This is a genomic window from Nitrosospira multiformis (genome assembly GCF_900103165.1).
GTDB lineage: Bacteria > Pseudomonadota > Gammaproteobacteria > Burkholderiales > Nitrosomonadaceae > Nitrosospira > Nitrosospira multiformis_D.
Genome location: NZ_FNKY01000001.1, coordinates 2,823,869 through 2,881,539 on the forward strand (window position 1 = coordinate 2,823,869; position 57,671 = coordinate 2,881,539).

At 54.2% G+C, this 57,671-nt stretch carries 48 protein-coding genes and 1 riboswitch (2 of these 49 running past the window's edge); of the genes, 8 read left to right on the top strand and 40 right to left on the bottom strand.

What is annotated here, in order from left to right; genetic code table 11:
- Both BLR00_RS12730 and BLR00_RS12735 read right to left on the bottom strand, forming a co-directional pair.
- Window positions 1–919, bottom strand: the 5' portion of a protein-coding gene (locus BLR00_RS12730) for a homoserine dehydrogenase (protein WP_074634310.1). Its footprint begins 398 nt before the window's first position; only the first 919 of its 1,317 coding nucleotides appear in the window; the start codon lies at window positions 917–919; its stop codon lies beyond the left edge, outside the window.
- Between the two features lie 92 nt (window positions 920–1,011).
- Window positions 1,012–2,241, bottom strand: a complete 1,230-nt coding sequence (locus BLR00_RS12735) for a pyridoxal phosphate-dependent aminotransferase (RefSeq protein ID WP_074634311.1) — start codon at window positions 2,239–2,241, stop codon at window positions 1,012–1,014.
- Window positions 2,242–2,492: 251 nt separating this feature from the next.
- Here BLR00_RS12735 and BLR00_RS12740 point away from each other — a divergent pair, with 251 nt between their 5' ends.
- Window positions 2,493–2,861, top strand: coding sequence for an Mth938-like domain-containing protein (locus BLR00_RS12740; RefSeq protein WP_074633217.1), 369 nt, complete (start codon window positions 2,493–2,495; stop codon window positions 2,859–2,861).
- Between the two features lie 76 nt (window positions 2,862–2,937).
- Here BLR00_RS12740 and BLR00_RS12745 read toward each other — a convergent pair whose 3' ends face one another.
- The 4 genes from BLR00_RS12745 to BLR00_RS12760 form a co-directional block, all read right to left on the bottom strand.
- Complete coding sequence (locus BLR00_RS12745) at window positions 2,938–4,167, bottom strand: EAL domain-containing response regulator (protein WP_074633219.1); 1,230 nt, start codon at window positions 4,165–4,167, stop codon at window positions 2,938–2,940.
- Between the two features lie 264 nt (window positions 4,168–4,431).
- The gene (locus BLR00_RS12750) at window positions 4,432–8,568 is read right to left on the bottom strand and encodes a PAS domain S-box protein (protein WP_074633220.1); all 4,137 of its coding nucleotides are present in this window, start codon (window positions 8,566–8,568) and stop codon (window positions 4,432–4,434) included.
- On the bottom strand, window positions 8,556–9,839 hold the full coding sequence (locus tag BLR00_RS12755; RefSeq protein WP_074633223.1) for an ABC transporter substrate-binding protein: 1,284 nt from the start codon (window positions 9,837–9,839) through the stop codon (window positions 8,556–8,558). Before BLR00_RS12755 ends, BLR00_RS12750 begins: the two co-directional genes overlap by 13 nt.
- A gap of 170 nt (window positions 9,840–10,009) precedes the next feature.
- A complete protein-coding gene (locus BLR00_RS12760) occupies window positions 10,010–10,933 on the bottom strand; it encodes a histone deacetylase family protein (RefSeq protein ID WP_074633225.1) in 924 nt (307 codons plus the stop codon).
- 151 nt (window positions 10,934–11,084) lie between these two features.
- Here BLR00_RS12760 and BLR00_RS12765 point away from each other — a divergent pair, with 151 nt between their 5' ends.
- The 3 genes from BLR00_RS12765 to BLR00_RS12775 all read left to right on the top strand — a co-directional run bounded on the left by BLR00_RS12765 (window position 11,085) and on the right by BLR00_RS12775 (window position 16,392).
- Entirely contained in the window at window positions 11,085–13,013 is a 1,929-nt protein-coding gene (locus BLR00_RS12765) for a bifunctional diguanylate cyclase/phosphodiesterase (protein ID WP_074633228.1), read from the top strand.
- Between the two features lie 124 nt (window positions 13,014–13,137).
- The gene (locus BLR00_RS12770; RefSeq protein ID WP_074633231.1) at window positions 13,138–15,285 is read left to right on the top strand and encodes a hypothetical protein; all 2,148 of its coding nucleotides are present in this window, start codon (window positions 13,138–13,140) and stop codon (window positions 15,283–15,285) included.
- An 84-nt stretch (window positions 15,286–15,369) separates the two neighbouring features.
- A complete protein-coding gene (locus BLR00_RS12775) occupies window positions 15,370–16,392 on the top strand; it encodes a class I fructose-bisphosphate aldolase (RefSeq protein ID WP_074633234.1) in 1,023 nt (340 codons plus the stop codon).
- An 18-nt stretch (window positions 16,393–16,410) separates the two neighbouring features.
- Here BLR00_RS12775 and cls read toward each other — a convergent pair whose 3' ends face one another.
- The 17 genes from cls to gspG all read right to left on the bottom strand — a co-directional run bounded on the left by cls (window position 16,411) and on the right by gspG (window position 34,343).
- On the bottom strand, window positions 16,411–17,775 hold the full coding sequence (gene cls / locus BLR00_RS12780; protein WP_081346769.1) for a cardiolipin synthase: 1,365 nt from the start codon (window positions 17,773–17,775) through the stop codon (window positions 16,411–16,413).
- A gap of 475 nt (window positions 17,776–18,250) precedes the next feature.
- Entirely contained in the window at window positions 18,251–18,724 is a 474-nt protein-coding gene (locus BLR00_RS12785; protein WP_074634312.1) for a YbhB/YbcL family Raf kinase inhibitor-like protein, read from the bottom strand.
- A 138-nt stretch (window positions 18,725–18,862) separates the two neighbouring features.
- On the bottom strand, window positions 18,863–19,375 hold the full coding sequence (locus BLR00_RS12790) for an Hsp20/alpha crystallin family protein (protein ID WP_074633240.1): 513 nt from the start codon (window positions 19,373–19,375) through the stop codon (window positions 18,863–18,865).
- A gap of 163 nt (window positions 19,376–19,538) precedes the next feature.
- Window positions 19,539–19,988 (bottom strand): CBS domain-containing protein, encoded by a 450-nt coding sequence (locus BLR00_RS12795; RefSeq protein ID WP_074633242.1) that lies wholly within the window; start codon window positions 19,986–19,988, stop codon window positions 19,539–19,541.
- Between the two features lie 74 nt (window positions 19,989–20,062).
- Window positions 20,063–20,263 (bottom strand): hypothetical protein, encoded by a 201-nt coding sequence (locus tag BLR00_RS12800; protein WP_146159994.1) that lies wholly within the window; start codon window positions 20,261–20,263, stop codon window positions 20,063–20,065.
- A 298-nt stretch (window positions 20,264–20,561) separates the two neighbouring features.
- A complete protein-coding gene (locus BLR00_RS12805; protein ID WP_074633248.1) occupies window positions 20,562–21,335 on the bottom strand; it encodes a Kazal-type serine protease inhibitor family protein in 774 nt (257 codons plus the stop codon).
- A 281-nt stretch (window positions 21,336–21,616) separates the two neighbouring features.
- A complete protein-coding gene (locus tag BLR00_RS12810; RefSeq protein ID WP_074633251.1) occupies window positions 21,617–23,506 on the bottom strand; it encodes a S8 family serine peptidase in 1,890 nt (629 codons plus the stop codon).
- A gap of 145 nt (window positions 23,507–23,651) precedes the next feature.
- Window positions 23,652–23,738: riboswitch (cyclic di-GMP riboswitch) on the bottom strand.
- Between the two features lie 306 nt (window positions 23,739–24,044).
- Complete coding sequence (locus tag BLR00_RS12815; RefSeq protein ID WP_074633254.1) at window positions 24,045–24,839, bottom strand: XDD4 family exosortase-dependent surface protein; 795 nt, start codon at window positions 24,837–24,839, stop codon at window positions 24,045–24,047.
- Window positions 24,840–25,378: 539 nt separating this feature from the next.
- A complete protein-coding gene (locus BLR00_RS16065) occupies window positions 25,379–26,173 on the bottom strand; it encodes an XDD4 family exosortase-dependent surface protein (protein ID WP_256324148.1) in 795 nt (264 codons plus the stop codon).
- 651 nt (window positions 26,174–26,824) lie between these two features.
- Window positions 26,825–28,717 (bottom strand): S8 family serine peptidase, encoded by a 1,893-nt coding sequence (locus tag BLR00_RS12825; RefSeq protein ID WP_074633256.1) that lies wholly within the window; start codon window positions 28,715–28,717, stop codon window positions 26,825–26,827.
- A 760-nt stretch (window positions 28,718–29,477) separates the two neighbouring features.
- Entirely contained in the window at window positions 29,478–29,969 is a 492-nt protein-coding gene (locus BLR00_RS12830; protein ID WP_074633259.1) for a type II secretion system protein M, read from the bottom strand.
- Window positions 29,966–31,258, bottom strand: a complete 1,293-nt coding sequence (gene gspL, locus BLR00_RS12835; protein WP_074633262.1) for a type II secretion system protein GspL — start codon at window positions 31,256–31,258, stop codon at window positions 29,966–29,968. Before gspL ends, BLR00_RS12830 begins: the two co-directional genes overlap by 4 nt.
- Entirely contained in the window at window positions 31,225–32,139 is a 915-nt protein-coding gene (gene gspK / locus BLR00_RS12840; protein ID WP_074633264.1) for a type II secretion system minor pseudopilin GspK, read from the bottom strand. Before gspK ends, gspL begins: the two co-directional genes overlap by 34 nt.
- 4 nt (window positions 32,140–32,143) lie before the next feature.
- Entirely contained in the window at window positions 32,144–32,764 is a 621-nt protein-coding gene (gene gspJ, locus BLR00_RS12845) for a type II secretion system minor pseudopilin GspJ (protein WP_074633266.1), read from the bottom strand.
- Window positions 32,765–32,881: 117 nt separating this feature from the next.
- Complete coding sequence (gspI, locus tag BLR00_RS12850) at window positions 32,882–33,268, bottom strand: type II secretion system minor pseudopilin GspI (RefSeq protein ID WP_074633269.1); 387 nt, start codon at window positions 33,266–33,268, stop codon at window positions 32,882–32,884.
- Window positions 33,255–33,776 carry a GspH/FimT family pseudopilin gene (locus BLR00_RS12855; RefSeq protein WP_074633272.1) on the bottom strand — a complete coding sequence of 174 codons (522 nt, stop codon included), beginning with the start codon at window positions 33,774–33,776 and terminating at the stop codon, window positions 33,255–33,257. The genes gspI and BLR00_RS12855 overlap by 14 nt, the downstream gene beginning before the upstream one ends.
- A gap of 132 nt (window positions 33,777–33,908) precedes the next feature.
- The gene (gene gspG / locus BLR00_RS12860; protein ID WP_074633275.1) at window positions 33,909–34,343 is read right to left on the bottom strand and encodes a type II secretion system major pseudopilin GspG; all 435 of its coding nucleotides are present in this window, start codon (window positions 34,341–34,343) and stop codon (window positions 33,909–33,911) included.
- A gap of 1,076 nt (window positions 34,344–35,419) precedes the next feature.
- On the opposite strand from gspG, the gene BLR00_RS12865 reads away from it, so the two are divergent.
- From BLR00_RS12865 to gspF, 4 genes are all read left to right on the top strand, one after another.
- On the top strand, window positions 35,420–35,923 hold the full coding sequence (locus tag BLR00_RS12865) for a type II secretion system protein N (RefSeq protein ID WP_074633278.1): 504 nt from the start codon (window positions 35,420–35,422) through the stop codon (window positions 35,921–35,923).
- A gap of 20 nt (window positions 35,924–35,943) precedes the next feature.
- Window positions 35,944–38,313: a type II secretion system secretin GspD gene (gspD, locus tag BLR00_RS12870; protein WP_256324149.1), complete on the top strand. Its 2,370-nt coding sequence runs from the start codon at window positions 35,944–35,946 to the stop codon at window positions 38,311–38,313.
- 13 nt (window positions 38,314–38,326) lie between these two features.
- On the top strand, window positions 38,327–39,799 hold the full coding sequence (gspE, locus tag BLR00_RS12875; protein WP_074633281.1) for a type II secretion system ATPase GspE: 1,473 nt from the start codon (window positions 38,327–38,329) through the stop codon (window positions 39,797–39,799).
- Between the two features lie 130 nt (window positions 39,800–39,929).
- Window positions 39,930–41,135, top strand: a complete 1,206-nt coding sequence (gspF, locus tag BLR00_RS12880; protein WP_074633283.1) for a type II secretion system inner membrane protein GspF — start codon at window positions 39,930–39,932, stop codon at window positions 41,133–41,135.
- Between the two features lie 30 nt (window positions 41,136–41,165).
- On the opposite strand, the gene BLR00_RS12885 is transcribed toward gspF, so the two are convergent.
- From BLR00_RS12885 to BLR00_RS12965, 17 genes are all read right to left on the bottom strand, one after another.
- Entirely contained in the window at window positions 41,166–42,347 is a 1,182-nt protein-coding gene (locus tag BLR00_RS12885; RefSeq protein WP_074633286.1) for an O-succinylhomoserine sulfhydrylase, read from the bottom strand.
- 183 nt (window positions 42,348–42,530) lie between these two features.
- Window positions 42,531–44,051: an amidophosphoribosyltransferase gene (gene purF, locus BLR00_RS12890; RefSeq protein WP_074633288.1), complete on the bottom strand. Its 1,521-nt coding sequence runs from the start codon at window positions 44,049–44,051 to the stop codon at window positions 42,531–42,533.
- Window positions 44,052–44,411: 360 nt separating this feature from the next.
- Window positions 44,412–44,921: a CvpA family protein gene (locus BLR00_RS12895; protein ID WP_074633291.1), complete on the bottom strand. Its 510-nt coding sequence runs from the start codon at window positions 44,919–44,921 to the stop codon at window positions 44,412–44,414.
- A gap of 70 nt (window positions 44,922–44,991) precedes the next feature.
- The gene (locus BLR00_RS12900) at window positions 44,992–45,606 is read right to left on the bottom strand and encodes an SPOR domain-containing protein (protein ID WP_074633293.1); all 615 of its coding nucleotides are present in this window, start codon (window positions 45,604–45,606) and stop codon (window positions 44,992–44,994) included.
- Window positions 45,607–45,632: 26 nt separating this feature from the next.
- Window positions 45,633–46,946, bottom strand: coding sequence for a bifunctional tetrahydrofolate synthase/dihydrofolate synthase (gene folC / locus BLR00_RS12905; protein WP_074634314.1), 1,314 nt, complete (start codon window positions 46,944–46,946; stop codon window positions 45,633–45,635).
- A gap of 70 nt (window positions 46,947–47,016) precedes the next feature.
- Window positions 47,017–47,886, bottom strand: coding sequence for an acetyl-CoA carboxylase, carboxyltransferase subunit beta (gene accD, locus BLR00_RS12910; protein ID WP_074633296.1), 870 nt, complete (start codon window positions 47,884–47,886; stop codon window positions 47,017–47,019).
- Window positions 47,883–48,704 (bottom strand): tryptophan synthase subunit alpha, encoded by an 822-nt coding sequence (trpA, locus tag BLR00_RS12915; protein ID WP_074633298.1) that lies wholly within the window; start codon window positions 48,702–48,704, stop codon window positions 47,883–47,885. The genes accD and trpA overlap by 4 nt, the downstream gene beginning before the upstream one ends.
- A gap of 17 nt (window positions 48,705–48,721) precedes the next feature.
- Complete coding sequence (gene trpB, locus BLR00_RS12920; protein ID WP_074633301.1) at window positions 48,722–49,918, bottom strand: tryptophan synthase subunit beta; 1,197 nt, start codon at window positions 49,916–49,918, stop codon at window positions 48,722–48,724.
- Window positions 49,905–50,531 (bottom strand): phosphoribosylanthranilate isomerase, encoded by a 627-nt coding sequence (locus BLR00_RS12925; protein ID WP_074633303.1) that lies wholly within the window; start codon window positions 50,529–50,531, stop codon window positions 49,905–49,907. Before BLR00_RS12925 ends, trpB begins: the two co-directional genes overlap by 14 nt.
- 46 nt (window positions 50,532–50,577) lie before the next feature.
- Window positions 50,578–51,384 carry a tRNA pseudouridine(38-40) synthase TruA gene (gene truA / locus BLR00_RS12930; RefSeq protein WP_074633306.1) on the bottom strand — a complete coding sequence of 269 codons (807 nt, stop codon included), beginning with the start codon at window positions 51,382–51,384 and terminating at the stop codon, window positions 50,578–50,580.
- A gap of 137 nt (window positions 51,385–51,521) precedes the next feature.
- Window positions 51,522–52,559, bottom strand: a complete 1,038-nt coding sequence (locus BLR00_RS12935) for a type IV pilus assembly protein FimV (protein WP_074633309.1) — start codon at window positions 52,557–52,559, stop codon at window positions 51,522–51,524.
- A 67-nt stretch (window positions 52,560–52,626) separates the two neighbouring features.
- Window positions 52,627–53,739 (bottom strand): aspartate-semialdehyde dehydrogenase, encoded by a 1,113-nt coding sequence (asd, locus tag BLR00_RS12940; protein ID WP_074633311.1) that lies wholly within the window; start codon window positions 53,737–53,739, stop codon window positions 52,627–52,629.
- A gap of 21 nt (window positions 53,740–53,760) precedes the next feature.
- Window positions 53,761–54,822: a 3-isopropylmalate dehydrogenase gene (gene leuB, locus BLR00_RS12945; RefSeq protein ID WP_074633314.1), complete on the bottom strand. Its 1,062-nt coding sequence runs from the start codon at window positions 54,820–54,822 to the stop codon at window positions 53,761–53,763.
- 208 nt (window positions 54,823–55,030) lie between these two features.
- Complete coding sequence (gene leuD / locus BLR00_RS12950) at window positions 55,031–55,669, bottom strand: 3-isopropylmalate dehydratase small subunit (protein ID WP_074633317.1); 639 nt, start codon at window positions 55,667–55,669, stop codon at window positions 55,031–55,033.
- A 3-nt stretch (window positions 55,670–55,672) separates the two neighbouring features.
- Window positions 55,673–55,798 carry an entericidin A/B family lipoprotein gene (locus tag BLR00_RS12955; protein WP_074633320.1) on the bottom strand — a complete coding sequence of 42 codons (126 nt, stop codon included), beginning with the start codon at window positions 55,796–55,798 and terminating at the stop codon, window positions 55,673–55,675.
- Between the two features lie 156 nt (window positions 55,799–55,954).
- Entirely contained in the window at window positions 55,955–57,364 is a 1,410-nt protein-coding gene (gene leuC, locus BLR00_RS12960; protein WP_074633323.1) for a 3-isopropylmalate dehydratase large subunit, read from the bottom strand.
- A gap of 71 nt (window positions 57,365–57,435) precedes the next feature.
- Window positions 57,436–57,671, bottom strand: partial view of an MFS transporter gene (locus tag BLR00_RS12965; RefSeq protein ID WP_074634315.1) — the 3' end only. 907 nt of this gene lie beyond the right edge of the window; 236 of the gene's 1,143 nt are visible here — the last part of the coding sequence; its start codon lies beyond the right edge, outside the window; it ends in the stop codon at window positions 57,436–57,438.

The following is a 57,671-nucleotide window of genomic DNA, read 5'->3' on the forward strand; positions in this document are numbered from 1 at the left end:
CGGTGGGTTCGGCACCCGCCCCCGCGCCATAATACAAGGTAGCGCCCACCGCATCGCCTTTCACCACAACAGCATTCATTACACCTTCCACATTGGCAATCAACCGCCGCGCGGGTATCAGTGTGGGATGGACGCGCAACTCGATGCCTTTGGCCGTACGCCGGGTAATGCCCAATAGCTTGATGCGGTAGCCCAATTCCTCCGCATACCGGATATCCTCACGGGTTAATCTTGTGATGCCCTCGGTATAAGCCTTGTTGAATTGCATAGGGATGCCGAAAGCGATTGCGGCCATGATGGTGAGTTTGTGCGCGGCATCGATCCCTTCGACGTCAAAAGTTGGATCAGCTTCGGCATAACCCAGTTTTTGCGCCTGCTTCAGCACAGTGTCGAACGTCAGCCCTTTATCGCGCATTTCCGACAGGATGAAATTGCTTGTGCCATTAATGATTCCGGCAATCCATTCAATGCGGTTGGCGGTCAAGCCCTCGCGCAGCGCCTTGATGATGGGGATGCCACCCGCCACCGCCGCCTCGAACGCAACCATTACGCCCTTTTTCTGCGCGGCGGCAAAAATTTCCGTACCGTGCGAAGCCAGCAATGCCTTATTGGCGGTAATGACATGTTTGCCATTTTCGATGGCCTTCAGCGTCAGTTCCTTTGCGATGGTATAACCGCCGATCAACTCAACCACGATGTCGATGTCCAGGTTTGTTACGACTTCGTTCGCATCGGCGGTAATGATGACATCGTCACCCGCGATCCTGCGCGCTTTCTCCACATCACGATCGGCAATCATCCGGATGACGATGCCTCGCCCGGCGCGGCGGGTAATTTCTTCCTGATTACGTTTGAGTACCGTGAAAGTACCACCGCCGACGGTGCCGATACCTAATAGACCTACATTGATGGGTTTCATAATGAATGGATTAAATGAGCGGATGGGTTGATAAGCGGGTATGCGGCGGGACATCTTGTCTTCTCCCACCATGTTTCTGTCTATTTTCAGGCTTACTCACGCCCGGCACGCTTGCGATATCGCCCAAGAAAATTTGCGATGCGGCCTATCGCCTCGCTAAGATCGTCACTATTCGGCAAAAATACCACGCGAAAGTGATCCGGATATGGCCAGTTGAAACCGCTGCCCTGCACCAGCAGCACCTTCTCTTCTATCAGTAAATCCAGCACAAACTGCTGATCGTTTTCGATTGGGTACATCTCCGGGTCCAGACGCGGAAACAGATACATCGCAGCCTTCGGCTTGAAACACGTAACGCCGGGAATATCAGTCAGCAATTTCCAGGCCAGATCACGCTGGCGCATAAGCCGCCCGGTCGGCATAACCAGGTCATTAATGCTCTGATAGCCACCGAGCGCAGTCTGAATTCCGAACTGCGAGGGCACGTTCGCGCACAGGCGCATCGAGGCCAGCATGGTCAGCCCCGCAATATAATCACGGGCAAACTGTTTTTTTCCTGAAACCACTGCCCAACCGGAACGAAATCCCGCTGCCCGATAGTTCTTGGACAACCCGTTTAAGGTGATGAAAAGAACGTCATCGGCCAATGAAGCAATCGAAGTATGCGTCGCGTCGTCGTACAGTACTTTATCGTAAATTTCATCCGCGTAGATGATAAGGTGGTGCTGGCGGGCAATCTCAATGATCTCATGCAACAAATCGTCCGGATAAAGCGCACCGGTAGGATTATTGGGATTAATAATGACAATGGCGCGGGTGTTCGGCGTAATCTTGGAACGAATATCGTCCAGATCAGGCAACCACCCGGCTTGCTCATCGCATACATAATGCCGCGCTGTGCCGCCCGCCAACACTACCGCCGCGGTCCATAGCGGATAGTCAGGCGATGGAATCAGCACTTCATCGCCGCTGTTCAGCAATGCCTGCATGGCCATCACGATCAACTCGGAAACGCCATTGCCGATGTAGATATCCTCCATCCGCACATCGTGAATATGCTTCTCCTGCGTGTAATGCATAATCGCCTTGCGTGCGGCGAACAAGCCTTTGGAGTCGCAATAGCCCGAAGCGGCAGACAGATTGTAGATGACATCCTGCAGAATTTCCGCAGGCGCATCAAAACCAAATAACGCCGGATTGCCGATATTGAGCTTGATTATGTGATGCCCTTCCTCCTCCATTTGCTTGGCGTGGTCGAGCACCGGACCGCGTATGTCGTAACACACATTCGCCAGTTTGCTGGATTTCAGTATAGGTTGCATGATTTGAGAAGGCTGATCCGCAAAATGGTTCACGAACTGATCCGCGAAATAGTCCTATAAAGCACCGGTAAAGATCGTCGCGATAACAGGGTTTCAGCGCCAGGTTTGCTATCTTTTATTCAGTCTCTTACGGCATCATTCCGGGAAGTCTTGAAAAATTCCCGGGTCCCGTCTAATGTTTCCGCTTTATTGCAATACAAAAAACATGTAATGTTACCCGACACGTCAATCCGTCGCAAATGGAGCCTTGCTTGAAGCTGCATCTTTCGGGATTTTCCGAACAAAATATGTTCACCGGTTATGGAACCGGATATGTCATGGTCAATCAGACGCGCTACGAGCGCAGTCTGATCATTTTGCCCGACCGCATCATTGAAAACTGGGAAGCTGCAACCTTTGAGCAGCTTACAGTGGAGCACTTCGAGTTTCTGCTCCCATTACAGCCTGAAATGGTATTGTTCGGGACGGGAGCCACCCTGCGCTTTCCCCACCCTTCCTTGACAAAAACGCTGATCGCATCAAAAATCGGTGTGGAAGTCATGGATACCAACGCTGTCTGCCGCACTTACAACATACTGACAGCGGAAGGACGGCGTGTGGCGGCGGCGCTGCTTATTTAGAAATTCGTGAATAAGCTCATCCTGGACACGCTGCCGGCGACCGGGGATCCCTCTTCAGGATTTGCCGGATTCAGGTTTATTCCTGGACAGCAGGGACAGACAACTCGTTTCGCACCCGCTCCCGCCAGCTCTCGATCCAGGCGGGGAGATCCGTGGCCAGCATGGGCCGTGACATAAAAGTCCCTTGAGCCAGATCGCACCCCGTGCGGCACAGAAGATCCCAATCGTTCCGGTCTTCAACACCTTCAGCCACGACTTCCATACCCAGTTGTCTCGCCAAGGACAAGCTCGCATCATACATTGCCCGCAATGTCTCGTCGGCCCAGGCGCGATGCACAAAACCCTGGTCAATCTTGAGTTCATCGAAGGGAATATCGCGTAACTGAGCCAAAGAAGAGTGCCCGGTGCCGAAATCGTCGATTGAGAGACGGAAACGCTTCAAGCGCAATCGGGTCAGTATCTCGAGCGGAGCCCGTGTATCCAGCATCAACCGGCTTTCCGTCACTTCCAGCACCATATCCTGGGGCGCCACGCCGACCTTGGCCGTAAGTTCGGCAACGAAATTCAGAAAACTCAGCGATGCCAGATTATCCATTGATACGTTGACCGCTACCCGCAATGCCAGTCCCGCTTGCTGCCAGGCTTTAGCCTGGGTCACTGCTCCGGTGAATACCACTTGCGTCAGTTCGTCGATCAGGCCAGAGGCTTCGGCCACCCCGATGAATTGATCGGGGAATACGATGCCGTCGACAGCATGACGCCACCGGACCAGCGTCTCCACGCCCACCACTTCACCGCTCGCTACCGCCACCTTGGGCTGGTAGTAATTGACAAGCTCCCCATTGTCGATGGCGGCTCGCAACTCGTCTGCTCCGTAAACTTTCTTCGTTATTCCGGGTCCATCCGTGGACGGAGGCGTCCATTTCTCGAGCAGCGCAGCTAACGTATCCGGCTTAACGGGCTTGTGCAGGTGACCCAGTATCTGAATTTTATGCGCCTGTACCAGTTTTTCAGCGGTCTGCAATATGCGTTCGTCCTCACCGCTCACCAGGATGAGGCTACCGGTATAGTGCCGCTCAACCAGATGCCGCACGAACTCTATTCCATCCATCTCCGGCATGTTGAGATCCAGCAATATCAGGTTTGGGTGCGAATCCGTATCTCCTATTCGCTCCAAGGCGGCTCGCCCGCTATCGCAAAGCGTGACCGAAGTAAACCCCAGATTGGACAGAATACGGCTCAGCAGCTTGAGCATGAAGGATTCATCGTCAAGCACCAGAATCCTGACTGCGGATCTTTCGACCATAGTATTTTTTCCTTCGGATCGTTATTCGGAAAAATATCCGCGTAACCTTGCCGTATGGCTCGGCTTGCCTGTAATGCCGGGAGCGCACCGCGATAAGCGCGATAAGCACCTGATTTTACCAGCAATCCGGCTGGGATGGTGTTTTGTAGATAGCCTGCATTGTCAGCTCATAGCGCAGAGAATCCGCCATTCGCATCCTCGCCTTTCTCGCCATCCCCGAGACCACCGGCCGCCGTGGCACCCTGCTTGCAATATTCCGGAAGCTCACTTAGAGGTTCCGTGCGACGAATCAATATACCTATTCACGACGGCCAATTCCGATTCGAAGCGGGGTAACAGCGCCTTCACTGCTTCAATGTCGCCCGCCTTCCCCGCCTTTTCCATCTCGGCACACAGGTCGCCCAGCACCAGTGCGCCGACCGAACGAGCCGATGACTTGAGTTTGTGGGCTGCCGCGCCGGCCGTTGCCGCTTCTCCCGCCTGCGAAGCAGCACGCAAATCCGCTGCTATTCGGGCGGAACTGGCACGAAAGTCCCGCAGGAATTCGTCGATCACCGCTGGGTCGTTCCCCACAAGCGCTTCGAGAACGCTCACATCCATTGATCTATCCGCAGCCGCTGGCGTGACAGGGGCAGTGGCCACCGCAGGCGCCTGGGCACCTGATTTTGGAACCGGCAACCATTTATGCAATACCGCTTTCAAGTGGGCAAGCTGCACAGGCTTGCTCAGGTAATCATCCATGCCAACGGCGCGGCAGTGCTCGGCCTCCCCCTTGAGAGCATTGGCGGTGAACGCGATGATAGGAATTCGAGTCTTGTCTTGCTCGGCGTGACGAATGGCTGCAGTCAATTGGTAGCCATCCATTTCCGGCATATGCAGATCGGTAAGCAGCAGCGCATAGTTGCCGCTCTCCCAGCGCTTCAACGCTTCCTGGCCGTCTCCGGCGATATCCGCCGCATAGCCGAGCAGCGAGAGCTGCTGACGAATCACTTTCTGGTTGATTTCGTTGTCCTCAGCCACCAGGATCAACGTGCCTTCGCGCATGGCCTTCTCGCGCGATGGCGCAACCACCGCCTCGACCTTGTCGGCCTGCTGCGCTTCCGCTTCCTCATGGACCCGCCCTGCCGCGATCGCCACGGCCCGCAGAAAAGCGTCGCGATGCATGACGTCGCCGTCCAGCGTAACGGTATCCACCGCTTCGGAGCGCTCATGACGGCGGCGTCCACGCCTGATTACAACGAAACGGGGCTCGATGTCGGGTTGATGATGTCCATGCTCAAGGACCACGAAGTGCGGATCGAGATCGGGCCGGGAACGGCAGGCGACACGCAATTCCTCGACGGGTGGCACATCATGTCCGGCGTCGATGACAAGCAACCATAAACCGGATGGCAGTGTATCGATTCGTTTCCGGGCCGCCGCCAGATCCGTTACGCGCTCAACGGTTGCGCCGCTGTGTTTCAGATATACCGCCAGATCGTCGCTCAATCCCTTCTCGTCGCCCAGTACCAGACAGGAAACCCCGGCCAGATCTACAACTTTGGCACTGATGGGTTTGGCTGGCAGTGGCACGAAGGATAAACGCACGGTGAAAATGGAACCCTTGCCCAGTGCACTTTGCACTGTAATTTCTCCCCCCATCAATTGCACCAGATGATGAGAAATCGCCAACCCCAGTCCGGTGCCGCCAAACCGGCGCGTCGTGGAGGCATCCCCCTGAGTGAAAGAGGTGAAGAGCCGCCCCTGAGTCTCCTCGTTCATGCCAATGCCGTTGTCGGATATCTGAAACTCCACCGTTACCTGATCCAGGCTATGGCCCGCCAATAACGCGCGTACCGACACCCGGCCCGCTTCATGCTGCCCACTGGAAAATTTAATGGCGTTGTTGGCGAGGTTGACCAGGACTTGACGCAAGCGCAGCGCATCGCCCAGAACTTCATCGGGAATCGCCGGATCAAGGAATAAGGTAAGTTCCACTCCTTTTCTTGAAGCCAGGCTTTCGAGCATGTTGCAAGCCTTCTCCACCACATTCACGACCGACATGGGTGCTTCTTCAATTTCCAGCCGGCCTGCCTCGATCTTGGAAAAATCAAGAATATCGTCAATGATTTCCAGCAGGGCAAAAGCCGATTCACGGATCAGATCGACCATCTCCATCTGATAGCCGCTGAGGCTGGTTTGCTGCAGCACATCCGCCATACCGATCACACCGTTCATGGGCGTGCGTATCTCATGGCTCATGGCTGCAAGAAAAATCGATTTAGCCTGGTTGGCCTGCTCAGCATCCAGCCGGGCCTGCTCCAGGTCCTTCATGATACGGACCCTTTCGCTGATATTAACACCTGAAGGTATCAATTTGACCACCTGGCCTTCGGTGTCACGGACCGGCACAAGCATGAAATCGATCGTCATGAGACCGCCGTTGGCAATGCGCACCTCGACATCGCGACGCACTATCTCACCACCCTGAGCCCGATCAATGTCCTCGCGAGTTTGTTTCTGCACTTCCGGGTTATAAGAGAACCACCATGTTTCATCGAGCCGCTTGCCGATGACGTCCTGGCTCCGCAGACCGCCCACTTCCAGAGCGGTACGATTGATCTCCACAAAAACGCCGTCGGGTGTCGTTTCGCCGACAAGGGCAGCCAGATTATCCACAATGGCCCGCAGACGTTGTTCGCTTCCACGCAAAGCCTGCTCCACCTGTTTGCGCTCATGGATGTCACGCAGAATACCGGTGAAATAGCGCTTCCCCCCGACGAAATATTCGCTGACCGCGACGTATAGATCAATGGGTTCGCCATTCTTGTGCCGGCCTACAACTTCACGGCCCATGCCAATGTTATGCAGTCCCTCGACTTCAAGTGTGAGAATGTGATCGAATTCGCAGCGGCCGCGTCCGGTCCGGAAATACCGCTCGACATAGCCATCGTGTGCGCTACGATGGGGTTCGGGCATAATCAGGGAAATATTCTGACCGATCACTTCATCGCGGGTGTAACCAAAGAGTTTTTCGATAACAGGATTGACGGAGCGGATGATGCTTTTATCGTCGATAGTGATAATGCAATCCATCATATGCTCGACGATGGAGCGCGTTTCTTCCTCCTTGCTGATCAGGGCTGCATTGGCAAGCTCCAGATCGGCGGTACGCGCCGCGACTCTATTTTCCAGCTCCTGATTGAGTTGTCGCAGATTGTTTTCAGCGCCTTCCCTTTCCCGGTTGCTGGCATTCAGACGTTCCGTCATGGTATTGAAAGTGCTGGCGAGTTGTCCGATCTCGTCCCATCCCACCACCGGCACGCGCTGCTGCAGATTACCCGCGGCGATGTGCTGGGCACTATGGCTGAGATTCTTCAGCGTAGTGACAACACGCCGGCTAAACAAGATTGCGCCCAGGATGGTGGCGAAGAGCGTCAGACCGAGAATCAGCAAACTGAGCGTGCGCACCCGTTGCAGGAAAGCAAATACCTCGTCCGCATCCATCTTGACCTCGATGCCCCAGTTCATGCGAGGCAGGTACCGCCACGCCGCGACCACCTCCTTGCCGCGATAATCCATTTTCAGGCCGCCTCCACGCTCGCCATGCAGACCACTTTGAGTGACCACCGAGAACGGCGCATTATTCAGGGGTATCTTGAGTTCCAGCGCCGCATTGGGCGCATGCTTCAATGGAGCCATCACCAGCGCGGTACGTTCGTTCAAAAGCCGGGTTAGCACGGTTTCACCACTCGCCCCCAGCCCCACATTGTCCTGCACCACCTGAAACACGCGTTCACTGTAGATCTGTAGCGCCAGTACGCCTTCGAGTTTCCCCTCAACCACGATGGGAAATGCCATGAAAGCCGCAATCCTGTCGCGTGACGGCTCATAATGTTCAAAGTCCGAGACGCCGTTCTGCAGCGTATCCAGCGCTTCGCGCGTCACAATACCCAGGCCGCTGTTTCGATACTTACCGGTGATCAGGCTGGTGGCGAAATCTGATTCATGGGCGTCGGTATAGACGATTAAGCCCTCGGGGGAAATCAGAAACAGATCATAATAATCCGCTTCCTCGACAAAACGTTTGAATTGCTCACGGTATCGAGCATCCAGTTGACGATAGGCCTCGGATTTCACCCCGCCCCGGGCATATACCTGGGTAAATTCGCGCATGGCCGCACGTATGGCGCTATCGGTCTGTATAACCCTGGCATCGAGAAGGCGTTCACGCAGATAGCTGTCGATCTGTTCCGCTTTCATGTCTGCGATGGCCGAAACTTGCTGAATGGCCGTTTTCTGCATCTCGATCTCGAACGTGCGCAGCAGACTGTAACCAATAATCAGGATAGGCAGCAACGAAAAACCCATGAACCACACCGCGAAACGCTGCGTGAGGGAGGTGAATTTCACGGTTCCCACCCCGAAACAGCGCCAAGCAACTGATTCCACTCTTCGCGCGACCGGTAGGTGGGAAATGGCGCCGGCTCAAGTGGCCGCCCCGATTCCCAGACAACATCGAATTGGCCGTCATCGCGAGCTTTGGCGACGCGCGCTACCTTCCATACATGGTGTGTGATGGGATCGACCGATACCACCCCTTCGGGCGCGGGCATGCTCTGGCGCAGGAGTGTGCGCTGCACTTGGGCCACATCCCCGGAACCCGCTTCAAGTGCGGAGTTGATCCATATCTGCATATTGACATAAGAGGCTTCCATGGGCCCGTCGATCACGGCATGCTGACCGAAACGGTCGCGGAACCGGTTCACGAAAGCTTGATTCTTGGGTGACGGAATACTTTGAAAATAACTTCGCGCGGCATAGTGGCCCGTCATCGTCTGAAAATCCTGAGTGGTCCGTCCCACCTCGGTAACACTGAACGACAGGACGGGTATCTCATCGGGGACGATTCCACTTTTGGCGATCGCCCGAAAGAACCCGGCATTGTCGGTGTCATTGATGGTGGTCAATACCATATCCGGCCGCTGACCCAGGATATCCGCCGCCAGCTCCCCCATATCGGTGTGGCCCAAAGGCAGATATCGCTCCCCTACCACTTCCGCACCATGTGCGGCCAGCAAGTCCTTTATGAGAATGTGCACCACGCGCGAAAAGATATAATCCGATCCCACCAGATAGATTCGCTTGCCGCGTTTGTTACGGTCATTCGCCTTGCCGAGATGACTCAGTGCCCAATGCACCGCCGGCATCATCAGCTGGTTGGGCACAGCGCCGCCATAGAGGATATTGAGCGACTGTCTCATGTCCTCACGCGACTGCTCCATTCCCTCATACTGCAGGGCGTAAAAGAGCAGGTGGTCATGTTTTTCCACGACCGCTTTCACCGCTTTGCGACAGGCCGATGTCCAGCAGCCAAACAGCGCCTGCACCTGCTCTTTGGTGATCAGGTGCTCCGCCTGCTCGGCGCAATAAACCGGATCGGAGCGGCAATCGACAACCACGGCCTCGATCTTCCGGCCATTGACCCCCCCCACCGCATTGGCCTCCTCAATGGCTAGCTGGAGTGCATCCACCAGGGGTTTTTCACTCGGCGCCAGGATACCTGACAGGGAGTGCAGCACCCCGATCCTGATACTCAGCTCCGCGGCCGAGTGCTGTCGCCATATCATGACGCTGGCAACCAGGAGGATGGCGAGGAAAATAAGGAGAACGCGCGTTTTATAGCTGCCCATCAAGCTTAATCTTCCCTGTACGATAAAACTCGCCCTTCAAACAACCCACAACCCAATAATCAGATAGATAATCTCAATACTACCCCTTTCTATCATAGACACAATGGCCGTCTTACGGAATAAATCCTGAAGAAATATCTCTCTCGACGATTTCAGGACGGCGATCCGGGTCAGGGTTCGTTCAGAACCTTCAAATGGGCCGCCACACTTCGTCCCAATGCAGGTAACGCATATCCCCCTTCCAGAGCCGATACAATCCGATTGTTGGCATATTCATGCGCAATCTCCCTGATTCTTCCTGTTACCCATGCGTAATCGGCTTCCAACAGATTCAACGAAGCAAGATCATCATCTCGATGCGCGTCAAAGCCGGCGGAAATAAACACCATCTGCGGTTTGAATCTTTTGAGCGCCGGTAACCAGAATTCATTCACTGCCGCACGGAATGCATGGCCGTTGCTACCGGCTGCCAGCGGGATATTGACCATACGCCCGGAACGGCCCGTAACACCGCCGTAAGGATAAAATGGGTGCTGAAAAATGGAAACCATCATGACTCGCGGATTATTTCGAAAAATATCCTCGGTACCGTTACCGTGATGCACATCGAAATCCACTACCGCCACGCGTTCCAAAGCATGCGCTTGAATGGCATGGGCGACGCCCGCCGCGATATTGTTAATGAGGCAAAAACCCATTGCCCGGTTACGCTCCGCATGATGACCCGGTGGGCGAACGCAGCAAAAAGCATTCTCCGCATGCTCACCGATCACCAGATCAGCCGCCAGAATCACCGCCCCCGCGGCACGATAAGCCGCGGCCAGGCTGTACGGATTCATTGCCGTATCCGGATCAAGATACGCGAACCCGGTGGAGGGCGCCGCGGCAGCCAATGAAGCGATATACTTTGGCGTGTGCACGCGTTTCAATTGTTCGAATGTTGCCAACGGCGCAACATGACGCTCCAGCCGATCCATCAGACCGGAAGCGGCCAGCTCATCCTCAATGGCCTTGAGCCGTGCCGGACGTTCAGGATGATAGGGGCCCATATGGTGCAGCAGGCAATCGGGATGGGAAATGAAAGCGGTACGCATACGTAATCGGTAATCTCCTGTTCTAAAAGGGGGTAGCCGCAGCTCAAAATTGAAACTACTGCCCACTCCGTGATAACCTTTGCCTCATACTACCCGGCGTATTGAGACAGAATCCGCTTTAACTTCAACAAATAAAAAAATCAGGCGTTCAATGTCTCTTTTTCGACAACTCTGGCTGGCCGTTATACTGGTTACTCTAACGAGTTTTATCGGCAGCTTTGCGGTAAGCATGCAAAGCACGCGAAGCTATCTTGAACAGCAGCTTCATCGAAAAAACATCGATAGCGCCAATTCCCTCGCGCTTTCCATATCTCAACTGAGCAAAGATCCCACTACGATCGGGCTGCAGATTACGGCACTTTTCGATAGCGGCCAGTATGAGACTATTTCGATTACCTCTCCCGATGGCACAGTAGTCGCTGAACGGGCACAAGACCGGGTAGACACCGCTGTTCCCGGATGGTTTATTGATCTCTTTCCCATACAGGCCGAAGCAGGCCGTGCCCAAATTTCGGACAGCTGGATGCAGTTTGGCGTCGTCAAGGTGGTCAGTCACACTCACCTCGCCCACCAGGCGCTTTGGGAGCAAACTGAAACACTGATAATCTGGTTTCTGATGGCAGGCGCCCTCAGCGGACTCATCGGCATGCTGATATTGCATCGCATCAAGCGGCCACTGGCCGCGATGGTCGGCCAAGCCGAGGCAATTACGGAACGGCGCTTCCTCACCATCTCCGAACCCCGCATACCAGAGCTGCGTAGTATCGCCCGCGCCATAAATGATCTGGTAAGACGCCTGCATAACAGGTTTATCGAGGAGACTTCGCGACTGGAAGCCCTGCACAAGCAAATCCATCATGATCCCGTTACCGGCCTGGCCAACCGTGACTACTTCATGAGCCATCTCCGTAGCATATTGCCTGGCGAAGAGTCCGCCCCAGGCGATGCACAAAGCGGTATCCTTCTGATCATACGCCTCAACAATCTGGCGGAAATTAACCGGAAACTTGGTCACACCGGGACTAACAATCTGCTTTGTCAGATCGGCTCGCTTCTAGGAAACGTTGCCAGCGAGACGCCGGATCGTCTGGCCGCCCGTTTGAACGGGTCGGATTTTGTGCTGATCATTCCAAATATCGATAATGCCGGTCAATTCGCAAGTCAACTGACCCTGGAACTCACTGCACTGTCGCCACAGATTGATGGTGAAATTGCGGACTTCTGCCACATCGGCGCTATCCGTTATCAACATGGCGACAAAACAGATGAGCTTCTTGCCAACGCCGATACTGCGCTGGCCACTGCCGAGAGGCAGGGTATCAATGCCTGGCACGTTATCACCGGGCAATCCGGAAATTCTCTTATGCCTGCCGCCAATATCGGTGACTGGCGCCATTTCTTCAATGATGCATTGAATGAAGACCGCTTCAAGCTGGTGTTTCACCCCGTGATTGATCCGGCCGGGGCGCAACTGCATCAGGAAGCCGCTATCCGTCTCCAGGCCCAGCGTGATGGAGACTGGCTGGCCGCAAGCGATTTCATCGCCATCGCCGCTCGCCTCAATCTCACGGGACCCGTCGATCTGAATGTCATTCGCCACGCCCTCGAACCCTTGCAATCCCAAGCCGGTGAACTCGCGGTCAATCTCTCCATTGAAACCATAAGCGATTGGGGTTTCCGCAACAAACTCGCGCAGCTACTGAGCCAATATCCACAACTATGTCGACGGCTTTGGCTTGAGGTACCGGAATACGGCGCTTTCCGCGAGCTTGAAGCTTTCCGTGACTTCTGCCGTACCTTCAAGGAACTCGGCTGCCGTATTGGCATAGAGCACTTTGGCCACCATTTCCGCGAATTCCAGAAACTCACGGATCTCGGCCTCGACTATCTCAAGATCGACGCCAGCTTCGTACGCGGCATCAATCAGAAAAAGAATAATCAGAGGTTCCTGAAAGGTTTATGCGGCCTGGCCCACAGTATTGGTATCATCGTCATTGCCGTTGCCGTACAAAACGAGGCTGAACAGAAGACATTGATAAGGCTGGGCCTGGATGGCGTTACCGGACCCGGCGTGAAGTAAATTCCTCACGGTTCCAGGCATCACCCGTCCCAATTTATCTTGATATATTTAAATACATAGCTATAACTTTCCTATACTCTACAGTTTCGCGCCTCCCATCAACCATCCATTATAAGGATAGATCATGGCTTCCTCACATACATGGCATTTTTTCCGGGCAGGCGGTTTCGATCAGGTGCAAATTGATAGTGGAGCAGATCTGCTGGCTTTGAAGGAACTGGATCAGAAGCTATGGGTGGCATTGAGTTGTCCGACACGCGGGATAGAGTTCGACAACAAAACGCTCGACTTGATCGACCATGATGCGGATGCACATGTGCATGCGAATGAGATCCTCTCAGCCATCGGCTGGGCAGGCGGTTTGCTGAAAAACGCCGATCTATTGGTCAAAGGTTCGGATTCCGTGGCCCTGGCCGATATAGACGATAGCAGTGAAGAAGGACAACAGGTACTCGTCTCAGCGCAGTACATTCTCAAATGTCTGGATAAAGCTGATGCGACAGAGATTTCCCTTGCGGACATGGCCGACATCGAGAAATTTGTCGCGGGTCTGGAATTCAACGGCGATGGCGTGATTCATACCGGCCAGATCGCGGATGCGGGATTGCGCAAGACGGTTGAAGACATCATCAAGTATCGCGGCTCGGTTGCCGACTTAAGCGGGAATCCAGGCATTAATCAGGAAATCAGCGATGCCTTCTTTGCCGAAGTTACCGCCTATGCGGATTGGCAGGCGAGTGCGAACGGCGATGCCGATATCCGGTTTCTGGGCGAGAAGACGCAAGCGGCGGCCGACGCTTTTCACGCCATCCGGGACAAGGTCAGCGACTACTTCACGCGCTGCCAACTGGCCGCTTATGATGCGCGCGCGGCGGTACCATTAAGCCGTTCAGCGGAGGATTATCAAAATATTGCTGCGCAAACGCTATCGGCGCAAAACACCGATATAGCAAATTTTCCGCTGGCGACGGTGGATCCCGACAAGCCCCTGCCATTAATCTCCGGTGTGAATCCCGCCTGGCAGAAACAGGTGGACGCCCTGTATGAGCAAGCCATTGTTCCATTATTTGGCAGAAAAGATAGCCTTTTCGCGGCGGAATGGGTGGCACTTTGCGTCAAGTTTACGGCGTTTGATGCATGGCAAAGTGCTAAACCGGCCTGTTCCGCGGAAGAGCTGGGCGGAGAGCGCTTGCGCGAGATTTTCGTCAGCAAGCATAAGCAGGCAATCGATAATTTGATTGGTCAGGACAAGGCGGTGGAAACCGAGGTAAAGGCAATCCGCTCGGTGGAAAAATTGTTGCGCTATAACCGTGATTTGTTCAATCTGGTCAATAATTTCGTATCGTTCCGCAGCTTCTACACCGGGCGAGATAAAGCGATATTTCAGCTGGGTACACTGTACCTGGATGGGCGCAGCTGCGACTTGTGTATCAGGGTTGAGGATATAGGCAAACACGCGGAGTTCGCCAACATGAGCGGCCTGTATCTGGCTTATTGCGATTGTGTGCGCAACGGTGGCGCGGAAAAAATAAGTATTGCCGCTGCCTTTACCGCCGGTGATTCTGATTTTCTCATGGTCGGCCGAAATGGCATTTTCTATGACCGGAAAGGCCAGGACTGGGACGCCACCATTGTGCGCATCCTCGACCATCCGATCAGCATTCGGCAGGCATTCTGGTCGCCGTATAAAAAACTGAGCAAGTTTATTAGCGAGCAACTGCAAAAAATGGCCTCATCGAGGGCTGCCGCCGCAGATGAGAAGCTGATCAAGGCAGCGGTGGAGACCGGCACGCCGGTGGCAGCCGGCACCCCCCCTCCACCGCCCAAACCCCCTTTCGATGTAGGCAAATTCGCCGGGATTTTTGCTGCAATAGGACTGGCGCTAGGCGCTATCGGCGGCATTCTTGCTTCAGTGGTCGGCGGAATACTGGGATTAAAATTCTGGCAGATACCCTTGGCCATATTCGGTCTGATGTTGCTGATTTCGGGACCGGCCATGATTGTAGCCTGGTTCAAGTTAAAGAAACGCAACCTGGGCCCGGTACTGGATGCGAACGGCTGGGCGATCAACGCTCGTGCACGCATCAATATTCCCTTTGGCACGTCGTTGACCAAGCTCGCTCATTTGCCGCAAGGCGCACGACGCTCGCTGACCGATCCATTTGAGGAAAAAAAACCGGTATGGCCTTATTACATGTTGATCGTGGGTATCATTGTGGCCTTGATCGGCTTATGGTTCATGGGAATTTTTGGGACTGCTCCCATTCAGTAGCAAGGATAGACGGGCATGCACCCACAGCGCACGTTTTTTTATTGTCTCTCAAAATGAATCTCACCTTCTTCGGAGAATCGCTCAATGAACGTTGATGAACTCAAGTCAGTAGCCGGTGCCATCGTCGCGCAACAAAAAGGTATTCTTGCAGCGGATGAAAGCAATCCCACCATCAAGAAACGTTTTGACTCGATCAAGCTTGAGTCGACCGAGGAAAACCGCCGGCGATACCGTGAATTGCTCTTCACCGCCGAGGGTATCGAGCGTTATCTCGGTGGCGTTATCCTCTTTGACGAAACCCTGCGTCAGAGTTCCCGCGATGGCACTCCTTTCGCCGAACTGCTGTCAAGGCGGGGGATTATCCCCGGCATCAAGGTGGATAAAGGCGCGAAAGCGCTGGCGATGTATTCCGGCGATCAGATCACCGAGGGCCTGGACGGCTTGCGTGAGCGGCTTGCGGAGTATAAGCAATTGGGTGCGAAGTTTGCGAAATGGCGCGGGGTTATTCAAATTGACCAACATGATATCCCCTCGGCATACGCCCTGCATGCAAATGCCCACGCATTGGCTCGCTATGCTGCTCTCTGCCAGGAAGCCGGCATAGTACCCATCGTGGAGCCGGAAGTACTCATGGACGGCCCCCATGATATGGATCGCTGTGAAGTGGTCACGTCGCATATGCTCGAGATTTTGTTCGCTGAGCTCGACGCTCACCGCGTGATATTCGAGGGTATTCTGCTCAAGCCAAATATGGTGATCGCAGGGATGAAGTGTACGCACGAGTCCAACGTGCAACAGGTTGCCGATGCTACGACTCGTTGTCTACGGCGCTACGTTCCATCGGCGGTTCCCGGGATCGTGTTCCTGTCCGGCGGCCAGAGTGCAGAAGATGCTACCGACCATCTGAACGCCATGAATGCGATGGGATCGTATCCCTGGCAACTCAGCTTCTCCTATGGGCGGGCGCTTCAGGCACCGGTTCTTAACGTCTGGCATGGAAAAGAAAGCAATGTGGCAATGGCACAAAAAGTGTTCTTCAAGCGTTGCCAATTAAACGGTTTGGCCCGTGAAGGAAAATATAACCGGACAATGGAAACGGACAAATAACTCATCACTTGCCCGATATCAAATCCATCGGGCCCACAGGCGCGCACCAAGTTCTTTGAGACGCACGCCTATGGAGCGTTGGCGCCACTTTTCAAGCCTGACGAGTCTGGAAGACTGGATATCTTTCTCGAACATCGCTTTCATTTGCTCACCAAAATCCTGCCCGAGAATCACCGCGTTGATTTCCTGATTATGCTGAAAACTGAGCCAATCAAGATTTGTTGAGCCTATGGTAGACCAAACACCGTCTATAAGCGCGGTCTTCGCATGTAGTACCGCATCTTCCCGCTCATAGATCTTCACGCCGGCGCTCAGCAGTTCATCGTAGTAGGAATGCGAAGCATAATAAACCAGATTCGAATCCGTTTTATCGGGTAGCATCAAGCGCACGTCGACATTACGTTGGGCTGCGGCCTTCAATGCAGCAAGCAATTGCGGGTCAGGTACAAAATATGCTGTTGTAATATATGCATGGGTCTCGGCGCTGTTAATCGCTGATAGCAGCGTGACATACATGGCGCTGTAAGACGCATCAGGCGAACTGCCGATGGCACGCACCACTTCATTGCCTCTACTGCCCATCTTCGGAAAAAATGATTGCGACACCGGTGGTTCACCTTTTTGCTTTTCCCAGGTCGCGAGAAATAATTTCTGAAAATCGCTGACAACTGGCCCTTCAATACGTAGATGAGTATCGCGCCATGGTGGGGTATCCGGTGTGCGCGGTTTGGATCGGGTGAAGGATCCGCTGGAATACACGCTGCTAATATTGACGCCGCCGACAAAGGCAACCTGGCCGTCAACCACCAGCAGCTTGCGATGATCGCGGCCCACCTCCCATTTCTTGCGTAGCGTCAATGGATTAATGGGATTGAATTCCAGTACGTTGATGCCACTGTCCATCATTGATTTGAAGAATTCTTTAGGTGTATCACCCGATCCGACGCTGTCGTATATAAAATTCACCTGTACGCCCTTCCTTTGCCTTTCAATCAGTGCAGCCGCGAAGCGGTGACCAATCTCATCATCCTCGATACTGTAGGTTTCCATGTTGATATGATTCTTCGCTCCCTGTATCGCGGAAAACATCGATTTGTAGGTAGCAGGGCCATCAAGCAGCAGCGTTACCTTGTTGCCCGTCACCAACGGGGGGCCCATCAGTTCCTCGACTTGTGCAAGGTGCCTGTCAAAGATGTTTGTTTTCGGGCTACCGTTCTTCAGCCCTGCCACGACCGCTTCACTTTTCTGGGCAGAAAGCGAACCCTGCGCGCCGTTTACACGTACCGCATGGGTTGTATGCGCCATTCTATCTGGCAGTGGTAGGGAACCACAGCCTGCCATCAATACCAGGCACAGTACCCCCGCACACTTCTGAATCATCATGAATTCCATTTCCTCGAGTTTTGATATTGCCGGTTATATTGTAGGACGCTTCACCAATTCACACTCCCCTGTTTGGGAATTAATATCCATGTTTCATTTATGGAATTAAATCTGAAGATTCAGAGTAGAAAGAGCAAGAATCGTTCCAAAACAGATCAGTCAGCTAGTTACCGACATGAACCTCGTAAAGTGTGAAGTTTCTCGACATACTTGGGGGCATGCCGCAAAAAGCAAAATGGGCTGACGGGGAACGGACTATGGATGTCCCCCACGGATCGCCGGAAGGACGGGTAATTACCCGAAGTATTTAGTCGAGCGTGGGGAAGATGGGAAACTGCTATGCATCACATCCGGGAGCTTCATGAGTCCTCTATGAGGCATGTTACTGTCATGGCCGGGATAACAACCGGACTCGCGATCGTACCCGCGATGCTACCGCCACTTTTGGAGATACTTTGAGGTACCGAATGAGTGGTTAATGCTTCTGATATAACCCGATCAGCTCGGAATGGGCGATGACGTGCCCTTGCATCGTTTGTTCCAGCTTTGCCTTGGTAGGCTGATTCAAATCCGGCAATACAGTATCCAACGCATAGAGCTTATGAAAATAGCGATGGCTGCCTATCGGCGGACATGGTCCACCGTAGCCGGTGCGCTGCCAGTCATTAAGTCCTTCCAGGGTTCCAGTTGGAAGATCCCTTGCCGCAATGGCCTCGGGTAAACCGCTGGTATTGACCGGGATGTTGTAGAGCACCCAATGCACCCAGGTTCTTTTAGGTGCGGCCGGATCGGGCGCGTCCGGATCATCCATGATTAAAACCAGACTCTTCGTCCCCTCGGGTATTTCTGTCCAGAAAAGTTCGGGGGAAGTATCATGGCCCTCGCAAGTATGGCGGGTGGGAATGGCTCCCAAGTGAGGAAAAGATGATGAAGTAATGGTCATGGTCATGATGGTTTTCTCCTTCTTGCTGATGGGCAATCCTGTTTCAGCCGCTCCCGCCACAATACAGACGAGGGCGATTCCGAGCGAGACGGCAACAATGCCAACGCGCGACCGCCGGATGAAATAAGCGCCCGCTTCCATTCGTTACGATATGGGAATGGTTCTTCCCTTCTCGCCACCCAATTTCGGCAAACTGACGGTCAGGACACCATTCTTATAGCTTGCTTGCGCGTCGTTCGTATCCACATTGCGCGGCAACGGAATAGCGCGCTGGAATGCCCCATAGGCACGCTCCATAACATGGTAGGTGCTATCCTGGGTAGTACGCTCGAAACGCTTCTCGCCGCGCAGATAAAGCATGCCGCCGTCAATGGTGATGTGGCAGTCCTCTTTCTCCATACCGGGTAGCTCCACCCGTACCACAATCTCCTTGTCCGTTTCCTCTATTTCGCCCGCCAGTAAGCTCCAGCGCGGAAAAGTTGGACGCATATCACCAGCGTCGTGCTCGTCGTGTTCCTCACTTTTATGCCGGGTAAATTGAGTCAGCGCTTCACTGCTATGGTTGAGGAGTTCGCGCCACCCTTCTGAAATATTCTCCCAAGTACGGCTCAAGTCACGACCGATATTTTTTCCTGCCTGTTTCAAAGAATCCAGCATGGCTTACTCCGCTTATTGTCAGTTTGACTCATCATTCACAAATATTTTTTACGCCACTTGGTGGCCATTTCTTGATGGGTTCGCTACGGGGTGGATTCAAATTAAATGGATAAGCATGGAAGAAAAATATTTCCGGGTTTCATAACACGTCCTCATGACCTGCTTATTGACGACGCCTCGTTTCCTTTTGCCGCTGGTATTTGACCAGCTTGGCAATTGCGAGCAGCTCTTCCGACAGCAGTTCCAACAAATCATCGAGCGTAAGAATACCCACCAACCCACCGTTTTCATCCACGATCGGCAATCGCCTTACAGCCTTGCTGCGCATATATTGAATCGCTTCGAATACCCCGATGCTTTCATTCACAGTCGCCAGTTCTCGCACCATGATATCGCCTACGGTAATCACTTTCTGGTCGAGATCCGGAGCCATGATTTCTACCACCAGATCACGGTCGGTAACGATCCCGACTGGAACCTGAACGCCACCACGCTCTTCGACAACCAGAACATCACCGATATGATGCTGCCGCATGAGCTTGGCCGCTTCCTGAATGGTATCCTCACGTTTCAGGATAACAACATCGCGGTTACAGATTTCACCGACAGGCATGATGCCCTCCAATATAGTTAAATATTTCGTGCCGGGTGGCATGACGCATGATGCCTGCGCCGATCAAGCGAGGATTAGCGGTCAGAGTCTCCCACGTTATAGGGTGTGCCATCCATCCCGGGCGAGCCTTCCACTTCCGTTTTCGCCGCCAGCCAGTCTTGCGCATGAGCGCCACGGCGTTCAGTTCGATAATAAGAGGCGGTCGAGATCATCTGATAACCATTTCTTCGCTCCCCTACTTTATGTTCGCCGGATCGACGAGTTTTCGCCGTCATTGACTCAGCGGGTATCGATTTTTTTGAGGGTTCAACAAATTTGCTTTCATTTCTTTTTCTCTTCATACTTCCCGCATCGGGATTGCTCAATGGTTTGCTTGACAAAATATGACCTCTAAAAATGAATTAAAGAACTATGCGGAGAATGTCACCATTTAACCGCGCAACCTGATCCAACGATAAGACTTTTAATTATTAACAGTTCCTTGTGACAATCTCTGTACGCTTTCGAACATTGGGCGATAGATCATTTGGAACTAGGGCCTGCTAACAGGCCCTGGTAGGCATACAGCACGATTTACTTGCTCTTGCAGATTCCTGGGCAGTCCGCTCCCCCCTGTTTGGGATCGCAATCGTCGGAGGGATCATCCACGCAAACTCTGCCATTGGCACATTGAATTCCTGCAATTCCACCGCAGGCTTGCGGTTCGGTTTTCTTGCACTCGCCCTCGTGCTCAACGGATACGCCCGCAGCTGCCGCAGTACATGCGTTCCCGTACGTCTTGCCGTCGCAACCACATACCGGTCTGAACTCCCGGGTGCAAATCGTAGGCCTGGTCTTGCATGTGCCTTGCGCATCCGGCATCTTGCATCGGCCGGTACCAAAATCGCAGTACTGTTGCGCGTCAGGACAGGTTTCTCCGGCGATTCCGCCACAAGTCAGTGGCCCGCCGGGGCTCGACTCGATCGGCTTGCATTGCGAAGTTAACTCCACATTAAGAAATGTGCCTGCTTTGGGATGAATGGAACGCAACTGTCTTACAAAAGCGTTAAACTTCTTTGACGTTGTGTTGAAACCCGCCTCCGCACATGCGAGTAAACCCCCTTCGATCGGAATGGGTCCACCCGCTCTGGGGCTATAAACAGCGAATGTATCCACAGTATTAGCGGTAATTGCCTGCCCTACAAGCTTACGCACTGATCGCAAGGCGGCGTTATCGAGACCGCGCCCATCATTGGTTAAAGTAATATTAACGGCATGTTCCGCGGGATCCACAGGGGTCTGAGCAATGGCCGGTGTGATGCTGGAAAGCGCTGTACCCACCAGACAAACGTAAATTAACCTTTTCATTTTCTCTCCTCCTATCTGTAAATCGTTGGCAAATCTGCGAAGGCTAACGGCATACCCATGAGATGCCCGTTGATACCCAGGCAATATCCACTCACAACAAAAGCATCACATCCTTTTTGTAGTAAAGAAAATGCAAAAGTAAAGACGGATTTGTGGCTGGTGAAACAAGTCCAGTGACTGGCTGCATCATCCCGGCGGAAAAAACACATTGACGAACGACCAAAAACCGGTCCATGCGTGATGCCTGGCCCGGTTTTATGGCGCGAATCTGCTCGTGGTTGCTACTGGATTACCATTACATTCACAGAAGTGGGCGTGGTATTGCCTGCTGCATCCTTCGTTACCACCTCGATAGTATGCGCCCCGGCCGCGACTTTACGGATATTCCAGTTGTAACCCAGCGTGCCCCCGCTTCCGGTTGCCTTCAGCACCCCATCGATATAGACGGTTTGCGTAATGCCTGCAGCGCCGCTATCGTCTGTGGCGTTTATACTGACCGGCACATTGGTACCGGAGACATTACCCGCCACCGGATTGATGATTTTTACCACCGGCGCTGTCGTATCTTTGGGAACTGTTACGGTTCCATTGGCTACATTCACCGCTACGGCGGCCGAAGCCTTGGAGTTGCCGGCCGCGTCGAACGCATAGGCAACCAGATTGGACATGCCGTTGGGAGTGCCGGCCGAATCCCAGGTGAAACCAAACGGCGCCGAGGTATCGATGGCGACCGTGGTGCTGTTGACCCGCAGCTCGACGCGGGTCACACCCACATTGTCGGTCGCTGCCACATTCACGCCGACCAGCCCCGTCACCGTGGCGCCACCCAGGGGGGCGGAAATGGAAACCACCGGGGCCTGGGTATCCGGAGCCTCGGCGGTGGCCGCGGCAGCCTGCACAGCCCGTGCGGCATTCACTCGTCCATAGCCATAATAGGCATCGCGGCCGGCGGCACCCAGGTCAACCGCCGTGGAGTACAGCAGACTCTCGACCTGGGTATTGGGCAGCGCTGGCTTGGCCGCCATCATGAGCGCAACCACGCCGGCAGTGACCGGACTCGATACTGAAGTGCCGGAAACCGCCCCGTAACCCCCTCCCTTGCTCGTCGTCCAGATCCCCGTGCCAGGTGCAGCCATGGCCACAAAAGTCCCATAGCTCGACCAGCTGGCTCTCACGTCATTGCCATCGGTGGCCGATACCGGAATCATCGCCGTGGTGGGAGTGAAATTCTCATTGATACCGTTGTTGCCGGCGGCCACTATCACCAGCCCCCCCTTGTCCTTCATGTATTGCGCAGCACTGACTACTGCCGGCCGGCTGGGCTGATTTGCAAAGCTGATGCTGGCAACGCGTATGCCGCGGTCGGCTGCATAGATCAAGCCATTGGCGATCATACTGGTATAACCGCCGCCGCTGACGTCGGTAACACGAATCGGCATGATCTTCGATTGACCCGCCACCGAGGTCACTCCTATGCCATTATTGCCGGCCGCGGCGGCCGCGCCTGCGACTTTGGTGCCATGGCCAAAAACGTCCGAGGTATTGGAATTATTGTCGTAGAAATTCCACCCCGGCACCAGCCGGGTGGCAAGATCGGGATGGGCGCTATCGACACCTGAATCCAGTATGGCAATGGTCACACCCGCGCCCTGAGAACTATCCCAGGCCGCGGGCGCACCGATTTTTGGCAGATGCCACGCGCTGCCATAGTAAGGATCATTCGGCACCAGTTCGGGCGAATCACGATAATCGGGTTCCGCCAACTTGAGATGCGGGTGGCGAGCCAGCCTTGCAGCGACCGCCTTTTCCGAGGCATTACCCGGCAAGTCCACGATGTACAAGTCGCTCTGCCCGATCTTCCTGGCCTTGCCGCCGTGGGCGCCGAGTATCTTTGCCAGTTCCTTTTCCGGCAGCCCGGCGCGCGGCATCACCAGAATCCGTCCTTTTGCCCATGTTTCGGAACCAGCCGATCGCGACCCCTTGTCTTCCGGAGGTGCGGCGTTGGAAACCACCGGGGCTGTCATGCAACTGGTCAATACGAATGCCGCGACACCGTGCCGCGCAAGGATGAGACGCCGTGAGCCAAAAAAGCCTGAAAGAGTTAGTGTTGCGGCCCCCGCAGCCGGACCCTCTACCCCGGCAGCAGGTAATGCACGTTTGTTAATATTCACCCGTAGTTCCTCCTCGTGATAGGGAGGCGGAACCGCCTGGATAGGCCTGGAGAGAAAAACGCTCAGTAATTGGCTATGAAAATCCGAATCCGAACGTATTACTTGATTCCCGTCAATTCACAACTTGACTAAGAAAATGGCGTTATCTGGCAGTCCTGCCGTCCTGGGGCGTATGCCCGGTAGACCGTCGACTTTGCGCCCCCCGCTTTCGCGAGGTTTGCCCTTTACAGATCAAGAATTCTGGCGTTATCTTACATGAACCACGCACGTTGCCTATTAGACTGAAGTACAACTTGGGAGTAAACAATGGGTACAAAAAAACGGAAAGAAAATTATCAGCAAGCAAGGTGTCTCACATTGCTGCTAATTGAATTAACTGAGGATTATCAAATGCGCAAGCACAAGAAGCGATATTGCCTGAGGGGCAATGCATAATTGCCATTGCAAGCCAACGTACGCTGCAGGAGGATCGCTCTTGATAGTCAGCAAACAACAAACCCGCCGAAGCGGGTCTGTATGTTGAAGCTGGGAAAGTTAACTATTTTTTCTGCCTGCGGGCTGCACCGAGTCCCAATAGACCCAAGCCAAGAAGTGTGAGTGTCGCTGGCTCAGCAATAAGGACGGGGGGGTCGCGAGGATCGCCGGGAACATTGAGTTCCGTCAGACTTGTTCCATACTGAAAGCTGACGTTCGAAATGTCAGTTATTGATAAGCCATTTACGCCAGTCAGGACAAAAACAACCGTATCTTGGATGAGAGGATCCTTGGACAACCCACCGTTTGGATTAAAACCCGATGCGGCCGAAATAATCCCGAAATTTATTCCATTGAGTGATGCTGGCTTGTCCAGATCGGCGCCGGCAAGGCCATTATTGAAATTGCCGATATTGCCCGATATGCCGCTGGTCAGATAGCCCGAGCTTGAAATTCCCCTGTCAGCACCGCCGGTAAACGAAGTCGCCTGGTAGCCAAATTCGCCGCTAACGTTCGTGAGACCGGTGCAATTGGCTAAATCGCAGGCACCCAGAATAGACGACCCAGCGCCTACCGTCGCCGAAACCGGCGTCAGAAGGGGATTCCCCGTGAAATCCCAAAATAGACCGGTAAGAGTACTGCCCGGCACATCTTGCCCGCTGTTCGAGGGTGAAGTATTTTGCAAAGTGATCGTTAAATTGTTGCCGACAATATCGAAAATAGCTGATGCGGCGACAGGAACGCCGCCTGGACCTGTCCCCGAACCCGTAAAGGTAATAGGAACTGCCATAGCGTCCAATGATGCAGCCGATGCTACAAGCACCCCCGCAAACGCTACGGATAATTTTGAGTATTTCATTTTTTTATGACTCCTGGTAGTAAGCTACAAATATGTTTTTGACCCTAATTACATATAAAGCAATTTACGTGCCATGTTATATAACTCATTAATTTCAATTAAGATTAAGCTCTCCCTATACTGATAATCCACACGTTGGTAAAAATACTCGACAGAAAAAGATCTTCAAAAAAGCCTGCGTCGCTTCTTTACGCTTAAATTGAGCTACTTTGTAAGCTGTTAAAAAATCGCTTTGATATGCTTATTTAATTCATTATTAATTTCTTTAGCAAATGCGCGCATTTGCTCTGACAGCGCGATAGATTCGTTGTCAACAAAAAAAACGGGAAGAAAGTTATCAGCAAGTAAGGTCTCATATTGCTACTAACCGAATTAACTGAGGATTATCAAATGTGCAAGCACAAGAAGCGATATTGCCTGAGGAGCAATATATAATTGCTATTGCAAGAGAAAGTACGCTGCAGGAGGATCGCTCCTTGATAGTCAGAAAACAACAAACCCGCCGAAGCGGGTCTGTATGCTGAAACTGGGAAAGTTAACTATCTTTTCTGCCTGCGGGCTACACCGAGTCCCAATAGACCCAAGCCAAGAAGCGCGAGTGTCGCTGGCTCAGGAATAAGGACAGGGGGATCGCGGGGATCGCCGGGAACATTGAGTTCCGTCAGACTCGTTCCATACTGAAAGCTGACGTTCGAAATGTCAGTTATTGACAAGCCATTTACGCCAGTCAGGACAAAAACAACCGTATCTTGGATGAGAGGATCCTTGGACAACCCACCGTTTGGATTAAAACCCGATGCGGCTGAAATAATCCCGAAATTTATCCCATCAAGTGATGCAGGCTTATCCAGATCAGTGCCGGCAAGGCCATTATTGAAATTGCCGATATTGCCCGATAAGCCGCTGGTCAGATAGCCTGAGCTTGAAATTCCTCTATCAGCACCGCCGGTAAACGAGGCCGCCTGGTATCCAAATTCGCCGCTAACGTTCGTGAGACCAGTGCAATTGACCAAATCGCAGGCACCCAGAATAGACGACCCAGCGCCTACCGTCGCCGAAACCGGCGTCAGAAGGGGATTTCCCGTGAAATTCCAAAATAGACCGGTAAGAGTACTGCCCGGCACATCTTGCCCGCTGTTCGAGGGTGAAGTATTTTGCAAGGTGACCGTTAAATTATTGCCGACAATATTGAAAATAGCTGATGCGGTGACAGGAACGCCGCCTGGGCCTGTCCCCGAACCCGTAAAGGTAATAGGAATCGCCATAGCGTCCAATGATGCAGCCGATGCTACAAGCATCCCCGCAAACGCTACAGATAATTTTGAGTATTTCATTTTTTATGACTCCTGGTAGTAAACTACAAATATGTTTGACCCTAATCGCATATGAAGCAATTTACGTGCCATATTTTATAATATCATTAATTTTAATTAAATTTAAGCTCTTCCTATATTGATAGTCCATATTTCTGTAAGAATACTCGACAAAAGAAATCCTCAAAAAAGCCTGCATCGCTTCTTTAAGCCTAAGTTGAATTACTTTGTAAAACTGTTAGGTTTTACTAGCGATGTTGTCAGCGTCACTAGGGCCTGTTAACACCGGAGAATAGTTGGATTGCATTTTACTGACTTCGGAGGTCTTGGCTTCGGACTGAGAAACACCTTGTCGATTCAAAGGATATTAGCGTAAGGACTTACTGCTCGCGGGCTGGCAACCAGTCATTCGCGACTCCCTGTAACGCTTTGTATGCCCGGGTGCCTGAACTCGCAATAATTGTACGTTAGGGTATTGATTCCCCGGTTGAACAGCCTTTGTCATATAAGATGGATTCGGTATCGGAATGTAAACAATTCCGACAAAAGCAGGATCGCAAATATGGAACCCCTTATCCATTTTCAAGCGCCAGGGGCAGCTCGGGCAGACCCAACAAAAACCGGCCCATGTGATGCCTGGGCCGGTTTTATAGCGCGAATCCGCTCGTGTTGCTACTTGATTACCATTACATTGACGGAAGCAGACGAGGCATTGCCCGCTTTATCCTTCGCCACCGCCCGGATGGTATGCGTTCCAGCTGTGACACTATTGGTGCGGGTATTCCAGTTGTAACCCAGCGTGCTCCCGCTTCCGGTTGCCTTCAGCACCCCATCGATATAGACGGTTTGCGTAATGCCTGCGGCACCGCTATTGTCGGTTGCGTTTAAGCTGATAGCGACGTTACTGGAGATATTACCCGCCACCGGATTGATGATTTTTACCACCGGCGCTGTCGTATCTTTGGGAACTGTCACGGTTCCATTGGCCACATTCACCGCTACGGCGGCCGAAGCCTTGGAGTTGCCGGCCGCGTCGAATGCATAGGCAACCAGATTGGACATGCCGTTGGGGGTGCCGGCCGAATTCCAGGTGAAGCCAAACGGCGCCGAGGTATCGATCGCGACCGTGGCGCTGTTGACCCGCAGCTCGACACGGGTCACGCCCACATTGTCGGTCGCGGTCACATTCACGCCGACCAGTCCCGTCACCGTGGCACCGCCCAGGGGGGCGGAAATGGAAACCGCCGGAACCTGGGTATCTGCTGTTTGGGTAGCACCCACGGCGGCCTTTATCGCCCGTGCGGCATTCACTCGTCCATAGCCATAATAGGCATCGCGGCCGGCGGCACCCAGGTCAACCGCCGTGGAGTACAGCAGACTCTCGACCTGGGTATTGGGCAGCGCTGGCTTGGCCGCCATCATGAGCGCAACCACGCCGGCAGTGACCGGACTCGATACTGAAGTGCCGGAAACCGCCCCGTAACCCCCTCCCTTGCTCGTCGTCCAGATCCCCGTGCCAGGTGCAGCCATGGCCACAAAAGTCCCATAGCTCGACCAGCTGGCTCTCACGTCATTGCCATCGGTGGCCGATACCGGAATCATCGCCGTGGTGGGAGTGAAATTCTCATTGATACCGTTGTTGCCGGCGGCCACTATCACCAGCCCCCCCTTGTCCTTCATGTATTGCGCAGCACTGACTACTGCCGGCCGGCTGGGCTGATTTGCAAAGCTGATGCTGGCAACGCGTATGCCGCGGTCGGCTGCATAGATCAAGCCATTGGCGATCATACTGGTATAACCGCCGCCGCTGACGTCGGTAACACGAATCGGCATGATCTTCGATTGACCCGCCACCGAGGTCACTCCTATGCCATTATTGCCGGCCGCGGCGGCCGCGCCTGCGACTTTGGTGCCATGGCCAAAAACGTCCGAGGTATTGGAATTATTGTCGTAGAAATTCCACCCCGGCACCAGCCGGGTGGCAAGATCGGGATGGGCGCTATCGACACCTGAATCCAGTATGGCAATGGTCACACCCGCGCCCTGAGAACTATCCCAGGCCGCGGGCGCACCGATTTTTGGCAGATGCCACGCGCTGCCATAGTAAGGATCATTCGGCACCAGTTCGGGCGAATCACGATAATCGGGTTCCGCCAACTTGAGATGCGGGTGGCGAGCCAGCCTTGCAGCGACCGCCTTTTCCGAGGCATTACCCGGCAAGTCCACGATGTACAAGTCGCTCTGCCCGATCTTCCTGGCCTTGCCGCCGTGGGCGCCGAGTATCTTTGCCAGTTCCTTTTCCGGCAGCCCGGCGCGCGGCATCACCAGAATCCGTCCTTTTGCCCATGTTTCGGAACCAGCCGATCGCGACCCCTTGTCTTCCGGAGGTGCGGCGTTGGAAACCACCGGGGCTGTCATGCAACTGGTCAATACGAATGCCGCGACACCGTGCCGCGCAAGGATGAGACGCCGTGAGCCAAAAAAGCCTGAAAGAGTTAGTGTTGCGGCCCCCGCAGCCGGACCCTCTACCCCGGCAGCAGGTAATGCACGTTTGTTAATATTCATGCTTTGATTTCCTCTTCTCATTATTTCTGATTTTGAAAAATTCCACATGGGAATACCTATGGAAGCACAACCGGCATGAAGCCCATTTCTTCCCGCCGCATTTCTTTGCCGTCTGTAATGACGATGTGAAAGCCGGTTGAATCCACTCGCCCCCTGATCCATAAGCCGGTGGATGCAAATGGAGCCTTGCTCGAAGACGGATAAACAGGATCTGACCCAGGGGATCGCTTCCTCGGTCAGCCATGGCCCTACGCGCACCCTTTAGCTATGGGTCAAAGAAGGAAGGAAACTGGACAGAATGGCCCTGAATGGACTTTTATGATGTCTTGATACCGATCCGGATCACAAAATCCGGATTAGTCAAAGAACAGCTTGAATGCCGTGCACTCCCAGGAAACTATCTTGTATCGTCATCTTTTGAATCCTTCTTTTTTACTTTTGTTTTGTTACGGTTTCTGTATTTCTTATCTGTGATCGCTCCTTTGCACTTTAGCAAATGATCGGGCAATGCGATTGAAGCATTTATCATGCCAGAATATATAATTCATACGAAACAATAAGTTAACACAAACTCCAGGAGAGAATAGAAAAAATTATGTAGCCTTCCAGCAACATAATATTGATGAGTTAATATAACTGATTGAAAAAATTGAATATGCCATGTCGTCAAATCACGACAAACAGATATGCCATGACAGGTCAGTGAAATACCGCCTTCGCCGGAGTGATGTTATTAATGTTTGTTCCGGGGATGAATGGTTTAATGCGAAGTGATGCGAATGAATGTCCCCGTCACACTCACCATGCCCGATTCGGGCAGAGCTTCGATCCGTCCGCCATCGAAACGGACCTGCTGCGATTGCATTGCCGCCACCCAGTTAAGCCAGTCCGCGAACGGCACGGCGCTGAACCCTACCTGAACCTGATTCGCGTCCGTCGCGTCGAGGCTGACCAGTGCATGGGATAACCCCGCGGCATTAATCCGGGTTTGCATCAGTGTGCGCAAATCATCGGGTGATGCTGCCAAGGGTGGGGCGGCGCGCAGGCTTTCATGCTCGGACGCCTGTTGTTCGAGGCGGACTGACTGTGCCCGAAGCACCGGAACACTCGCACGCAGCTGGGTACGCGCCCGGTCCGCCTCCACTACCAACCATAGATACAGGGTTACACTCAGAAAAATGGCCAGCAAAGCAATGGATATACGCTCACGCGGCGCACGCGATTCCCAGAGTTTAAGAATCCGTGCTCTCATGATGCCCTTAGATTGATGACAACGACTCCGGTCCCCGCTTCAGCGGGAACCGGGGGAACATCCACGCTCAGGCCGTTTTCCCGCAAGCGTGCAACAATATGGCGTATTGCCGCTTCGTCGATGGCGGCAAGTTCCAGCGTCATCCGCGCATCCTCATAGGTAATGGCGCGCAAGCTGCCTGGAGCCGATTCCTTCAAACTCACCGCCGCCATTTCGATCATCGGCAGGAAATCGCCACTATCGGGTACGCCGGCGGCATGACGGGCCTCGGCGAGTTTACGGCGCATTTGCAAGGCCGGGTCCACTACCGCGACCGCGTCGGGAAAGGTAGCACGAAACCGCGACTCCATTTGCTGGCGCAATGCCCGCTGCTCGCTGGCAAGCAATGTCCAGTCGGCGGCAAGCGCAATGGCATGGAGCGCCAGCGCACTCCCCACGATCCAGGCCGCCGGCCGCAGGCGCGCCGTCAATCCCGGAAAAATGCGCCCACGCTTGCGCTCCCGCAACAGGTTGACGCTGGCATCCGTCAGCCCCTTCCGCCAGTCCCAGTCTCCCCCGAGGCGGATGGTAACGCCGAGTTCACGCTGCCAGGCATCGATATCCGGCGTTAACATGCGTTCTTCAGCCGATTCGTCCGCTGGCGCCATTACGTAAAGTGCGATGGATACCGGTCTGGCCCCGCGCTTCTCCGCCTCTTCCAGCATGAGCTGTAAAGATAGCGGAGGCGACGCCTGGCTGCCGCAATCAGTCGCCGCACCTTCAAACTCGCCAGTGCGCACAAATCCTTCGCGGCCATCCCAGGCAAGACTCCATTCACCCGCTATCCACGGCAACAACAGTGTTTCACAGTACATCCCATCAACCCGCATACCCGCCGCGTCAAGCGCATCGAGCCAGTATTGCAGCTGTTTCCGGTCGACAACCGCAAGTACGTCGTCATCTCCCGTGAAACCGATCCAGCTTACCTGGTTGGCATCCGGCTCGCGCAGGGTTTCCTCTTCAACCGCAAAAGCCAGTATGGCGCTTGCGCGGCGCTTGGCCGCAGGGGGTAAACGGGCACGCGTGAGCAAAACCTGGGCGGCGGGTATGATCAACTGCACGCGCCCGGCGCGCCCATGCCTGGCGCATTGCAGCAGATCGGCAAGCTGTCCCTCAAGCTGCCCTCCCCCTGTAATGGGCGCGCGATCCTCATCCACGCAGACCCATTCACATCTCAGCGATTCATCCGGAAGCCGGCAATAAATTCTCAGCAGGTTCATAGGTACTTGCGCCAGATGATGATGGGCCATCCAGCATCCACACGGGCAAGCAATACCATGCCTTGCGCCTGCGCCTCGCCTCTCGTTACGCGCAGCGTCGCCATGAAATAATCGCTGCTTATGCTGACGTCGCTATCCTCCGCCACGGCACCCTCAGGGAGCCGGTTAAGAAAATCGGCATCATCGCGAAAATAGGCACGCTGGCGCTGCTCGACCAGCGTGCGCGCACCGTTGATCCCCAGGCCTTCTATCACAGCGGCCAGAACCTCCGGCGGCGCGGTATTCACGTTGATAGGGGTAAAGCGCGGCAGTGCCGTCACAAACGGGCGCAAGCGCGCGCGTACCGCACTGTCAAAACCACGGACCAGCGCAAGCTCAGTCATATCGGTTAGCGGCCGGTTGGAAGCAAGGTAAGGCGGAGTCAACCCAAGATAGTATTCATCTTCCGCGCCCCCTTGCGGCTGTGGCGCGCTATCGGCATCCATCCAGTCGACAAGCGCATCGGCGAGCGCCGCCGGCAGACTCAAAAGCGCCAGCAGGCGCTTGAAGCGGACGAGATGTGTGGCGCTGATTTTCCCATCCTGCATCAGGTTATTGAGATTGAACATGCCCTGCTGATCATCAATATGGCCGGCAAGCTCGCCTTTTTCGATGGGCATCACAGGCATTCGCAGAGCCCATGCTTCCCCCAGATGGTCGACATTGCTTAAGCGGCGATCATCGCTCAGTACGGCGCGCACCCAATCCACGCCGGCTTGCACCATGACCTGTGCCTGAACGTGCTCGTTCGTGAGCTGATTCTGCCGCATCCAGATACTCTGCGGGATGATAATCGCGGTTGCCGCCATGGTGGCAAGCGCAACAACACTCATGGCCAGCACGACCGCGACACCACGTTGCGCCGCTTTCATGGCATCAGTGGAAAATACGCTCGATTTCCTCGCCCGAGGCAAGCACGATACGCACACGCACGGCCTGGGGAATCGAAGAAATTGCGGCAATCGGCGAACCCGCCATCATGTCTGGCCAGATATTCATCCATAGTCGATCGGCATTGAGATATTGTAATTCGAGTGTGGCGACTCCGGCTAATACGGGATAGCGTTCCGGTTGCACGCCGGGCGCGGCATCGAGACCGGGCCATAGCCAAAGCTCGATTTCCTGTTTTTCGTTAAGCATGTAGCCGATCCGCCGCGCAGTATCCATGCCGTCGGTCGAGGCAAAGCGGCTGAATTCCAGATGCGGGGATAATACGCCTTCAGGCGTTGCCAGAAGCCTTCCATTCCACGCTGGTGCGGCTCCGGATGCACCCCGTACCGGACGTGGTGCCGCAAGTTGCATATCACGCTCAAAGCGCATGAAAAAAGATGTGACACGCCGCCACTTCCCGGTCTCCTGCTGGACGTATTCCCGCGCATCAAGTACCGCACCCAGTCCTCGATAGGACATCAGCGCCAGCAGAGAGAGGATAATCAAGGCGGTCAGCAGTTCGATCAATGTAAATCCATGGGACATCGAACCGGAAACGGATTTCATTCTAAATCCGGCAGTTGGACAGGGTGGACCAGGACGGTGAAGATCCGGTTTCGAAAATAATCTTTGTGGGTCATGGCGTTTGATTAACGAATGAGCGATCAACTGCCGGATTTAGCTTCATTGAACTATCCCCGGCGGCTGCGCCAGAAACCCCGTAAGCTGCGCAAGCAGGTAGGATTCCTGGGGGACCGCGAATACGAAAATATTGACCCTGCGAAAGGCCGGGTTGGACGTCTCACTGACTTCCTCACGCCAGATGAAATGAGTATTTCCCTGACGTGCCGTACCCTGGTATGTGCCCGACGGCAGCCAATCCCCTCGCGCGCGCTGCTCCGCCAGCAGATTCTCCGCGACCCAACTGGCGAACAGGCGAGAACGCAATTCGCCGACATTGCTGGTACCCTGTCCCGTGGCACGCAGCGCCGCCATGAGCGCGACCGCGATAATCGCCAATGCGGCCAGCACTTCGATCAGCGTGAACCCGGTCTCGTTATTGCGGCGCATTTTTGCTATTTGCTTTGTCTGGTTCCGGCAACACACGCACCTCTCCGACCGGAGAACCGGCAACAGTACAATACTCCGCGCCAAGCGCCAGTTTGATGACGTAAGCCATGGTTGAACCCTGGGGACTGAATTCCAGCCGCATGGCGTCGCGCACGCGCATGGTCTCGATTAGCAGGCTGGCAATCGTCATACCTTGTGGCAGTGTTCGCGCACGCAACAACCCATCGCCGCGAATTTCCAGCCATCCGGCATTCTCGCGATACCGCCAGAACCGATAACCCGGACCATCAGCGGTCCATGCAATGGGTTTGCCCGAGATGCGTGCCTCGATTCCGGCGAGATCAAGAAGCTGTGCCAGCCGCTCCGCCTCGACGCGAAGCAGCGCGCGTTCATCCGGCCGTACGATGACGGTGACCAGACCGGCAAAAAGACCCATGATCACCAGCGCGACAAGCACCTCGATAAGCGTGAAACCCCGGCCTCCCTTTGCTGTGATCGTGGTGATCACGATTTTCGCCCACCCTGGAAATCCGGGAATCTTTGAATGAATCCCCCTTGCCTCCCTCGCTTTTGGGGAATCCCGTGGCGCAAAACCGCCCTCCCCCCAGCGGACAAACTCGTTGACTTATCCAGTGATTCCCTAAAGATTCCAGGAACCGATATCAGCGTCATTGCCTTCTCCACCCGCAACGCCGTCCGCACCAAAACTGAAAACATCAATCTCTCCATGTACACCGGGGTTCAGATACTGGTAGGGACTACCCCACGGATCTTTGGGAAGCCGCTCCACATAACCTCCCGCCTTCCAGTTGGGTGGTATCGGCGGAACAGCCGGTTTTGTCACCAGCGCCTGCAACCCCTGCTCGGTCTTGGGGTAGCGTTGATTGTCGAGACGGTAAAGCTTGAGCATCTGCATCAGGCTGGCAACGTCCTGTTTCGCAGCGATTATGCGCGCTTCATCAGGCCGGCTGATGATTTTTGGCACCACCATGACGGCGAGAATTCCGAGAATAACCACTACCACCATCACTTCGAGCAACGTAAAACCACGTTGCTTCTTAATCACGGTCTGCATCGACAGATTACCTTTACCAATTGAACGGAAAAAACAACATTCTGCATTATTTTTTCGTGTGCAGGGAGCGGAATACCACCATAAAACGGGACCAGGAAACCCCTTTTTGTCGATTCCTGGCTGCCATGATGAATGCCTTACAATTTTTGCGATCTGTTAAATTCGGTTGTTTCATGGCAATGGTCCGGCATCGATAATGCTCATATTCTACAGTTGCGAAGACTGTTCCGAGTTTCCTTAAGACAGGTCTTAAAGAGCTTTAGTCTGGTCCCGGCATGCATCGGCTAAGGAATCTGGAGTAACCCCAAGCAGGCGTCCATGGAGGACTTATTCAAAGATTCCCAAGTAATACACAACCGATCTTTCTTTGTATCCTTCGCATCCTGATTCGTCTAGGGTCTGTTAACACTTATTTCGCATCCGCGTTGCTACACAAAAAACGCGGAGGCAAGTCCATAGTAACCTATGGCCAAGCTTCGCAACGCGGCATCCGCGTTTTTTGTGCGCAACTTGCCCGCCTCCTGGAAAAGCCAGTTAACGGCGGCTCAACAAAACCCTGCTCAGTAGCAAGTCGGTAGCGGTACGAGGCATCATTTTTATAGTCTATTGCTCCGGCGAGAAAATACTACTCATTTCGTTGTGCCGGGGCTTGACCCGGAATCCAGTCCACGTCAACAAGGGCGCGCTTTGAACGACACTGGATACCGGCTTCCGCCGGCATGATGACTGTAATGTTCACTCGCCGGCAAATGGCCGGTCAGCCGCCGGATTCAGGTTCATTTCGTCAAACCGGAAAGGCGTGAACAAGGTACAATTACCCCCGCTGATTCAGCGCCGGGAATTGGCCCTCTTAAAGGGGCCTTATTCAATGTTTTGCATTCTCCGCGATGGTTTATAATTTCCTTGTCGTGGGGAAATATGAAAGTCATTTCCCAACCAGACTCTCAGCCAAAGCCATTCGGCTTTACGTACAAGTCTTATAAATCATCAATTCAGATTTATCCGCTAGAAAATTGGATGACTCACCGAATACAAACACTTTCGGTGTTCCAATAGCAATCCGGAGCAATATTAGGATGCGGGCAGCTCCCATCGATCGATCAGGCTTCGCACAGACAGCTATTGTGTCTTTGGTGACGCTTGCCGCATTGGCAATACTTGGTTTGGTTTTTGCATACTGGATCTGGGCGTGGTTCGCAGCGCGCCCCGTCCCGGTAACTCCGATATCTTCCGAAACGGGAGGCAACATAGCGGTTGCCAATGACCTGTTCGGTGTTGCGCAGCGCGAACAGAATGTTGCCGCCCCATCCGGGATCTCGGTAAAACTGCTTGGCGTTGTCGCTGCCTCTGCCGGTAGGCGTGGATATGCGATCATGCAGCTTGATTCAAAAGAGATTCTCGCGGTGTTGGAAGGCGAGGACATCATCCCCGGCGTCCGGCTCACGGAGGTTCATCCGAATCACATTATCCTGGAACGCAATGGATTGCTCGAAACCCTCGCATGGCCGGGAAAAAGTTCACCCACGGATTCCCCTATGTCATCAGAAATCCATTCCCCTGCGGAATCCCTCACTCCATAAATCAACGAATGATACACGGCATGATCGACGCACCTGCAAAGGGTAAAAACATGAAGTATCGCGGGTTAAGCGCAGCGTTTTTATGGACGGTCATATCGGTTTCAATCGGTCAGGCCTGGTCTGCCGGCACAGTAACCCCTGAATCGCCACAGGGAACAGGACCCAATCGGATAGAGAACCCGATGGCCGCTATTCCGGAAACGAATGCCTTACGCACTAACAAGTTTGCGGCTCCCCCAGACCCGGATGTCGTTACGCTCAACTTCGTCAACGCCGAGATTGAAGGCGTGGTGAAAGCGGTGAGCGAGATAACCCGGAAGAACTTCATGCTTGATCCGCGCGTCAAGGGCACCATCAATATTGTTTCAGCAAAGCCGATGCCCAGATCGCTGGTATACGATGTATTCCTGTCCGCATTGCGGCTGCATGGTTATGCGGCGATTGAGGATTATGGCGTCATCAAAATTGTTCCCGAGAGCGATGCCAAGCTTTACCAGACCCCCACTCTAGGTCCGAACGATAAGCGCCCTGCCGCCGGCGACCGGATCCAGACACAGGTATTCACGCTGGAGCACGAATCGGCGATACAAATGGTTCCCGTACTGCGCCCGCTGATCGCCCCCAACAACAGCATTACCGCCAACCAGAACAGCAATACGCTGATTATCACCGATTACGCAAGCAACCTTCAGCGCCTGGAAAAAATCATCCACGCGGTCGATCAGCCTAGCGGGACCGATCCGATTTCCATATCGCTTCAGCATGCTTCGGCCATTGATGTCGCGCAAACGGTTAATCGCCTGTTTGCGGAAGCAGCGCAAACGCAAATCTCGGCAGAGTCTGGAGGGGGGCAAATCCAACGCTTTATGGTTGTCGCAGATGCACGGTCGAACACGCTGCTGGCACGTTCGGGAGATCCGGCGGCACTTAACCGGCTGCGTCAATTGGTGGCAATACTGGATCAACCCACCAGCGCGGGCGGCAATATACATGTCGTTTTTCTGAAAAATGCCGACGCGGTGAAACTTGCCGAAACCTTGCGGGCGATCTATCACCACACCACGCCATCGCCATCAGCCTCACCATCCGGGGGTACGGGCCAAACAACCGGCACGGCTTTTGGAACGTCTTCTCTTGGCGGTTCCACCGGCACCACTAATCCCTCTTCCGGTTTTTCCGGGGGAACAGTTTCCGCCGTTTCGACGATGACGCCAGCTCCGATGCAAACACAAACCACCGGCTCTTCCATGATGCAAAGCATCATTCAGGCGGATGCGGCCACCAACTCGATCATTATTACCGCGCCCGACGCGATTTATAACAATTTGCGTGCGGTGATAGAAAAGCTCGATGTGCGCCGTGTGCAAGTATATATCGAGGCGCTGATTGCCGAGATTACCGCCGACCGGGCTGCGGAATTCGGGATTCAGTGGCAGAACATAATCGACAGCAGCCAGAGCGGCACGCAGGTGGTTGGCGGCACCAGTTTTAATACGGGAGTCACCGGTGGCGGAAATATTCTCAATATAGCTCAGAATCCACTTTCCGCGGGGCCTGGGCTGACCATCGGGATTATGAAAGGTCTTGTTACCGCCATCCCCGGCATCGGGCCCGTAATCAACCTGCATGCGCTTATCCGCGCGCTGGAAACGGATGTCAACGCCAACATTCTCTCCACCCCGACATTGCTCACGCTGAATAACGAAGAAGCCAGGATTGTCATCGGTCAAAACGTACCGATTCTTACTGGTCAGTTTATTCCACCCGTGGGCGGCGCTGCAACATCACCGTTTCAGACCGTCACTCGCCAGGACGTCGGGTTATCACTGAGAATCAAGCCGCTCATCTCCGAAGGCGGTACTGTTCGCGTGCAGATTTTTCAGGAGGTATCCAGCGTCGTTCCCGGCACGATCAATGCAACCAATGGACTGATTACGAACAAACGCTCTATCGAGTCGACAGTGCTGGTCGACGATGGTCAGATTATCGTGCTCGGCGGTTTGATACAGGAAACCGTTAACGACGCGGTTGAAAGACTTCCGCTGGTTGGAGAAATTCCATGGGTCGGCCATCTATTCAGCTACAACAAGCGCTCGCGCAATAAAACCAATCTGATGGTATTCCTGCGTCCGACACTGATTCGCGATAGCGAGAATGCCGAGCTGCCCACCAATACACAATATGACCGGGTTCTGAGCGACCAGAACAAGGCCAAACCAAAATATCATCCTATCCTTCCGGATCTGGAATCACCCAGCCTGCCGCCGCGTCCACCGCAAGCCCCCGCAGACCTGGAATCACCGAGCCTGCCGCCGCATCCACCGAAAGCTTCCGCGATCCCTGATGAGATCGACATCCCTGACGGCACCGGACCCAGTGTAAAACGATGAATACTTCACCCCCATGACTTTCTCGGATAGGGTCCCCTATGCGTTTGTCAAGACCAGCGGCGTCGTCGTGACTTCCATCGACAATGGTCTGGCGGAAGTAGCTGTCCGCAGCGGCGCACAAATCAGCGCATTGGCGGAATTGCGCCGTGTTCTTGGCATCCCTTTGCATGCGCGTCGTATTGGTACCGTCGAGTTTGATGAGCTTGTTTCCACCCTCTATAACGGTGCAGCAGCGGGTACCGCCGCGCTTACCGGTGATCTGGTGCAGGATATAGACCTCTCAAGGTTATTGCAGGAGTTGCCAAAAGTCGAAGATCTGCTCGAAAGCCAGGATGATGCACCGGTTATCCGTCTCATTAATGCGCTGTTTACGCAGGCGCTACGCAATACCGCCTCGGATATTCACATTGAGCCCTATGAAACCCGTTCGGTGGTGCGATTACGCATCGACGGTACGCTCCGGGATCTGATCGAACCGGCGCGCGCACTGCACGCTGCCCTCGTCTCACGCATCAAGATCATGGCGCACCTTGATATTGCGGAGAAGCGCCTGCCGCAAGACGGGCGGATTACGTTACGAATGGCCGGCAGACCGATTGACGTACGCGTATCCACGATTCCCACCGTCCATGGCGAACGCGTAGTGCTGCGTTTGCTTGATAAGCAAGCCGGACGGCTTGACCTGTCGCGGCTCGGCATGGATGATGCCACACTGGCGCATATGGACAGGCTTATCCGGGAGCCCCACGGTATTATCCTGGTGACCGGCCCCACCGGCTCAGGCAAGACAACCACGCTTTATGCCGCGCTCTCACGGCTTGATTCGGCCACACTCAATATCATGACTGTTGAGGATCCCATCGAGTATGATCTTGATGGCATCAGCCAAACGCAGATAAATACCCGCATTGAAATGAGTTTTGCGCGGGCTTTACGCACCATTTTGCGCCAGGACCCCGATGTCATCATGATCGGAGAAATCCGGGATCTTGAAACCGCGCAGATCGCGGTGCAGGCCAGCCTTACCGGTCATCTGGTATTCGCTACCCTGCACACCAACGATGCGGTGAGCGCGGTCACCCGGCTCGTGGATATGGGTGTAGAACCCTTTCTGCTCGCGTCCAGCCTGATCGGAGTGGGCGCCCAGCGTCTGGTACGCCGGGTTTGCCTGGAATGCCGCGAACCCTTCGCCGGCGATGCGGCGCAGCTGCAATCCCTCGGATTCGATTCGGCAACCAACATTTTTTATAAAGCACAAGGATGCGCTGCCTGCAATCACTCCGGCTATCGGGGTCGTACCGGTATTTATGAGTTGCTGACGGTTGACAACGACCTGCGCCGCCGCATTCATGACCGAGCGTCCGAGCAAGACCTGCGAGAGTATGTGGTTTCCCGCGGCATGCGGTCACTACGGGATGATGGCATGCGCCTGGTTGCACAAGGTGTAACCAGTCTGGAAGAAGTCGTGCGCGTGACGCGCGAATAGGGCCTCCTTAATCCTAAATCCGGTAGTTGGATGGCCTCACCCGGAAAACGAGAGTTGAACAATACAGAATATTGTTATTAATCATACTACTAATCTATTAAATGAGCGGTCAACTACCGGATTTAGGTTAATGGAAGCATACCGCTATGAAGCGCTAGACGCAGCGGGCCGTACGGTATCCGGCGTGGTGCAGGCCGATACGCCGCGTCAGGCGCGTGCGCAATTGCGTGCCCAGGGTTTGTTGCCTTCGGTGGTCGATCAGGTGCGGGCCCGGGAGCAGGCGCAGCTACTCTGGACGCGGGGCATTTCTTCGGCTGAACTGAGTCTCTTGACAAGACAGCTGGCGACGTTGCTGTCGGCTGGCTTGACTGTGGAGCAGTCGCTAACGGCGCTGATCGAGGAGTCCACCGAACCCGCGACACGAGAATTGCTGGGCGGCATTAAAACCGAGGTAACCGGGGGACTCTCCCTCGCCGGTGCTCTGGGCAGCTACGGCAAGAGCTTCCCCGATTTCTACCGCGCACTGGTGCATGGGGGTGAGGAATCCGGCGCATTGCCTCTAATCTTGCAGCATCTGGCAGATTATCTCGATGCACGGCAGGCCATGAAGCAAAAAACCAGCCTTGCCCTTCTCTATCCGATTCTGGTTACAGTGGTAGCAATTCTGATTGTTACCGGTCTACTGGTTTATGTCGTACCGCAAGTGGTACAGGTATTCCAGCATTCACGCCAGAGCCTGCCTTTTCTAACACGTGCGCTGATTGGATTGAGCGATTTTCTCGGCATGGCATGGCCCTATCTTCTCACGGCTACCACTGGCGGTCTGATCGCCGCCCGCATGATGCTGCGTCACGACAGGGCAAAGTACCGGTGGCACGCCCTGCTGCTGCGAATGCCCTGGCTGGGATCGCTCATTCGCGGTGAAAACACCTCCCGTTTCGCCAGCACTCTCTCGATTCTGGTCGGGGGCGGCGTGCCGCTTCTTACCGCGCTCAGTTCCGGTGCGCGCGTAATGAGTAACGTAGTAATGCGCAAGGCAATCGAAGACACCATCGCGCGGGTACGCGAAGGGGCGGGCCTCGCCCGGGCGTTGCGTGAAACACGCGTATTTCCACCCTTGCTTGTCCATCTGGTGGCAAGTGGAGAAATGAGCGGCAAACTGGCGCAAATGCTCGAACGTGCCGCACAGCTTGAAACCCGGGCGCTCGAACGGCGCCTGGCAGTATTTCTGACGCTGCTTGAGCCAGTCATGATCCTGGTAATGGGCGGAATTGTACTGCTCATCGTTCTCGCCATACTGCTCCCCATTATCGAGATTAACCAGTTGGTGCACTAAGGAATTTCTGAGCTGGTTGCCCCGTGGACACTATGATGCGTTTAATCCCTTTGCCAGATCGGCCTTGATATCCTTGACCGCTTCGAGCCCCACTGCGATTCTCAGGAGACCGTCGGTGATGCCCGCCGCATCCCGGTTTTCCTGACTGATACGCGCGTGGGTGGTCGTAGCTGGATGTGTAAGCGTACTCTTGGTATCGCCCAGGTTGGCGGTGATCGAAATCAGCCGGACAGAGTCCACCACCCGCCACGCCGCCTCTTTTCCATTCTTCAATTCAAATGAAACAATACCACCGCCGGCTTTCTGCTGACGTTTGGCAAGCGCATGCTGCGGATGCGACGGCAGGCCAGGGTAATGAACTCTTGCCACGCCGGGCTGCGCTTCCAGCCAGCGGGCAATTTGCAGGGCATTTGCGCAATGAGTCTCCATGCGAACCTTCAGGGTTTCCATTCCTTTCAGAATTACCCAGGCGTTAAATGGGCTCAGGGTCGGTCCGGCGGTACGCAAGAAGCCGAATACCCCTTGTTCCATCACCAGATCCCGCCTTCCCAGTACCGCCCCCCCCAGCACCCTGCCCTGACCTTCAAGGTACTTGGTGGCGGAATGAATCACCAGATCTGCACCCAGATCCAGTGGCCGTTGCAGTGCCGGTGAACAAAAGCAATTGTCGACTGCAAGCCATGCGCCGGCTTTTTTTGCCACCGCCGCAAGCGCGGCGATATCCGAAATTTCCGTGAGCGGATTTGAGGGTGTTTCTATGAACAATAATTTTGTATTGGGTTTTATCGCCGCCTCCCAGGCTGCAATATCGGTGGCGGAAACAAAAGTTGTCTCGATATTGAAGCGCTTGAGGATATTATTGAACAGGTTCACCGTGGCCCCGAACAAGCTGCGCGATGCAATCACGTGATCCCCGGCGGAAAGCAGCCCCATGACGCAGGCAAGTATTGCCGACATGCCTGAAGAAGTCGCTACGCAGGCTTCCGCCCCTTCCAGGGCCGCAAGCCGCTCTTCGAAAGCCGTCACCGTGGGATTGGTAAAGCGCGAGTATATATTTCCCGGTTCCACGCCGGAGAAGCGCGCCGCGGCTTGGGCGGCGCTGTCAAATACAAAGCTTGAAGTCAGGTATAAAGCTTCAGAGTGTTCATTGAATTGGCTGCGGTGAATACCCGTATGCAGTGCCAATGTTTCCAGTTCAAAATCATCAGACATGCGAATCCCCCAAATAAAAAACCCGCTCAGCATTTGCCAAAACGGGTTCCCCGCTTTAGCCGAATTTATAACGCGCCCGCAAGCTGAACATCAAATCGGCGCACATCATTAAACTACGCTTGGTAACTGTTTTTGTCAAATACCCATCAATGAAACTCCGGATAGGTTTCCAGTTTCCCCGCCTTAATCCGCCGCCGCCAGATTCAAATCCAGTTGCGTGCTGGACCCGGTTCGCGACAGTGGAGCACCGCCGTTGCGTTGCGCCTCCAGGACGGCCAGATACTCCTCGGTGACATCACCGGTAATGTAATGGCCATCGAAACAGGATGTTTCATAATGCGTAATGGATGGATTGACCCGGGATACCTCTTTTATGAGGGAATCGAGTTCCTGGAAAACGAGGTGATCGGCACCGATCTCGCGACAGATTTCATCATCATCCCGGCCAGTCGCGATGAGTTCCTCGCGTGTCGGCATATCAATCCCATAGACGTTGGGAAACCTGACGGGCGGGGCGGCGGAAGCAAAATATACCTTATGCGCCCCTGCCCCCTGCGCCATTTGCACGATCTCCCGGCTGGTCGTCCCGCGCACGATTGAATCGTCCACCAGCAGCACATTCTTGCCGCTAAATTCCACGCGCATGGCATTGAGCTTTTGGCGCACCGACTTACGCCGCTGCTGCTGTCCTGGCATGATGAAGGTCCGGCCAATATAGCGATTCTTGACGAAACCCTCGCGGAAACTCACCCCCAGGCGATTTGCCAGTTGCAAGGCACTGGGGCGGCCAGAATCAGGAATTGGAATGACCACGTCGATATCCAGATGCCGCATGGTTTTGGTAATTTTGTCGGCAAGGCTCTCACCCATGTTCAGCCGCGTTTCATATACGGAAATACCGTCCATCACCGAATCTGGGCGCGCCATGTAGACATACTCGAAGATACATGGATTAAGCACGGGATGAGCGGCACATTGCTTGTTGTAGAAATTCCCGTCCCCATCGATAAAAATCGCTTCTCCCGGCGCGATATCCCGTACCAGCTTGAACCCCAGCGTATCGAGCGCCACGCTCTCGGAGGCCACCAGATACTCCATCCCTTGTTCGGTATCAGCACAACCGAACACCAGCGGGCGTATGCCATAAGGATCGCGAAAAGCCAGTAACCCATAACCGGCGATCATTGCCACGACCGCATATGCGCCCCGGCAACGCCGGTGGACCCCCGACACCGCGGCAAAAATGGCGGCGGGGTCAAGATGATAGTTTTTCGTGCTTTGCTGCAACTCGTGAGCCAGTACATTAAGGAGTACTTCCGAATCGGAATTCGTATTGACGTGACGCAGGTCCTCACGAAACAATTCCTGATTGAGTTGTGCCGCATTGGTGAGGTTGCCGTTATGCCCGAGTACGATGCCAAACGGCGAGTTAACATAAAATGGCTGCGCCTCGGCCGAAGATTCGGAGGAACCCGCGGTGGGATATCTCACATGCGCGATACCCATATTGCCAGTCAGCGCACGCATGTTCCGGGTGCGAAATACATCCCGTACCATCCCGTTGCCCTTGTGCATATGAAACGTGTTGTCCTGGGCGGTAACGATGCCGGCCGCATCCTGTCCACGATGCTGAAGTACCAGCAGCCCATCGTATAGCAATTGGTTAGCGGGAGCTTGTGCGACCAGACCCAGAATTCCACACATCATTGCACTCCGTAAAAGTAACTTGGATAACGCTGTACAGGAAAGCGCAAAGAAATTTCTCTCATAACGTACCGGCAAATACGCAGGACGTTATAAGTATCTATTATCCTAAATCCAGCAGTTGACCGCTCATTTAATAGATCAGTGTTGTGATTAATAACAATATTTCGTATTATTTTGCGCTCACCTTTTGGGTGAGTCCGCTACAGGGCAGATTGAACGGTTTTTACGGCGCATGGCAGTGTTGCAACTCCTTGGAATGGAATGACCATTCCGCGTCGTTGCGCCTCGCTCTGCACCCCAAAAACCGCACACTCCGCCCCGCCCAACTGCCGGATTTAGGATTATATTTGCAAATGCTCATTGTTCACGCTTCAGTTTCACGTAACTGATGCGCCCGGACAAATCCTTTGGCAACCACGGTATCGCCATCATCGCCGCTGTCTCCAATGGCTTGCTCAGTAAAGCCTTCTGCCAGAACGGCTCTTGTGGCAACGCGGTCAGCCCCGCTGCCAATACCATCAATAGCACGACCAGCAACCCGCGCATAAACCCGAATAACGAACCAAAAAACCTGTCGGCGAATCCCAGTCCCACGGTCTTTATCAGAGCCGATATCAACATGGTAATCAACGCCATCGTCAGCAACGTCGACAAGAACACCGCAGCAAATGCCAGCAACATACGCAGCGATTCGCCGGTAATGCTGGATGGCAGCATGGACACAAATCCCGCCGCGAACGAATTCGCCACCATGAATGCGACTACCCAGCCCGCCAGCGAAAACAATTCGCGTACGACCCCACGCATCACGCTCAGTAGAATCGATACAACAAGTATGGCAAGAACGGCGTAATCAAAAATAGTCATTCGTAGCGGGAGCAAAATTACACAAGCGCGATTTGCCTATGCGGCAACGGATTCCATAAATTCATCGGCGCTATTTATCTGTGACTACGCCATCCAGCCCCAGCTTCTTCAATTTCTCGCGGGCAACCTCCGCTTCCTCGCGGCTGGCAAAAGGGCCGGCGCGCACGCGCGTTATTTCCCCTTTGTCGGTCTTAAGCGTCTCCGTATAAACCTTGGTGCCCTTGGATGCCAGACTTTGCTGCTGTTGCCGGGCCTTGGCCGGATCAGAGAACGCGCCCAATTGTACGACAAACATAGCCGTGGCGTCGGTGGCTTTAGCAACGCCTGATTCAACCTTGGTACTTGTACTCTTCCCATCCACAGCCGGCTTCTCCACCGGCTCATTCGAGGATTGAGCGGACTTTACGGGTGGTCCGGGTTCTTTTTGCGTTTCCTGCTGTACGCCCGTTACGGTTTTTTCGGGAGCAGGTGTTTTCATACCGGGAGCGCTTCCGGGAATGAATTCCTCCGCGACCTCTTCCGATGGAATACGGATGTCAATCTCCTGACTTCGCGGCTCCGGTTTACTATCCAGCACCATCGGCAAAATCACAACCGCTGCGATCACTAACGTAATTGCACCAACCAGGCGCCTTCTTGCACGCTTTCTAAGTTGAATTTCTTCTTCGCTGACAGCTTTTGCCATTTGAATCTAAATCCGGTAGTTGATCGCTATCCGTGCTCAACCGTGTTCCGGTACCGTAATACTTCGGCTACGGTATGGAACGAGCCAAATACGCAAATTCTATCATTTTCAGCCGCTCGCTCACAGGCATACGCATAAGCCATGGCGGGATCAGTGAAAGTATGAATAGCCTCCTCCGCGCTATCCACACCCGCCACTTCCAGCGCCTGCCGCACTTCATTTGCTGAGGCGCCACGTGGCACATCAATGCCAGCGATCAGCCATATATCCACCTTTCCCGCAAGCGCTCGCGCCACACCGGCGATATCCTTATCCTTGAGCATTGCGAATACGGCATAAGTTTTCCGGAAGCGTCCCATCCCGCCCAGGTTGATGGCCAGCGCATGCGCGGCACCAGGATTATGCGCCACATCAAGCACCGTCGCCGGCCGGCCGGGTAATACCTGAAACCTCCCTGGCAATGCGACGTTCAGCAAACCTTGGCGTACGTCGCTCATGGTCACCGGCAAACGATCCCGGACGACGTCAAGCGCCGCCAGGCAGGCACTGGCGTTGTGCAACTGATAGGCGCCGCGCAGGGCGGGATAGGGCAGCGAATGACGTTTTCCGCCAGGTCCCCAGTAACCCCATAGTGTGGCATCGGCTGCGTTGGCTGAATGGCCGAAGTGTTCACCGATGTGCATCAAATTCGCACCGATGGTATGTGCATGATGCCGGACACTCGCGGGAATATTTGGCTCCGCACAGACTGCGGCCCGCCCGCTTCTGAAAATTCCCGCCTTCTCGAATCCGATTTTTTCGAGAGTATTGCCGAGATAGTCCATATGATCGAAGTCGATGCTGGTGAGCACCGCGCAATCGGCATCAAAAATATTGACCGCATCCAGCCGCCCACCCAGCCCCACCTCCAGAATCGCAACATCCACGCCGGCTTGACTGAATAATTGCATCGCCGCCAGCGTACCGAACTCAAAATAAGTCAGGGAAACACCGCTGCCACTGCGGGCTGATTCCACAACATCAAAAGCACTGCACAATTCTCCGTCACTGGCCTCTTGCCGGCTTATCCGCACCCGCTCGTTATAACGCAGCAGGTGTGGCGACGTGTAACAACCCACGCGGTACCCGGCACAGCTCAGAATTGTCTCCATCATGGCGCACGTTGACCCTTTGCCATTGGTCCCGCCAACTATGATGATGGGAAAAGGTAACGCGAGGCCCAGCTCGCTCCAGACGCGAGTTACACGCTCCAGCCCCATTTCGATAGCCTCGGGATGGAGACGCTCAAGATAGCTCAGCCAGCCGGAAAGCGTTCTGGATTTTGAATCCAAATCCATCATCGGCGCCTCATGCCCTTCCATGCATGTAGCATAAAGCCGGGATACGATCAGACTGAAGCGCAGTCAGCAATTACGAGACCGGCGTGGATGTATGCATCAGCAACGTGCACAGGTTGGCAAGTTTGTCGCGCATGCGTCTGCGGTCTACGATCATGTCTATCGCGCCATGTTCCAGCAGGAATTCGGCTCGTTGAAAGCCTTCTGGCAGGGTTTGCCGTACCGTCTGCTCGATCACGCGCGGTCCCGCAAAACCAATCAGCGCCCCTGGCTCGGCGATTACCACGTCACCTATGAAAGCAAAACTGGCCGATACGCCGCCCATGGTGGGATCAGTCAGCACCGAGATAAAAGGAAGCTGATGCTGACTCAACTGAGTCAGCGCCGCCGATGTCTTGGCCATCTGCATGAGCGACAGCAAACCTTCCTGCATGCGCGCCCCGCCGCTGGCGGCGAAACACACGAAGGGCAGACGCTGTTCCACGCATACCCTCACCCCGCGCGTGAAGCGCTCACCCACCACCGATCCCATCGAACCACCCATGAAACCGAATTCAAAAGCCGCCACGACCAGGGGAACCGTTTTTACACTTCCCTGCATCACCACCAGGGCATCGTCTTCGTCTGTGTCTCTTTTCGCATCCGATAACCGGTCAATGTAGCGCTTGCTATCCTTGAATTTAAGCGGATCCAGCGAGAGCACCTCCGCACCGATCTCATAGCGTCCTTCGGCGTCCAGTAACAAATCAAGGCGCACTCTGGCCGAGATACGGTTGTGATGGTTGCACTTGGGGCAGACGTTGAGATTATTTCCCAGATCAGAGTAATACAGCACGGCTTCGCAAGAGGCACATTTGCTCCACAGTCCCTCAGGGACGGCTTTTTTTTCGCCGCTTTCCTTGCGCTTGATTTTTGGCGGGAGAAGTTTCTGAAACCAGCTCATGGGTTTGCGTGATCAATAGCCACTTCGTTGATTGCGCTTCGCAGGCTTCTTACCAAACGACTCACATTCGTCAGCATCTCCCCTTTGGGCGAATTCTCTATCTCCTCTATGATGCGGCTTCCCACCACCACTGCGTCGGCAAGCTCCGCCACCGCCTTGGCTGTTGCGCTGTCGCGTATACCGAACCCGACGCCAATGGGAATGGAAATGAGGGAACGCAATTGGGTCAGCTTGTTGGATACATCGCTCAGATCCAGATTTAGCGCGCCAGTCACTCCCTTTAGCGAAACGTAATATACGTATCCCTTAGCCATTTCCGCCACATGTTCGATGCGTGCCCGCGGGGTAGTGGGAGACAGCAGGAAGATTGCGTCGATCTGCTGGCGTTCAAGATATTTCACCCATTCCCCGGACTCTTCCGGCGGGTAATCCACCGTCAGTACCCCGTCGACGCCACATGCTTTTGCTCTTACCGTGAATCTCTCATATCCCATTGCCTCTATCGGATTAGCGTAACCCATTAACACCACCGGCGTGGAGGTGTCGTTTTCCCTGAATTTCTCGACCATGGTCAGAACATCGTTCAAGCCAACATGGTGTTTTAAAGCCCGCTCGGACGATCGCTGTATGGTCGGCCCATCAGCCATGGGATCGGAGAAAGGTACGCCCAGCTCAATGATATCGGCGCCCGCCTTCACCAGTTCATGCATCAGCGGCACCATCATCGCAGGTTCGGGATCACCGGCGGTAATAAAAGGAATTAACGCTTTTTTTCCCTGCTGACGCAGTTCGTCAAAGGTAGTTGCAATGCGTGACATGAAAATAGGAAGTTGAATTAGAAAGTAATATCGGAAGCGCGCACCACGGTGGCCATATCCTTATCCCCACGGCCGGAGAGATTCACCAGCAGCAGCTTGTCCCGGCTGAGTGTGGGGGCGAGCTGGGCAGCATACGCCAGTGCATGGCTGGATTCCAGCGCAGGCATAATGCCCTCGTAGTGACATAGGTCATGGAAGGCCGTCAATGCCTCATCATCGGTTATGCCCACATATTCGGCACGATGGCTGTCCTTGAGCCATGCGTGTTCCGGGCCGACACCCGGATAATCCAGGCCAGCCGAGATGGAATGTGTCTCGATGATCTGCCCATTTTCATCCTGGATCAGATACGTGCGATTACCATGCAGCACACCCGGCGTTCCCTGCGTCAGGGTAGCGGCATGCTGGCCGCTTTCAATGCCGAGCCCCGCCGCTTCCACGCCGATCATGCGGATGTTACTGTCCAGATAAGGATGAAACAGGCCAATTGCGTTGGACCCACCCCCCACGCATGCGATTAATATATCCGGCTGGCGCCCGTATTCTTCCTGCATTTGTACAATCGCTTCCCGTCCAATAATCGCCTGGAAATCACGCACCATCATCGGATAGGGATGCGGTCCGGCCACCGTGCCGATGATGTAGAACGTATCTTCGATGTTGGTCACCCAATCGCGCATGGCCTCATTGAGCGCATCTTTCAGTGTTCGGGAACCTGATTCGACCGGCACCACCGTTGCGCCCAGCAGTTTCATCCGGTAAACATTGGCGGCCTGGCGTTCCACATCCACCGAGCCCATGTATACCACACATTCCATGCCATAACGCGCGGCTACCGTGGCACTGGCCACGCCATGCTGACCCGCGCCTGTTTCGGCAATGACGCGTGATTTGCCCATGCGCCTGGCAAGGAGAGCCTGTCCAATGGCATTGTTGATTTTGTGCGCGCCGGTATGATTCAGGTCTTCGCGCTTCAGCAGAATCTGCGCCCCCCCCAGATGCGCCGACCATCTTTTTGCATGATAGATGGGGCTGGGCCGTCCCACATAGTGCTTCAACTCATAGGCAAACTCGGCCTGGAAGTCGGCATCACCACGATAGTGCTCATATTGAACGCGCAGTTCCTCCAGCGCCGTCATCAGCGTCTCGGCAACGAACACGCCACCATACGGACCAAAGTGGCCGTGACTGTCAGGAAGATCATAAACTTTCACTATTTCGCACTCCTTGCATGAAAGCGGCAATTTTCTCCGCGTCCTTGATGCCTTTGGCAGCTTCCACACCGCTCGATACGTCCACCGCCCAAGGCCGGGCCTGCCTGATTGCGCCGGTAATGTTGGCGGCATGCAGCCCGCCCGAAAGTATCAACGGCAGTGGCAAATCCCGTGGGATCAAATTCCAGTCAAACACATGTCCGGTGCCACCCGGCTCGCCTTTAACATAAGTATCGAGCAACAATCCCCTGGCACCGGTATAACGGGTTGCGTATTGTAGCAAATCTACACCCGTCCTGACGCGCACCGCCTTGATATAAGGCAGTGCAAATTTTTGACAAAATTCCGGAGACTCATCACCATGAAACTGAAGCAGATTCAGGCCCGCGATGGAGGAAGTTTCCTTTACCCATTCCGTATCCGGATCAACATACACACCCACCGCGCTAATGAATGGCGGCAGCGCGGCAATAATTTCCCGGGCTTTAGCGGGTGCGACATAACGCGCACTCTGTCTCCAGAATACAAGGCCAATGGCGCTCGCTCCAAGACCCACTGCCGTCAGCGCATCTTCAATACGCGTAATACCGCAAATTTTAACCCGGATGGCCATGCCTTCAGTTTGCTTTATCGGAATTTGGATTCTGCCGGTTTCAGGTTCAAGCCAGCCTGCCTATTTTCGGCAACACCAAGGCAAGCGGCGGTTCGACAAAACCGGGGAGCTTCCATTTGGCATCATAGGTGACCCCCGCCAAGTATAACCCCGCGGCAGGAAAAGTAGGGGCTGCGTGACGACGATCACGGCCTGCCAGCAATGTCTTTATCCATTCAGGGGGATATTTGCCCTTGCCCACATAAATCAGGCATCCGACGATATTGCGCACCATGTGATGCAAAAACGCGTTGGCACGCAGTTCGAATACAATAAGGTCTCCCTGTCGCGTAATCTCAAGTTTTGTCAAATTACGCACGGGAGATCTAGCCTGGCATTCGGCGGCACGAAAGGCGCTGAAGTCGTGCTCACCCAGCAGCATTTGTGCGGCTGTCTGCATTTTTTCCGCATCAAGAGTCTGATGAAACCAGCCTATCTTGCCGTGACAAAGCCCCGGGCGCACGGCATGATTCGATAGCAGATAAAGATAGCGGCGCTCTCTGGCGCAATAGCGGGCGTGAAAATCATCGGGGATTTGCGATGCCCATAATACCGCGATGCTGACGGGTAACAAGGCATTGACCCCGCGCACCCAGGCATTCATTGGCCGTTGCGCCTGAGTGTCGAAATGCAGCACCTGATATGCGGCATGAACTCCCGAATCGGTGCGTCCCGCGGTAACCACCCGAACGTCATCACATGCGATTTTCGACAATGCGGCTTCCAGTGCATCCTGCACGGAACCCCCTGATAGCTGGCTTTGCCAGCCACAGTAAGCACTGCCATCGTATTCCAGTATCAGCGCGATTCTCACACAATAGGCGCCGTCATGACTATCCTAAAATCCCGCAGTTGGACAAGGTAGAGGGGGCGACCCACTCATTGCCCTCACTAAGCGTGCTCTTGCTATGCTGCGCTTCTCCCATCGCATGGATTGGCCCTGCACGCCGCCTACCTCCATCCCATCCCATCACTGTTTCTTCCGTTCACACGCTTCCCGACGATGCCCTTTTCACCCATGCCGTTCCCGCCTGGGCCCGTCACGCCCATATTATTGCCGGCGTTCCATGATTCCTCGCCTTGAAAAGGCTTCGGAAACCCGTGAGGCGTCGCTGGAGACTTTCCGATTTGCGCATTGGCGGCGGACTCTATCTTCCCCGTATCGGTTTGTTTTGGTTCTTTGACCGCTTCTATTACCCCTGATGCCCTCTGCCGATTCCAATCCACTGTCTGATTTTTTAACTCTTTGTCAGCCTCTTCCGCGGTTACTGCGCCGATTTCGCTATTGTCCGGTATCCGCAAAATTGGCCCCGTCTTAAGCTGATGCATATTACTGCCAAAGAAAGCATCCCGGTTTGCGCGATGAACAGCGACCAGCATCTGATTAAAGCTTACGCCGGAAGGGGGAACAATATTTTTCACTATTCCAGTTAAAGTGTCGCCGTGCTTTACGGGGCCATAGACAGTATGAGCCTTGCCAGCCGGCACAAATTCCGGCGTGAGCTTGTTTTCAACGGTAATGGGGTTCTTGAGGGGTAGACCTGATCTCTCAGCCGCAGCGGTTTCCGCTTTCACAGAAGTGGGAAGATGAATTTGACTTACCGGTATTATAGGTGGATGCGCATCAATTTCCGGGGGAGCCAGCACAACGGTGTACTCCCGCAACACTCGCGCTGACAGCCCACTCAATTCGATCAAGATATGCAGAAGCGGCTCGGAGACAGGTTGCGGAGAAACTATCCTGATGTAGGGGCTTCCGTTGGAGTGGTTCTCAATACTCGCTTTAAAGGTGGAAAGAAGGGGTACATAATCGACATTGACCTGACGAAAAATTTCCTGTGGCGCGAGCCGCACCGTTAAGGAAGCCTTCTCCTCTTTTTCTACCGCAATCAGATTGATCTCTGCGTCGAATGGTTGGCCTAGAGTGGAATTGACAGTCACTCTGCCCAAACTCGCCGCATGAGCCAGCGCCGGGAACAGAAATGCCACTAAGAGCAAACAAGCTTTGGAAACAGGTTTAGGCACTGCACGCTCTTTGAGAAGAACACCTGCAAGGTTAGGCTTCTACTAGAATTCTCAGCATTCTGCGCAACGGTTCCGCCGCGCCCCACAGTAACTGATCGCCCACTGTAAACGCCGAAAGATATTCTCCCCCCATGGCAAGCTTGCGCAGCCGTCCTACCGGTATGGTTAGCGTTCCGGTAACCATGGCCGGGGTCAGTTCTTTCATCGTGCTCTCGCGGTCGTTGGGAACCACCCGCACCCAGTTGTTGGAAGCTGAAAGAATATCTTCAATTTCGTCCAGCGGAACGTCCTTCTTCAACTTGATAGTCAGCGCCTGACTATGGCAACGCATGGCGCCGACACGAACGCAGATACCATCAACCGGAACGGCATGATCACTTCGCCCCAGAATCTTGTTCGTCTCGGACTGTCCTTTCCATTCTTCCCGTGTCTGACCATTCCCGAGGTCTTTGTCTATCCAGGGAATGAGGCTACCCGCCAGCGGCACGCCGAAATTCTGAGTTGGAAAATTCCCGTTGCGCAGCGTTCCCGCCACTTCCCGATCGATATCAAGGATGCCCGAGGCAGGATCGTCCAATAAATCTTTTGCCACTCGATGGGCTTCGCCCATTTGCAGCAGCAACTCCCGCATATTCTGTGCGCCGGCACCGGAAGCCGCCTGATAGGTCATGGCACTCATCCATTCCACCATATCTTCTTCGAACAAGCCACCCACCGCCATCAGCATTAAACTGACCGTACAATTGCCGCCGATATAATTTTTTACATCATCGTGCAGGGCCTGCTTGATAACCGGCATGTTGACCGGATCAAGAATAATGACTGCGTCCCCCCCCATGCGCAGCGTTGAAGCCGCATCGACCCAGTATCCCTGCCAGCCAGCCTGCCGCAGCTTGGGGAAGATCGCACTGGTATAATCCCCTCCCTGGCAGGAAATAAGGATATCCATTGCCTTCAGCTCATCTATATTGTAGGCATCTTTGAGCGGTGATATTTCCCGGCCGATATCCGGACTTCTTCCTCCTTGCTGCGAGGTGGTGAAAAATACCGGCTCTACCAGTGCAAAATCATTTTCTTCCCGCATTCGCTGCATCAGTACTGAACCCACCATACCGCGCCAGCCAATAAATCCCACTCGTTTCATTGATCGCTCTCTATCCTCTGTCTATATGTTTGCCAGAACGGCGTCGCCCATTCCTTTGGTACCCACCTTTTTCATCCCTGGTTCGTAAATGTCCTCGGTACGATAACCCTGCGCAAGAACCTTTTTCACCGCGCTCTCAATTCGCACCGCCACCGCCTCCTGGTCAAACGTGTAGCGCAGCATCATCGCCACCGACAATATGGTTGCCAGGGGGTTTGCCATATCCTTACCGGCGATGTCCGGAGCCGAGCCATGGATCGGCTCATATAACCCCTTATTCTTGTCATCCAGCGACGCCGATGGCAACATGCCGATGGAGCCAGTCAGCATGGAAGCCTCATCCGACAGGATATCGCCAAACATGTTACCCGTCACCATCACGTCAAACTGCCTGGGATTGCGCACCAACTGCATCGCGGCATTATCCACCAGCATGTGTGAAAGTTCTACGTCCGGATATTCCTTGTTCGTCTCTGTCACCACATCGCGCCATAATTGCGTACATTCCAGTACGTTCATTTTATCCACCGAACACAGCCGGCGATTGCGTTTACGCGCTGCCTGGAATGCCACCCGGGCAATTCTGCGTATCTCCGCTTCGCTATAAATCATGGTATTGAAACCAACACGCTGACCGTCGCGTTGTTCAATACCACGCGGTTCGCCGAAATAGATGTCTCCCGTCAACTCCCGTACGATGAGAATATCCAGGCCCGCCACAATTTCAGGTTTCAGCGTTGAAGCATTTGCAAGTTCTGAATAAAGCACCGCCGGCCGCAGATTGGCGAATAAACCCAGCATCTTGCGTATGCCGAGCAAACCCTGCTCGGGTCTTAGCTGGCGCGGCAACATATCGTACCGCGGACCGCCCACGGCACCGAGGATCGCGGCATCCGCATCGGTCACAAGCCTGCGTGTCGCCTCTGGAAACGGCTCGCCGGCCGCGTCGACCGCGCATCCCCCCAATAGACCCGGTTCCAGTTCAAATTTTAGTCCGTCACTCTTCAGCACTTCCAGTACTCGCACCGCTTGAGCGACAATTTCCGGACCGATACCGTCACCGGCCAGGATTGCAATTTTCATAAAGACCTCAATGAATCCTAATCTCGTTCTGATACGACATGACTTGGAAGATGTTACCGCTTACATGTTAAATATGTGTGGTGAACCAAAGTTTCTTTTGCGCCGCTGCACGGATTGTCGATTTACGCATCTCATTCTCGGCTTGCTTAGGGCTTGCTTAGCGCTCCGGATTCAGAAGACCCTGAAATCCTTTTTCAAACAAATCTTTTCATGCAAACAACCATGGCCGCGCCGCCCGATGCTTCGCCTCGAATGCCTTGATCTTGTCCGCGTGTTGCAATGTCAGGCCAATTTCATCCAGGCCATTCAACAGACTATGTTTGCGGAAAGGATCGATATCGAAGAAGAAAGATTCGCCGCCGGGCGTAGTCACTGACTGATCTTCCAAATTGACAACCAGACGATAACCCTCGGTCGCAAATACTTCGCGGAATAACTGATCCATATTGTCTGCATCGAGCGCAATGGGCAGCAAACCAATCTTGAAGCAATTGTTGAAAAAGATATCGGCGAAACTGAGCGCGATGATCACCCGGAATCCATAGTCCTGAAGCGCCCAGGGCGCATGCTCCCGGCTCGAACCACAGCCGAAATTTGCGCGCGCAAGCAATATTTGCGCACCCCGGTAACGCGGCAGATTGAGTATGAATTCCGGGTTGAGTTTACGCTGTGCGCTATCCATCCCCGGCTCGCCGTGATCCAGGTAACGCCACTCATCGAACAGATTCGGCCCGAAACCGGAACGCTTGATGGACTTCAGAAACTGCTTGGGAATGATGGCGTCGGTATCGACATTGGCGCGATCCAGCGGCGCCACCAACCCCTCACAGGAATGAAATTTTTCCACTCGTTACTTTGTCGATCTCTCAATCGCCTCGCCACCTTTCTGGATATCCTTCCCTACTCCACCAATGGTGTTACATGCGGACAAACCAAAAGCAGCGATCAAGGTAATTATTATGGACAATGTTTTCATTACAACCCCCTCTTATAAAAAAAAATCTTTCTTCCAAATTAAACCCGCCGCGAGCAGCGGAATATTAGCTGCGTTCTTACAATCCGCTGGCTTTCAGCCAGCCTTCGCCCCATGGAGCGAGGAATTAAACCCGCAGAGATTAAATACTAATCAATATTAATATATTTCCCGCACATCTACAAAGTGCCCCGCCACTGCCGCCGCCGCGGCCATCGCCGGACTTACCAGGTGCGTGCGCCCGCCCGGCCCCTGCCTGCCTTCAAAATTGCGATTGGATGTGGAAGCGCAACGCTCCCCCGGGGAGAGCCGGTCGTCATTCATCGCAAGGCACATGGAACATCCCGGTTCACGCCATTCGAATCCCGCTTCACGAAATACCTTGTCCAGTCCTTCCTGTTCCGCCTGATGCTTGACCAGACCGGAACCTGGCACGACCAGGGCAAGCTTGATATTCGCGGCAATATGCTTGCCTTTTACCACATCCGCCGCCGCGCGCAAGTCCTCGATACGAGAGTTGGTGCAGGAACCAATGAATATCTTGTCCGGGTGGATATCGGTGATCGGCGTGTTGGGGGCAAGACCCATGTACTTCAGGGCATGCTCCATGTCATGACGCTTCACCTCATCGGTAATTTGGGACGGATCAGGCACCTTGCCGTCAACCGTTGTGACCATTTCAGGCGAGGTGCCCCAGGTCACCTGCGGCTTGATCTGGGCCGCATCCAGCGTCACCAAGCGATCGAAGGCCGCATCGGGATCGCTTTTCAGCGTGAGCCAGTAAGCCACTGCTTTTTCCCATAAATCACCTTTAGGTGCGAAAGGCCGTCCCTTGATATACTCGATGGTAGTATTGTCCACAGCGATCATCCCGGCACGCGCGCCTGCCTCAATCGCCATATTGCAGAGCGTCATGCGCCCTTCCATGGAAAGCGCGCGTATGGCGCTGCCGGCAAACTCGATGGCGTAGCCGGTACCACCCGCCGTACCGATCCTACCGATAATGGCGAGCGCGATATCCTTGGCGGTGATGCCGTGACCCAGCTCGCCTTCGACCACAACCTGCATGGATTTCGCTTTTTTCATCAGCAGGCACTGCGTTGCAAGCACGTGCTCCACCTCCGAGGTACCGATACCAAACGCGAGACATGCGAATGCGCCATGCGTGCTGGTATGCGAATCGCCGCATACCACCGTCATGCCGGGCAGCGTGGCGCCCTGCTCCGGGCCGATCACGTGCACAATTCCCTGACGCAGGTCGTTCATTTTGAATTCGGTGATATCCAATTCCTCGCAATTCTGGTCGAGCGTTTCCACCTGCAGACGCGATATCGGGTCGCTGATACCGTGGCTTCGGCCAGTGGTGGGAACATTGTGATCGGCCACGGCAAGAATCGAATCCCGCCGCCAAGGCTTGCGGCCCGCCAGCTTCAGTCCTTCAAACGCCTGCGGACTGGTGACTTCATGCACCAGGTGGCGATCGATGTAGATCAGCGCCATCCCATCCGGTTTATCGGACTCCTGGTGCACCACATGGCTTTGCCAGAGTTTATCGTATAAGGTTTGCATCTTGCGGAAATCCCAAGGTAAGTTGTAATTATCCCATAAGACCAGGCTTTTAACTTCAGCCTTTTTTTACATTATCGGCTAATGTTCATCTTCCAGACCACCAACCCCAATCCGAGCAAAACGGCAGCGGCACTCAGGGTAAATGTAAGACCCGCCCCCAGCAACTCCCAGACATAGCCGCTGAATACTCCTCCGAATGCACCACCGAGACCGAATGTAAGACTGGTATAAAGGGCTTGCCCCTTGGCCTGATGGCGTCCGCGAAAGAAGTGATGCACCAGCATCATCGCGGTGGCGTGATGGGCGC

Coding starts and splice junctions, on each gene's coding strand:
- BLR00_RS12735 (WP_074634311.1), bottom strand. CDS start 2,241: ATGCAACCTATACTGAAATCCAGCAAACTGGCGAATGTGTGTTACGAC.
- BLR00_RS12745 (WP_074633219.1), bottom strand. CDS start 4,167: ATGGTCGAAAGATCCGCAGTCAGGATTCTGGTGCTTGACGATGAATCC.
- BLR00_RS12755 (WP_074633223.1), bottom strand. CDS start 9,839: ATGGGCAGCTATAAAACGCGCGTTCTCCTTATTTTCCTCGCCATCCTC.
- BLR00_RS12760 (WP_074633225.1), bottom strand. CDS start 10,933: ATGCGTACCGCTTTCATTTCCCATCCCGATTGCCTGCTGCACCATATG.
- BLR00_RS12765 (WP_074633228.1), top strand. CDS start 11,085: ATGTCTCTTTTTCGACAACTCTGGCTGGCCGTTATACTGGTTACTCTA.
- BLR00_RS12770 (WP_074633231.1), top strand. CDS start 13,138: ATGGCTTCCTCACATACATGGCATTTTTTCCGGGCAGGCGGTTTCGAT.
- BLR00_RS12775 (WP_074633234.1), top strand. CDS start 15,370: ATGAACGTTGATGAACTCAAGTCAGTAGCCGGTGCCATCGTCGCGCAA.
- cls (WP_081346769.1), bottom strand. CDS start 17,775: ATGATGATTCAGAAGTGTGCGGGGGTACTGTGCCTGGTATTGATGGCA.
- BLR00_RS12785 (WP_074634312.1), bottom strand. CDS start 18,724: ATGACCATGACCATTACTTCATCATCTTTTCCTCACTTGGGAGCCATT.
- BLR00_RS12790 (WP_074633240.1), bottom strand. CDS start 19,375: ATGCTGGATTCTTTGAAACAGGCAGGAAAAAATATCGGTCGTGACTTG.
- BLR00_RS12795 (WP_074633242.1), bottom strand. CDS start 19,988: ATGCCTGTCGGTGAAATCTGTAACCGCGATGTTGTTATCCTGAAACGT.
- BLR00_RS12800 (WP_146159994.1), bottom strand. CDS start 20,263: ATGACGGCGAAAACTCGTCGATCCGGCGAACATAAAGTAGGGGAGCGA.
- BLR00_RS12805 (WP_074633248.1), bottom strand. CDS start 21,335: ATGAAAAGGTTAATTTACGTTTGTCTGGTGGGTACAGCGCTTTCCAGC.
- BLR00_RS12815 (WP_074633254.1), bottom strand. CDS start 24,839: ATGAAATACTCAAAATTATCCGTAGCGTTTGCGGGGGTGCTTGTAGCA.
- BLR00_RS16065 (WP_256324148.1), bottom strand. CDS start 26,173: ATGAAATACTCAAAATTATCTGTAGCGTTTGCGGGGATGCTTGTAGCA.
- BLR00_RS12825 (WP_074633256.1), bottom strand. CDS start 28,717: ATGAATATTAACAAACGTGCATTACCTGCTGCCGGGGTAGAGGGTCCG.
- BLR00_RS12830 (WP_074633259.1), bottom strand. CDS start 29,969: ATGAGAGCACGGATTCTTAAACTCTGGGAATCGCGTGCGCCGCGTGAG.
- gspL (WP_074633262.1), bottom strand. CDS start 31,258: ATGGCCCATCATCATCTGGCGCAAGTACCTATGAACCTGCTGAGAATT.
- gspK (WP_074633264.1), bottom strand. CDS start 32,139: ATGAAAGCGGCGCAACGTGGTGTCGCGGTCGTGCTGGCCATGAGTGTT.
- gspJ (WP_074633266.1), bottom strand. CDS start 32,764: ATGAAATCCGTTTCCGGTTCGATGTCCCATGGATTTACATTGATCGAA.
- gspI (WP_074633269.1), bottom strand. CDS start 33,268: ATGCGCCGCAATAACGAGACCGGGTTCACGCTGATCGAAGTGCTGGCC.
- gspG (WP_074633275.1), bottom strand. CDS start 34,343: ATGCAGACCGTGATTAAGAAGCAACGTGGTTTTACGTTGCTCGAAGTG.
- BLR00_RS12865 (WP_074633278.1), top strand. CDS start 35,420: ATGCGGGCAGCTCCCATCGATCGATCAGGCTTCGCACAGACAGCTATT.
- gspD (WP_256324149.1), top strand. CDS start 35,944: ATGATCGACGCACCTGCAAAGGGTAAAAACATGAAGTATCGCGGGTTA.
- gspE (WP_074633281.1), top strand. CDS start 38,327: ATGACTTTCTCGGATAGGGTCCCCTATGCGTTTGTCAAGACCAGCGGC.
- gspF (WP_074633283.1), top strand. CDS start 39,930: ATGGAAGCATACCGCTATGAAGCGCTAGACGCAGCGGGCCGTACGGTA.
- BLR00_RS12885 (WP_074633286.1), bottom strand. CDS start 42,347: ATGTCTGATGATTTTGAACTGGAAACATTGGCACTGCATACGGGTATT.
- purF (WP_074633288.1), bottom strand. CDS start 44,051: ATGTGTGGAATTCTGGGTCTGGTCGCACAAGCTCCCGCTAACCAATTG.
- BLR00_RS12895 (WP_074633291.1), bottom strand. CDS start 44,921: ATGACTATTTTTGATTACGCCGTTCTTGCCATACTTGTTGTATCGATT.
- BLR00_RS12900 (WP_074633293.1), bottom strand. CDS start 45,606: ATGGCAAAAGCTGTCAGCGAAGAAGAAATTCAACTTAGAAAGCGTGCA.
- folC (WP_074634314.1), bottom strand. CDS start 46,946: ATGATGGATTTGGATTCAAAATCCAGAACGCTTTCCGGCTGGCTGAGC.
- accD (WP_074633296.1), bottom strand. CDS start 47,886: ATGAGCTGGTTTCAGAAACTTCTCCCGCCAAAAATCAAGCGCAAGGAA.
- trpA (WP_074633298.1), bottom strand. CDS start 48,704: ATGTCACGCATTGCAACTACCTTTGACGAACTGCGTCAGCAGGGAAAA.
- BLR00_RS12925 (WP_074633303.1), bottom strand. CDS start 50,531: ATGGCCATCCGGGTTAAAATTTGCGGTATTACGCGTATTGAAGATGCG.
- asd (WP_074633311.1), bottom strand. CDS start 53,739: ATGAAACGAGTGGGATTTATTGGCTGGCGCGGTATGGTGGGTTCAGTA.
- leuB (WP_074633314.1), bottom strand. CDS start 54,822: ATGAAAATTGCAATCCTGGCCGGTGACGGTATCGGTCCGGAAATTGTC.
- BLR00_RS12955 (WP_074633320.1), bottom strand. CDS start 55,798: ATGAAAACATTGTCCATAATAATTACCTTGATCGCTGCTTTTGGTTTG.
- leuC (WP_074633323.1), bottom strand. CDS start 57,364: ATGCAAACCTTATACGATAAACTCTGGCAAAGCCATGTGGTGCACCAG.